The following is a 57,671-nucleotide window of genomic DNA, read 5'->3' as shown; positions in this document are numbered from 1 at the left end:
GGATCGGGTTGTCCGGCCGGTAGGAGCTGTTGAACTCCGTGATGTGCACCGGCAGCCCGGCCAGCACGGTGCCCGCCAGGTGCTTGCGCGGCGCCTCGAACTGCTCCAGCAGCCGTTGCGGTGCGGTGAGCGTCTGGTAGGTGCCGAACGGGACGTGCTGCGCCGGGCCGGAGGTGTAGGCGTGCCTGCTGACGAAGTCGATCGGCACGTCGCGGCGGGTGACGAACTCGGCGAACGGCTCCCACCACTCGTCCGAGCCTGGCGAGATCGCCGGGCCGCCCACCTGCAGCTCCGCGTCGACGTCCTTGATGGTCCGCGCGGTGAGCTCGTACAGGCGGAAGTAGGCCTGCTGGTCGGCGTCCTTCCAGAAGTTGACCAGGTTCGGCTCGTTCCACACCTCGATCGGCCAGGTGCGCACCTCGGCCAGGCCGTAGCGGTCGATCAGGTGCCGGACGACGGCGCGGACCAGCGCGGCCCACGCGTCCCAGTCGTTCGGCGGGGTGATGTTGCCCTTCCACCAGAACACCGTGTCCTCGCCCGAGGCGAGCGCGGTCGGCATGAACCCCAGCTCCACGAACGGCCGGACGCCGAGCTGGAGGAACCGGTCGAAGACCTGGTCCACGTAGGTGAACGAGTACCGCGTCACGCCGTCGTTGGACCGGCGCAGCACCCCCATGTCGTCGGACAGCAGCCCGTGTCCGCGGATGTGGCGGAAGCCGATGTCGCGCTGCACGAGCGCCAGGGACTCCTGGTAGTCGGCGCGCAGCGCGAGGTTGAGCCGGCCGGTGCCGACGCAGTGCCGCCAGCTGTCGGAGAGGCGGCCGATCGGCTCGCCGGGAACGGTGACGCGGTTCAAGTGCCCTCCCAGGAGCCCGCTGGGTCACGTCGGACGGTGCGGCAGGTCCGGCCACGGCGCGTTCGCCGTGGCCGGACCGCTCGATCAGCCGTTCTTTTCCTTGTAGCGCTTGTACGCGCCGTTGACCAGCTCGACGAGGTCGTTCGAGCCCTTGGCCTCCAGCTCCTTGACGTAGGCGTCCCACGTGGACAGGTCGCGCTGGCCGAGGATGAACTGCAGCGTCGACTGCGTGACGAAGTCCTTGAGCGGGCTCTCCAGCAGCGCGGCGCGCTCGCGCTCGTCCTCGTTCAGCGGCGCGGGCGGCGGCAGCGGCTCGACCTTCTTGTCGGCCATCGTCTTCTGGAAGGCGACCTCCTCCTCGGTGAACATCGACTGCAGCAGCTCGTTCGCGCCGCCGTAGTAGAAGACACCGCCCTGGAAGCCGAAGTCGCGCTGGAGGTTCTTCGGCGCGCCGACGTTCATGCCGCCGAACGCGATCTCGGGCTTGAGGGTCCGCTTGCCCGACGCGTCTTTGTCGTAGGTCGTGCCCTGCACGCCCCACTTGGAGAACTCCTGGGCCTCGTCGGAGTACCAGAGCCAGTCGATGAACTGCATCGTCGCCACGAACTTGTCGCTCTCGACCGCCTTGGCCGACACCATCAGGCCGCTCTCCAGGCGCGTGCCGCGGATGACGTCACCCTTGGGCCCGGCGGGCAGCGGGATCTTCGCCACGGTCGCGCCGGGGATCTTGGAGACGTTCGGCCGGTAGTCGTTGACGATGTTCTGCGCGTTGCTGCTGATCGCGAACGACTTGCCGCCGGCGAACTTCTGGATCGCCGCGTCGTCCTTCTGCGTGAAGCTCTCGGGGTCCATCAGGCCCTCGGAGACGAGCTTGTGGAAGTACTCGATCAGCTGCTTGTACTCCTGGGTCGCGCCGGTGAGCTCGTACTTCTGCGCCGACTCGTTCCAGATCGTGTTCTTGACGTAGCCCCAGCCGGCCTGCGTGCCGAAGGTCTGGCCCGCGTAGTTGAGGATCGACTTGCCCTCGAAGCGGTCCGACAGCGGGTAGCTGTCCGGGTTCGCCGCCTTGATCGCCTTGAGGACGGTGTAGACCTCGTCCCAGTTCTTCGGTGCCTGCAGGTTCAGCCGCTTCAGCTCGTCGGTGCGGAACGCGAGCGTGTAGTCCTGCCAGACCTTCTCGTGCATGCCGGGCAGCACGTAGAACTTGCCGTCCTCCTGGCGCAGCGTGTTCAGCTCAGGCTGGAGCTTCCACTTCTCGACCTTGTCCTTGAAGTGCGGCATCAGGTCGATGTAGTCGCTCACCGGCAGGATCGCGCCGGAGGACACGAACTGCTCCTCCTGGCCCGGGTAGGTCTTGGAGATGATCGTCGGCGCGTCACCCGAGCTGATCAGCAGACCGCGCTTCTGGTCGTAGTCGCTGTAGGGCACGACCGTGGGCTTGATCGTGACGTTGGTCCGCTGCGTGATCTCCTTCCACAGCAGCCAGTCGTCCTTGATCGGGTAGTGCGACTGGTCGAGGTAGAGCAGGCTGACGTCGATCGGCTCGGAGGCCTTGAACTGCGCGCCCGCCTTGTAGTCGGCCATCGACGCGGTCTTCTTGCCGTCGAGGTTGACACCACCACCCGCGTCGGCGCCTTCCTCGCTGCACGCGGCCAGGCTGACCACGAGGCTGCCGGCGACGGCAGTCAGAAGCGTTCGCTTCCATTTGGTTCGCATCGTGCTGTCTCCTCAGGTGATTGACGCCGTCGTCAACGGGGAGCGGACGCGCTACTGCTTGACCGCGCCGAGCATCACGCCCGACACGAAATAGCGCTGGATGAACGGGTAAACGGCGATGATGGGCAGGACGGTGAGCACCATCGTCACGGCCTTGATGTTCGCGGAGATGGCCACGGCGTTGGTCTCGACCGCGCCGACCGACGTCGCCGAGGTGGCGCCGGCGATCATGTTCCGCAGGTACACGGTGACCGGGAACAGGTCCGCCCGGTCGAGGTAGAGGAACGCCTGGAACCAGGAGTTCCAGTTCGCCACCGCGTAGAACAGGATCATGGTGGCGAGCACGGCCTTCGACAGCGGCAGCACGATCCGCAGCAGGATGCCGTAGGTGTTCAGGCCGTCGATCGCGGCGGCCTCCTCCAGTTCGGGCGGCAGGCTCTCGAAGAACGCCTTCATGACCAGCAGGTTGAACACGCTGATCGCGTTCGGCAGCACGATCGCCCAGATCGTGTTGGTCATCCCGAGACCGTTGACCAGCACGTAGTTCGGGATCAGGCCGCCGTTGAAGAACATCGTGAACACCGCGACGCCGACGAGCAGGCCGCGGCCCTTGAGGTGCTTCTTGGACAGCACGTACGCGTAGATCGTGGTGAGCACGATCGAGATCGCGGTGGCCGTGACGGTGTAGATGACCGTGTTGAGGTAGCTGTTCCAGAACGCCGGGTCGGCCGCGACCAGCTTGTAGGTGTCGAGGTTGAACCCGCGCGGCACCAGGTTGACCTGACCCGTGCGGATGTAGACCTCGCTGCTGAACGACTGCGCCACGATGTTGACGAACGGGTACAGCGTCACCACCACCACGCCGAGCAGCACGATCGCGTTGACGACGCGGAAGATCCGGTAACCGCGGGAGTCGTCCAGCGACGTGCGGCGGGCACCCGCGGGCTTGTCCAGCCGCTCCATGACGCGCGTCGGGTCGGTGGTCACCACAGGCTCGTCCCCACTGTGCGGCGCGAGATCGCGTTGGCGGACAGGATCAGCGTCAGACCGATGATCGACTCGAACAGGCCGATCGCGGCGGCGTAGCTGAAGTTGTTGGACACCAGGCCGACCCGGTACAGGTAGGTCGACACGACATCCGCGGTGGGATAGGTCAGCGGGTTGTACAGCAGCAGGACCTTCTCGAACCCGACCGCCATGAACGTGCCGATGTTGAGGATCAGCAGCGTGATCATCGTCGGCCGGATGCCGGGCAGCGTCACGTGCCAGGTCTGCTGCCACCGGTTCGCGCCGTCGATCCGGGCCGCCTCGTAGAGCTGCGAGTCGATCGTGGTCAGCGCGGCCAGGTAGAGGATCGTGCCCCAGCCGACGGTCTGCCACACCTCCGACGAGACGTAGATCGTGCGGAACCAGCTCGGGTCCTGGATGAACGAGACCGCCTCGCCGCCCAGCGCCCGGACGATCTGGTTGACCGTGCCCTCCAGCGACACCAGCTGCATGACCATGCCGGCCACGATCACGATCGACAGGAAGTGCGGCAGGTAGGACACCGTCTGCACGAACCGCTTGAAGTAGCGCGAGCGCACTTCGTTGAGCAGCAGCGCGAGCACGATCGGCAGCGGGAAGGTGAACACCAGTGACAGCGCGCCGAGCGCCATCGTGTTGCCGAAGACCTCCCAGAAGTTCGGGTCGTTGACGAACATCTTGACGTAGCGCAGGCCGACCCACGTCTCGCCGTAGATGCTGCCGCCCGGCACGAACTTGCGGAACGCGATGACGTTGCCGAGCATCGGCGCGTACCGGAAGACCAGGAAGAACAGCAGCGGGACGATGACGAGCGTGTAGAGCTGCCAGTCGCGCTTGAACGCCTTGCGCCACGTGGTCTTGTACCGGGGCGTTTTCGCCTTCTTCGGCGGTTCACCGGGGCCCGGCGCGGCCGCGGTCGCCGGTTCGGTGATCTGGGTGGTCATGCCCGCTCCACCTCCTCGTGGGTGACCGACACGGCGCTGAGCCAACGCCGCGTGTGGTCGACTTCGCGCAGCGGGCCGTCGAGCCGCAGGTCCACCGCTTCGTGCACGTCCGCGCTCGACCGGGACACGCGCAGCTGCACCGCGCCCGGTTCCACCACGCGCCTGCCCGCCAGGCCGGTGAACGACGTGACGTCGGCCGGCACGCGGAACGTGACGCGGGCCGACGCGCCACCGTTCAGCTCCACCCGCGCGTAGCCGACGAGCCGCACGACCGGGCGGGTCACCTGCGCGACGGGGTCGTGCAGGTACAGCTGCACCACGTCCGCGCCGGGGCGTGTGCCGGGGTTGTGCACGTCCAGTTCCAGCGCCACTTCGCTGTCGGTGGTCCACGGCTCGTCCGACACCACGCGCACGGGTGACCAGGTGAACGTGTCGTAGCCCAGGCCGTGGCCGAACGGGAACACGTGCGTCGGGTCCACGTTGGACACTTCGCTGCGCCGACCGAGCGGTGCCGACAGGTAGGTGCCGGGCTGGCCGGACTCCTCGCCCGGCAGGCTGACCGGCAGCCGGCCGGACGGCGACACCGCGCCGGTCAGCACGTCGGCGATGGCTTGGCCGCCGAGCTGCCCGGGGAAGAAGGTCTGCACGACCGCCGCCGCGCCGTCTGCCAGGTCGCCGATCGCGTACGGCCGTCCGGTGATCAGCAGCAGCACGACCGGCGTGCCGGTGGCCAGGACCGCGCGGACCAGGTCGGCCTGCGCGCCGGGCAGCCGCAGGTCGGTCGCGTCGCACCCTTCGCCCGACGTGCCGCGCCCGAACAGGCCCGCCAGGTCGCCGACCGCGACGACGCACACGTCCGCGTCCCGTGCCGCCGCCACCGCCTCGGCGATCTCGTCGGCGTCGGGCTCGGCGGAGACCTCGCAGCCCTTCGCGTGGGTCACCGTGCCGCCCACCGCGTCGCGCAGCGCGGAGAGCACGGTCGGGATCTCCAGGCCGAGCCCGGCGTCCGGGTGGTGCACGCCGATGTGCGCGGGGAACGAGTAGCAGCCCAGCATCGCCATCGGGTCGTCCGCGAGCGGGCCGACCACGGTGAGCCGCAGGTCCGGTCGCAGCGGCAGGACACCGTCGTTGGCCAACAGCACTACGGACTCCCGCGCCAGGCGCAGCGCCACGTCCCGGGCCTCGGGCGAGTCGAGCCGGAGCTCGTCCACGTCCTCCGGCAGGGGCGACCAGTCCGGGTCGAGCAACCCCAGTTCCACCTTCTGGTGGAGCACCCGGCGCAACGCCCGGTCGACCAACGCCTCGTCCACGTCGCCGCGCTCGACCGCTTCGCGCAACGGCGTGCCGTAGCAGCGCACGGTCGGCAGCTCGACGTCCACGCCCGCGGCGAGGGCCAGCGCGGCGGCGTGCGCCTCGTCCTCGGCCACGCCGTGCAGGGTCTGCAGGAACTTGATCGCGAAGTAGTCGGCGACCACGGTGCCGTCGAAGCCCCAGGTGTCGCGCAGCAGCGTGGTGAGCAGCCCGGCGTCGGCCGCGGACGGCAGGCCGTCGATCTCGGTGTAGGACTGCATGACCGACCGCACGCCGCCGTCGCGCACGGCCATCTCGAACGGCGGCAGGACCACGTCGGCGAACTCGCGCGGGCCGATGGCCACCGGGGCGAGGTTGCGCCCGGCGCGGGAGGCCGAGTAGCCGGCGAAGTGCTTGAGCGTGGCGACGATGCCGGACCGCTCCAGGCCTCGTACGTACGCCGTGGCGACCGTGCCGACGAGGTAGGGGTCTTCGCCGATGGTCTCCTCGGTGCGACCCCAGCGGTAGTCGCGGGTGACGTCCAGGACCGGCGCCAGCCCCTGGTGCACGCCCGCCGCCCGCATCGAGCGGCCGATCAGGCCGGACATCTCGGCCACCAGGTCGGGGTCGAACGACGCGCCCCAGGCCAGCGGCGCGGGGTAGGCGGTGGCCTGCCAGGCGGCGAACCCGGTCAGGCACTCCTCGTGCACCAGCGCCGGGATGCCGAACCGGTTGGCGTCGGCCACCTGCCGCTGTGACGCGGCCAGTGAGCGGGCGCCCGCGACCGGTTCGACCGGGCGGGTGCCGAACGGGCGGGTGAGCTGGCCGAGACCGGAGGCGATGACCTCGTCCCACACCACGGGGTCGGCGGTCATGTCGTGCTGGTGCGGTGCGACACCGGCGCCGGAGGGGTCCGCGCCGACCCAGACCCCGACGAGCTGGGCGAGCTTCTCGTCGAGCGTCATCGCCTCGACGAGCGCGTCGACCCGTTCGGCGGCGGGCCGGGAGAGGTCCCGCCACACCGCGCTCGGCTGGTCGGCGGCAGTCGGAACGGCGTCGCCAACCGGCGTCGTCGCGACCTCCGTCGTCCTGTTCATCATCGACCAGGTACCCCCGCTCACATCCACGTGAAGACCGAAACTATCGAAGTACTTTCCGACACGCCGATCTGGTGGGGAGACCGTAGGAGGATCTCTCCGAGACGTCAACAGTCCGTGTCCTTCCTGTGTCTTCGCAGTTCACAGGTATGAACAGGGCCCGAAAAGCGCACGGTTTTCTGGACCGATTACGTCAAAGATCGACGCATGGAGCTGCCATGCTGGTGGTCGAAAGGTCGAACCTTTACGCTCAGCCGTCGAAACTTTAGATCCGGTGTGCGGGGCGCGGACCGCGACGCGAACAGGGGGCAGCATGAGTTCGTCGACTGAGCGGGACGCCGCCGGCGCCGTGCCGGAGAAGACGGTGAAGGGCGCCGCGTCCATCTCGTCCATCGCGGCCGAGGCGGGTGTGTCCATTCCGACCGTCTCGAAGGTCCTCAACGGACGGCCGGACGTCGCACCGGACACCCGTGCCCGCGTGGAGAGCATCATCGAACAGCACCGGTACCGACGACGACGGGCACGCCAGTCGTCCCGGCCCGCGCTCATCGACCTGGTGTTCCACGAGATGCACTCGGCGTGGTCGACCGAGATCATCCGCGGTGTCGAGCTGGCCGCGGCGAACGAGCGCGCCGCCGTGGTGCTGTCCGAGCTCGGCGGCGAGCACCGGCCGCGCCGCGAGTGGTTCGACGACCTGCTGGCCCGCCGACCCCTCGGGGTGATCCTGGTGCTCGCCGGGCTGGACGCCGAGCAGCGCCGTCAGCTCACCACGCGCAACATCCCGTTCGTGTTCGTGGACACGGCGGGGGAGCCGCCGCCCGGTGTGCCGACCGTGGGATCGGCGAACTGGGCCGGTGGCCTGGCCGCGACGCGGCACCTGCTCGCGCTCGGGCACCGGCGGATCGCGGTGATCTCCGGGCCGACGACCATGCTGTGCAGCCGGGCCCGCGTCGACGGGTACCGCAGCGCGCTGGAGGACGCGGACGTCGTCGTGGACCCGGACTTCGTGCGGTACGGCGACTTCTACGTGCAGGGCGGGTACGGGCACGGCATGGCGCTGCTCAGCCGTCCCGACCGGCCGACCGCGATCTTCGCGGGCTCCGACTTCCAGGCGCTGGGCGTGATGCGGGCGGCGCGGGAGCTGGGACTGTCCATTCCGGACGACCTGTCGATCGTCGGCTACGACGACCTGTCGGTCTCCGAGTGGATAGGGCCTCAACTGACCACGGTGCGGCAACCGCTGCGGGAGATGGCGACCACCGCCGCCCACATGGTGTTCAGCCTGGCGCGCGGCGAGCGCCCGCCGAACGAGCGCATAGACCTCGCCACCGAACTGGTGGTCCGCGAGAGCACCTGCCCTCCACGCTCACCCTGACCCCCGTTCGACACGCGGCCTAACGCAGTGGCGTGTGCGCGGGGTCCACCCGTTCGCCGTCGTGGACCGGGCCGGGCGGCGTGCCGTCGCCGAACGGCCGACCGCCGAGCGCCTCCCGGCCGTGCGGCGTCACCCAACCGGACAGGTCCGGCCCGCCGGGCACGATCCCGCTCGGGTTGATGTCGGAGTGCACGACGTAGTAGTGCTGCTTGATCTGGGTGAAGTCCACCGTGTCGCCGAACCCGGGCGTCTGGAACAGGTCGCGGGCGTAGGCCCACAGCGCCGGCATCTCGGCCAGCTTGTTCCGGTTGCACTTGAAGTGGCCGTGGTAGACGGCGTCGAAGCGGACGAGCGTGGTGAACAGGCGGACGTCGGCCTCGGTGATCGTGTCGCCGACCAGGTACCGCTGACCGCCCAGCCGGTCCTCCAGCCAGTCCAGCGCGGTCCACAGCCGGGCGTAGGCGTCGTCGTAGGCCTCCTGCGTGCCCGCGAACCCGCACCGGTAGACGCCGTTGTTGACCTCGGTGAACACCCGCTGGTTGACCTCGTCGACCTCATCCCGGTGCCGCTGCGGCACCAGGTCGGGCGCACCGTCCCGGTGGTGCGCACGCCACTCGGTCGACAGGTCCAGCGTGATCTGCGCGAAGTCGTTCGTCACGACCGCGCCGGTCGTCGTGTCGACGATCGCCGGCACGGTGATCCCGCGCGGGTACTCGGGGTCGCGCTTGAAGTACGCCTCCTGCAACCGCTCGATCCCCAGCACGGGGTCGCGCCCACCGGGGTCGAGGTCGAACGTCCACGACCGCTCGTCGTGCGTCGGGCCGGGCAACCCGAGCGAGATCGCGTCCTCCAGCCCCAACAGCCGCCGCACGATGATCGACCGGTTGGCCCACGGACAGGCCCGCGCCGCGACCAGCCGGTACCGCCCGGCCTCGACCGGGAACCCGTCCCGCCCGTCCGCCGTGACCCGGGTCGTGATGTACCGCGTGTCGCGGGTGTACTCCTTGCCCTTGACGGAGTACTTCCCACCCTCCTGGTGCTCGGGGTTCCCGCTGTCCGCCGCGTCGGCCGAAGTGTCGCTCACGTCCGGAGAGCCTACGTTCCCCTGCCGCCTCAGGCCTCCGGGCGACCCGAGCGGACCGTGAGGGCGGTGAGCGCGGCCTGGCCCGGTCACCAGTCGGCCGTAGGTCAGGCCATCGGTGCTCGTGCTGACGGTGCAGCGGGGGACCGGGCCGGGTGTCCAAGCGGTGGCCGGGTCGTCGTGCACGGAGGCGGACGGGTCGGACATGCCCGGAGGCAGGGGAGAGGTCGGGAACGTCGTGCGGCCCAGGGCCAGGCTCACCGGGACGCAGTGGTTGTCGGCGATGACATCGTTGTCAACCCTCACTGCCGGTCGCGCCGGATGGATGTCGAGGAGGTCGGTGGGGTCGGGAGGTCGTCGTCAGCGGCGGCCAGGAGACCGGTCAGGGTCGTCGACCGGCCAGGTTTTGTCCTGGTGCGGGCCTTGACACGGGGCGGGGCGGCACCACTTGCGCGGTCCGCTCTGGCAGGCTGCCGCACAGGCGCCGCAGGGCGCGACGCGGTGGAGGGGATGGGAAGACGTGAGCGCACAAGACCGCCGCTGGACCGATCGCGGTCAGGCCATCGGGCACGCGGTGACCTGGCTGGCGCGGTGGAGCGCCCGCCTGGCGCTGGTCGCGATCGGCTTCTGGCTGCTGTGGACGCTGATCGGCAGGCTGTGGGTGGTGGTGATGCCGGTCCTGCTCGGCCTGCTGATCACCACCGTGCTGTGGCCGCCCGCCCGGTGGCTGCGCTCGCGCGGGGTGCCCGCCGCGCTGGCCGCGACGCTCGTGGTGCTCGGCGGGCTGATCGTGCTCGGCGGCGTGCTGGCGCTGATCACCACGTCGATCGTGTCCGGTGTGCCCGAGATCGCCGACAGCGCCACCCGTGCCCTGCAACAGGCCCTCGACTGGGCGGCCGGCCCGCCGCTCAACCTCGGCGAGGGCCAGCTCGACCAGCTGCTGCAGCAGGGCATCGACCAGTTGCGGTCCAGCGTCGGGTCGATCGCGGACAGCCTGCTCACCGGCGTCGGCACGGTGACCTCCGGCATCGTCACCGGCATCGTCGCGCTGCTGCTGGCGTTCCTGTTCGTCAAGGACGGGCCGCGGTTCACGCCGTGGCTGCGCGGCGTGATCGGCGAGCGCGCCGGCGGGCACGTGACGGTCGTGCTGGACCGGGTCTGGACGACGTTGGGCGACTTCATCCGCACCCAGGCGATCGTGAGCCTGGTGGACGCGGTGCTGATCGGGCTCGGCCTGGTCGTGCTCGGGGTGCCGCTGGCCGTGCCGTTGGCGGCGTTGACGTTCCTCGGCGGGTTCGTGCCGATCGTGGGCGCGTTCATCGCGGGCGCGTTGGCCGTGCTCGTCGCGTTGGTCAGCAACGGCCCGACGACCGCGCTGATCATGCTGGTGATCGTGGTGGTGGTGCAGCAGGTGGAGGGCAACGTGCTCCAGCCGGTGCTCCAGTCGCGGAGCCTGCGCCTGCACGCCGCTGTCGTCCTGCTCGCCGTGACGGCGGGCAGCACCCTCTACGGCATCGCGGGCGCGTTCCTCGCCGTGCCGGTCGTCGCCGCAGTCGCGGTCGTGCTGCGCTACCTCAGCGAGGTCGCCGACCGCCGTTCCGCGCCGCAGCCCGCTCTCGCGGACCGGCCGGACGAACCGGACCAGGTGCCCGACCGCGGGCCGGACGCGGAACGACCACGTCCGGCGGACGGCGCCTGAGCGCCGGGTCCGGTCGGCCGCGCGTCGGCGGCGGGCCACCACACGATGGGGGTTTCCGGGCAAAACCCGTGGTTATCATGCGCGGATGCTCCGACGCACGTACGACGACCAGGTCTGCTCCGTAGCGCGCGCACTTGAGGTCGTCGGCGAGCGCTGGACGCTGTTGATCATCAGGGACGCGCTGTCGGGGGTCACCCGGTTCGACGGCTTCCTGCACCGCCTGCCCATCGCCCGCAACGTGCTCAGCGACCGCCTCAACGGACTGGTCGAGCACGGCGTGCTCGAACGCGTGCGCTACCAGGACCGGCCGCCGCGCCACGAGTACCGGCTCACCGCCAAGGGGCGTGAGCTGACACCGGTGGTCCTGGCGCTCATGGAGTGGGGCGACAACCACCTGCCGACGCCGACCGGCCCGCCCGCCGTGGCCGAGCACGTCGGCTGCGGCGGCACCGTCCACGCGCGGATGACCTGCGACTGCTGCGGTCGGCGGGTCGCGCCCGGCACGGTCGTCGGGCGGTCGACCGGCGCTGCCACACCACCGGGACCGGCCCGACGATGAGCTCGATGCCCCGCGGCACCGCGGTCGCCTCGCGGACGCGCGGCACCACCGACGAACCCGGCGGACGTCCTGCGGTGGCAGGAGGTCCGCACATCAACGATCAAGCTCCCCGGCCTGACGGTACCACCGGGTAACTTAAGGGGCCGGTCGTGTCGATCAGGTGGCTCCCGTGCCACCGCGGGCGTGGCCGGTGTCTAGGATTCGGTCCGCCGAGGCGTGGGCCGACTGTGTCCGGTCGATGACGCGGTGCGCGCTCGGCGCGCGTGGCGGTGGGGGTTGGGTGTGACGAGCCGGTTCGGCGCGCTTCTGCGGCGATGGCGGCAGCGGGCCGGGTTGAGCCAGGACGACCTGGCCGAGCGCGCGGGCCTCGGTGTCCGCACCGTCCGCGGGCTGGAGACCGGGCAACGGGGCAACCCGCAGGTGCGCACGGTTCGGCTGCTGGCCGACGCGTTGCGCCTGGACGGTGCCGAGCGCGCGGAGCTGTTCACCGCCGCCGGGCACGCGGAGCACGCCGATCCGGCCGAGGACGTCGACGTGGACGTGCCGGAGCTGGTCGCCCACGGCGCGACCAGACCCCCGGCACCCGGCCCCGCGTCGGGCGCCGATCCGTTGCTGGAGGCGACGGACGCGCTCGCGTACGCGGTGCACGCCCGCTGGCGGCGGGAAGAGGAACAGCAGCAGGTGCACGACCCGGTGCCGCTGCCGGTGCGCTGGCGCCCGGCACCGGAGGCGTTGCGGGACAACTGGGCCAACATCCGGTTGGCGCAGCCCGGCCGGACGTCCCGCCCGCTCGACCTGACCGGGCGGCTCGACCAGGTCGTGGAGGTCTACCGGCGGATCCCGTCGTGCCGGCTGATCGTGCTGGGGCGGGCGGGCGCGGGCAAGACGATCCTCACCACCCGGTTCGTGCTCGACCTCCTGGCCACCCGCGCGCCCGCCGACCCGGTGCCGGTGATCTTCGGCCTCGGCTCGTGGAACCCGGTCCGCACCGAGCTGCGCGACTGGCTCGCGGACCAGCTCGTGCGCGACCACCCCGGCCTCGCCGCGCCCGGCCCCGGCGGGTCGACGCTGGCCGCCGCACTGGTCGACGCGCACCGCGTCCTGCCCGTGCTGGACGGGTTCGACGAGGTGGCGGGCGGTCTGCACCGGGCGGCGCTGGCCGCGTTGAACGCCACCACCCTGCCGCTGCTGCTGACCAGCCGGGTGGACGAGTACCGGGCCGCGGTCGAGGCCACCGGCGTGCTCCGCGCCGCCGGTGCGGTGGAGCTGGTCGACCTCACCGCGGACGACGTCGCCGACTACCTGCCGCGCACCACCGGCGAGACCGGTGACGCCGGCACCGTGTGGCAACCGGTCCTCGACCACGTGCGGGAACGGCCGGACAGCGCCCTCGCGGCCGTGCTGACCACGCCGTTGATGGTGGCGCTCGCACGCCGGATCTACAGCGACACCCCCGGCCACGACCCGGCGGAGCTCGTCGACGCGGACCGGTTCGGTGGTCGGGAGTCGATCGAACGGCACCTGCTCGGCGGTTTCGTGCCGGCCGTGTACCAGGAACGACGGGGTGCCCGGGCCTACGACGCCGACCACGTCCGGCGCTGGCTCGGCCACCTCGCCGATCACCTGAGCCGCCTGGGCACGCACGACCTGGCGTGGTGGCAGCTCGGCACCTCCACCCGCCGGCGCACGAGGGCGCTGGCGGTCACGCTGTTCGTGTTCGCCGGCGTCTGGTCGGGCGACGTGGTGATCGAGGGCCTCCTGCTCGGCAAGGTCACCCCGCAACTGGTCGGGCTCGGCGCCGTGGTCGGGCTGCTCGCCGGGGTGTCGTTCGGGTTGGTGCACGGGCACTTGGCGCGCGTCCAGTCGCTCGAACCCGTCCGGTTCCGGCTCGCCCTGCGGGCCGGTTCCGGGGTGAAGTGGCCGCGGGTGCGGGTCAGGGCGCGGATGGGCCTGCTGTTCGGCGCTCTGGTCGGCGGCTGCTACGGCGTGCTGATGGCGGTGATGAAGCTGCTGTTCGGGGTCTGGGCCGTGTCACCGGCGGTGCTCGTGGTGGACGCGGGCGTGTTCGCCACGGTGTTCGCGACCGGCGCGGCGCTCGCGTTCGGGATGATCGCGGCGGGCGAGTCGCCGCTGGACCTCCGTTCGGCGGCGAGCCCGGCGGGCCTGCTGCGCGCGAACCGGAAGACGGTGCTGCTCCAGGTCGCGTTGTTCGGGCCGTTGTTCGCGGTCTTCTTCGCCGGCGCTACCTGGCTCGTCGCCACGGCGCTGATGACGCTGCCGGGCGGCGGGCCGTTCGGGCTCACGATCGTCTGGCCCGGCATCTCGGGGGCGGCGCTGGGGCTCGTCGGCGGCTTCGGCGGCGGGTTCGGCTACGTGATCAGCATGACCGCGTGGGGCCAGTGGGTCGTGTTCGCCCGCTTCTGGCTGCCGCTGACCGGCCGATTGCCGTGGGCCGTGCAGTCGTTCCTCGACGACGCCTATCGGCGGGGCGTGCTGCGCCGCGCGGGCGCGGTCTACCAGTTCCGCCACGCCCGCCTCCAAGATCACCTGACGGAGAGCTACCGCACCCCCGGCTGACCTGTTCGCCGGCTGTTCTCGCAGTTCACCGGTACCGGCCACACATGGCCGGTGCACGGCCTGTCCATGGCCGCCTCCCCTTCGTGAGCATTGGCGGCGTCGGTGACGGGCCGGCTGTGGGAGGGGGATCGCGGGTGTCTGGTGAGAAGGAACCGGTGCCGACCGCGGGTGCGGTGAACTGGGAGGCGTACAGCCACGAAGAGCTGTACCGGATGCTGTGGCAGGACGCGGACGTCGCGGACGTGAGCGTGGTGGCCACCGAGTGGGCGCAGCACCGCCTGGCGCTGGACACGCACGCCCAGGTGTTGCGCGAGCAGCGGGTCGCGCTGCTCGACAGCTGGCACGGCCCGGCGGCGGAGGAAGCGGCCGACCGGCTGGCGGCGCTGGCCGCGCGGGTGGAGAAGATCAGCGAGCTGGCGCACGCGGGGCAGACCGCCGCGCAGGAAGCCGCCGACGCGTTGGCGAGGGCGCGGGCCATGATGCCGCCCCCACCCGCCGAACCCGCCACGCCGTCGACCGGTGATCAGGACACGACCGCGCGTTCCGGCCTCGGCATGGCGTTCCCGAGCTTCGCGCCGCCACCGGTGACGGCAGCGCCGAGTGCGATGACGTTCCCGACCGGGCCGACGTTCGGGACCGCGTCCGCGCCGTCGTTCCTGCCGTCCGCACCGGCCATTCCGGGCATTCCGGGGATGCCGCCGGTGCCGTCCGCGCCGACGTTCTCGATCCCGTCGCCGTCGTCCTTCTACACACCGCCGAACTTCGCCTCGATGTTCAGCCCGACGACGACCCCGTCCGGCATGGGCACCGCGTTCGGCGCGGTGGGCGGCGCCGGGTTCAGCTTCTACTTCGGCGCGGCCACCGCGGACCAGCAGAAAGCCGAGGCCATCCGGGCGATGCAGGCCTACGAGTCCAGCCTCGTGGGCGGCAGCAAGCTGATCGACGGGGCACGGGGCGCGATCCCGCCCGCCTCCCAGACGACCCGCGTGGTCGGGCCGGCGGCCGGAGGGGTGCCGGGCGGCCCGACCGCGGGCGGACACGGCGGTGTGCCGTGGACCCGTCTCCTCGGCGGAGGCGCGGGCCGGGGGTCCGGGATGGGTCTGGCGCCCGTGCTCGGTGGTTCCGCACCCTCCGCTGGTCACGGAGTGCAGCTCGCGCCCGGCCAGCGGGTCGGCGTGCTGCCCGGCGCGGCCGGTGTGCTCGGGATGCCGGGCGCGCCGCTCACCGGCGACTCGTCCTCGGCCCGGGGCACGGCGCAGGCGGCGGTGGCGGCGGCGCCGGTCGGCGGTCGCCCGAACAGCGACGACGAACGGCACGAGAACCGGATGCCGACGATCGACCACGGGCTGTTCACGGTGGAGGAGCCGGCCACCCCGGCGGTCATCGGCCAGACGACGGGAGCGCAGTCGTGAACGCGGGGCAGGGGTACCACGTCGAGCTCGACCTGATCGAGGACCGGATCACGACGCTGACCAGGTTGGGCGACCTGACCGGCGACCTGGTGACGGCGGTGAGCCGACTCGCCGAACGGCAGCCGATGCTGGGCACCGCGCCGCCCGCGGTGGAGTTGGCGCAACGGCTGCGCGAGGCGGCGGGGGAGTCCGGCCTGGCCGGTGAGGTGAGCGCGGCGCAGCGCGAGGTCGAGGCGTTCCGGCAGATGCTGTCCGACGCCAAGGCCTCCTACACCGCGGTGGACGACGACGCGGGCGCGTCCGTGCAGGCCGCGGCCGAGCGGTCGGGTCGGGAGGCGAGGTGACCGCCGCGACCGAGCACGAGGCCGTCTTCGAGCCCGTCGAACTGGACCTGCTCGCCACCCACGCCGGCGTGGCGTTCCCGTTCCCGCTCCGGGTGCCGTCGTTCGGCCGGTTCACCCACGAGCGTGACGAACTGCTCGCCGACGCGGGTCACGCGCTGTGCGCCCGCGGGCTCGCCACCGCGACCGGGCCGGTCGGCCTCGCGGACGAGCTGGTCACCGCGTTGCGGGAATATCGGGCCGCGGTCGACGTGGTGGTGATCGGCGCGCACGAGGCCGCGGGCGCGGTGGCCATGGTCTACCGGGACCGGGCGGTGGTGTGCCGCCAAGCGCCGCTGGACGAGCGGGGGAGCGAGGTCCGGGTGAAGGCGGTGCCGGCCACCGAGCTGGTCGATGAACTCGCCGGCCTGATCCCCGAGGTGCGGGCGGCGTCCACCATGCCGATCACGCTGCCACCAGGTGTGGTCGAGAGCGCCTTGGGAATGCTCGGCGACCCGGACGGCGACCCGGTCACCCGGCGGCACGTGCGTGAGCTGGTCCGCGCGCACGGCGGTGACGAAGCCGTGGTCGACCGGCTGGTCGACCTGTTCCCGGCGGTCTCCGGCCGGGGACAACTGGGCGTCGTCCGCCGCACCGGCGACGCCGTCACCCGGCCGCACGAGGTGTCGTGGCTGGACAGCGCACGGGGACGGGTCCGGGTCGACCGCGGCGACGCCGGGTGGCTGAGCGTCAACCCGGTGCGGCACGGCGAACTCGTCCGCCTGCTCGGCGAGACCGCGGAAGTCGCCCGCGCCTAGTGCCGGTCACGGCACCAGGCAGCCGGGCCGGCCAGGAGAACCACCAGTGGAACAAGGGAAGGGGAGGACCATGGACCCAGCGCAGTGGCTGGCGGACTACCGGGAACGCCTCGATCGCGCGGCGCACGGCGCCCGTGCGGCGAGCGCGAGCCTGCGCGAGGTGGGCGCGACCGCGACCTCACCACGCGGCGAGGTCAGCGTGACCGTGAACGCCGGGGGACTGCTCGACGACGTCACGGTGACACCGGCGGCACGTCGGCTCGAGGCGGACGCCCTGTCCGTGCTCATCGTCGCCACCGCCCGCGAGGCGCAGCGGCTGGCCGGCGCGCGGATGGCCGAGGTGATGTCCGGCTACCTCGGCCAAGGCGAGGCGCTGGCGCGGATCACCGAGCACCAGCCCGCGGAGGTCGGGCGATGAGCCAGGGCGACTTCACCGTCGACCCCGAGCAGCTGCGCGGGCACGCGGGCAGGCTCGCGGGCTACGCCGACCGGCTCGCCGGGACCGGCACCCGGCTGCCGCACGCGCTCGGCGAGCAGTCGCTCGGCTCGTTCGCCGGGTTCCTCACCGCCGGGGTGGGCGGCGCGATGGCCACGACGCTGGACGCGTTCGGCCACGTCGCGTCCGCCGTGGACCAGGTCGGCGGCGGTCTTCGGCAGGTGGCCGACCAGTACCAGCGCACCGATGGCGACGGTTCCGCCGCGTTCGACCGCATCGACACGGAGGTCGCCCAGTGGTGACGACACTGCCCCGCCCCGAATCCGCCGTGACGCCACCGGCCGCGGTCGCCGCTCCGCCGGGCGCGGACACCCCGTCGCCGGACGCGGGACAGATCGCCGCGCTGCTCGCGGAGCTGCGGTCCGTCAGCGCCGCCGTCGACAACAAGGAGTGGCTGTCGGGCGGGCTGGCCGGTGACCCGGACGCACCGCTCGGCGCGATGAGCTCGACCGAACGGCCGCTGTCCGCGTTGGACAGCGCCGGGGTCGGGTTCCTCACCCCGATGATCTCGTTCCTGGAAGAGCCGCTCGGCCGGCTGCGCGGCGACCCGGACTCCGTGTCCTCGGGCGCGGGCGAGTTCGACTCCGCCGGGCGGGACGCGACCTCGCTGGCCGAGGAGTACCGGTCGACGGCCGCGGCCGAGACCAGCGAGTGGTCCGGCCAGTCCGCGTCGGACTACCTCAAGACCGGCACCGAGTTGGCCGACGGCATCCTCTCGATCGGGGAGACCGCGCTGACCTCCTCGAAGGCGATGATCGCGGCGGGTGAGGTGGTGGCCAAGGTCGTCACGGCGGTGACCCAGCTCATCGCCGAGGCGGTCGCCAAGATCACGCCGATCATCACCCAGGCGCTGGCCGCCGCACCGGCGACGTTCGGGCAGAGCCTGGCAGTGGCGATCCCGCAGTGCGTCCAGATCGCCGTCGAGTACGGCGGGAAGATCGCCGGGAAGCTGGCCGAGCTGCTGGCCAGCGGCGAGAACCTGATCAAGCTGGTCGAAGCCGCGCTCGGCGTGCTCAAGGTCGTCAAGGAGGCCGTGTCGTTCATCGGCGAGCAGGCCCAGGCGGGTGCGTCGTCGGGCGACAAGCCGGTTGGCGTGGACAAGTCGGACATGTCGGACACGTCGGACAAGATTGACTCGGAGGGGCTCGCATGAGCGGCAAGAGCCGTCGCCTGGTGGCCGGAGTCGCCGGAGGTGTCGTCCTCGCTGTTGTCGGCGCGTTGACCACCCCGGTCACGGCGGTGGCGCAGACCGGCCACGCCGCGACCCAGGCCGTGCTCGACCGCTACCAGGCGCAGGCCGGACCGGGCGCGGCCGTGTACGCCGGTGACGACACCGAGTCGTGGACGTTGAGCAGCGGCACGGCCAAGATCGGCCAGAACCGCCCGATCACGGCCACCGAGCACTTCCGGATCGGCAGCCAGACCAAGACGTTCACCGCGGCCGTGCTGCTCCAGCTCGTGGACGAAGGCCGAGTCGCCCTGGACACGCCGATCGGGCCGTACCTGCCCGGCGTGTTCACCGGGAACTACGACGGAAATGTCATCACCGTCCGCCAGCTCCTGCAGCACACCAGCGGCATGGTGCGGGACGTGCGCGACGCGGCGGCCAACCCGGACGGCACGTACTCGCTGGCCGAGCTGGTCCGCTCGGCGATGGACGAGCCCGCCCAGTTCGCGCCCGGCGCCGGCGTCGGGTACTCGAACGTCGCCTACCTCGCGCTCGGCCTGCTGATCGAACGGCTCACCGGCCGCACGGTCCGCGAGGAGATCACCGACCGGGTCATCACCCCGCTCGGGCTGGCCGGCACGTCGTTCCCGGTGCCGGGGGCGCGGGCGCTGGCCGACCCGTACCTGCCCGGCTACGTCGGGGGCAGGCTCGGCCCGTTCTTCTTCTGGACCGAGGGCACCACGAACAGCGAGCTGAGCTTCTGGAGCACCGCCGGCGCGATGGCGTCGACGTTGGAGGAGATGGCGGAGTTCTACCAGGCGCTGCTCGACGGCCGGGTCGTCTCGGCGGCGGGGCTCGCGGAGATGCGGCGGACCCTCGCGCCGGATCACAGCACCGGCCTCGCGCTGGTCCGGATCGCGCTGTCGTGCGGCGGTGAGGCGTGGGGTCACAACGGCGCCCTGCCCAACGGGCACTACTCGATCACGCTGACCACCGAAGACGGCCGGTTCGCGTCGCTGGTGACCAACGGGAACGTGGTCGGCTCCCGGCCGGTCTCCATCGAGGTGCTGGACTCGGCGCTGTGCGAGGTGGCGGCGTGATGCGGCGACTGATCGCCCTCGCGGTGGTGGGTGTGCTCGGTGTGTTCGGTGTGCCGGGTGCGTCGGCGGCGGGTGGTGGTGCGCCGCCGGTGTTCACCAACGGGTTCGGGCTGACGGTGGTCAGCCAGCCGGCGTGGGTGGACGGCAACCAGCGGACGTTCGTGTTCACCGTGCGCACCGCCCACGTGCCGGCGTACTCGGTGATGGCCGGCCAGGTGTCCGGCGAGCACACGATCATGGTGACCTTGCCGGAGGGCTACGACCAGGCGGCCGCCACCCGGTACCCGGTGCAGTACCACCTGCACGGCCACCCGGACCGGCCGAACACCGTCGCCAACCAGCGGCTGTTCGAAGAAACCACGGTCGGCGTCCCGCTGATCACGGTGGCGCCCAACGGTTCCGGGCGGGGCTGGTACGCGAACTGGGTGAACCCGCCGGCGGCGCTCGGCCCGCAGAACTGGGAGACGTTCCACCTGGACGAGGTGATCCCGTTCGTCGACGCGAACCTCCGCACGATCGCGCGGCGTGACGGGCGGGCCATCTCGGGGCACTCGATGGGCGGCTTCGGCGCGTTCCACTACGCCGAGCACCGGCCGGACCTGTTCGCGTACGTCGGCAGCTTCTCCGGCGGGCTGGACCTGTTGAGCCAGGAGCAGCGGGCGGCGGTCGTCGCGACCACGCAGCTGGCCGGCAGCGGAACGCCCACGGTGCCGCTCGAGTCGATCTTCGGGCCGCCGATCTGGCCGTTCGACGGGGTGTGGAACCGGGAGAGCCCGGCGCAGCACGTCGGCTCGCTGCGGGGGATGGGCGTGGCGATGTACACGGGCAACGGCGGTGATCTGACGGTGGACCCGCTGGTGGCCGTGGTCGAGAACCGGGCTTGGGCGACGAACGTCGTGACGCGGGATCACCTGGTGGCGGCAGGCATCCCGCACACGTTCATCGACTACGGCGACGGTAGCGGGTGGGCTGAGGGGTGCACGGGCAAGCACGCGCAGCTGCCGTGCCTGCTGGCCGACATGGACCACTTCGTGGGCCTGCTGATGGGCGCGCTCGCCCACCCGTAACCGCGCGGGTGCGGTAGTCACCGGCAGGCCGGACGGGAAACTTCCCGCCAGGCCTGCCGGTTCAGGTCCCGCGTGTCCTGCGTTCGGGACCCCTGGATCCACCGTTCGGGTCAGGCGGTGCAGGCGGAGCCGGACAGGGTGACGGCGGTGGGGGCGGTTGCCGGGCCGTTGGCGGTGAAGCCCAGGGAGACCGAGGAGCCGGCGGCGAGGGACGGGGCCCACGTCGGTGCGGTGACGGTGAGACGGGTCGTTGTCCCGGGTGTCGGACAGGCCGCCGCTCGGGCAGCTCACACCTTCGACGAAGATCAGCCAGTTCGCCTGCACGGACAGGATCGCGTTGCCCGCCCGCTCGGCGGCCAGCCGCCAGTCGCGCTCCACCACGCCGCAGCCCCAGCACGCGCCGGTGGCGTTGGGGTTGGTGCCCTCGGCGTGCGGCTCGTTGTGCAGGTCGGCGCCGATCACGGTGGTGTTGCCCGCGTACCGCTGGGCGAGCATCTTCCAGTCGTTGATCCAGGTCGACTCGGGGACGGCCGCCGTGTACCAGAGGGCGGACTGGCCGGCGCCGGTCGGGCGGTGCCGGTCGAGGATGATGCGCATCCCCTTCTGGCCCGCGTACTCGATGACCTTGTCCAGGATCTGCAACGGCGACAGCCCGACCAGGTCGGGGTTGGTGAAGTCGTTGACGCCGGACGCCGTCGCGCCGGGCTTGAGCGCGTCGTTCGAGAACGGCACGCGCAGGTCAACCGATTCAGTCGTCAGCGCACGCCGCGCGGGCGGAACTGGACGCTGATCCGGGGGCCGACCGCCTTCGTCGCCTTGGGCACGGCGTGCTCCCACGTCCGCTGGCACGACCCGCCCATCACGATCAGGTCGCCGTGCCCCAACGCGTACCGCACGGTGGTGCCGCCGCCGCGGGGGCGCAACGCCAACGCGCGCGGCGTGCCGACGGACACGATCGCCACCATCGTGTCCTCGGTCGAACCTCGCCCGATCGTGTCACCGTGCCAGGCCACGGAGTCACGGCCGTCGCGGTAGTAGCAGAGGCCGGCCGTGCGGAACGGCTCGCCGAGCTCCTCGGCGTACCAGGCGCTCAACTCGTCCCGCGCACGCGTCAGCACGGGATGGGGGAGCGGTGCGTGCTCGTCGTAGAAGCAGAGCAGGCGCGGGACGTCCACCACGCGCTCGTACATCTGCCTGCGCTCGGCACGCCAGGGCACCTCGGCGACCAGGCGCTGGAACACCGCGTCCGCGCCGGACAGCCAGCCGGGGAGCACGTCGACCCACGCGCCGTCGCCCAGCTCGGTCCGCCGCACACCGGTCAGCGGGCGCAGCGCGGGCGCTTCGGCGCCGTCGTCGAACAGCGACACCTGCATGACGCCAGCATAACCCGAGAGTCGAACACGCGTTCGACTCCAGTAGGCTCTATAGCTTCAGTGCCGACTATAAAAGATCAAGCGTCCGGTTCGGGCTTGCGCCGTCGGCCACCGGTGCGGACCTGCTTCGACGGCTCGTCGGCAGGCTCCGCCTGTTGCTTCCCGGCGACGGCCGTGTCGGCGCTGCCAGGGTGGTCGGCGAGCAGGATGGCGGCCAGCTCGTCGTAGATAGGTGTGCTGCTCATGGAAGATCCTCTACCCCGTTTGGACGGAAGTTACACGCGTCTTCGGCGAGGGGTACGGCCAGGGTTGGCAAAACGATCGACGTCAATGGGTTTAGGTCCGATTTGTCCTGATATTGGGCACGTTCGGGTGAACGGGTGAAGCGGGTGACCCGTCGCACAACTCCGTCGTACTTCCGATAGACGGATGTCCTAGTAATCTGGAGGCAGTTCCGCGCTGCCGAAGGAGCCAGTCGTGACCGCTGCCCCGCTGCACACCCCGCTGCACCCGGTCCGCTTCGTGACCGCGGCCAGCCTCTTCGACGGGCACGACGCCGCGATCAACATCATGCGGCGGATCCTGCAGGCCCAGGGCGCCGAGGTCGTGCACCTCGGCCACAACCGGTCGGTGCGCGAGGTCGTCGCCGCGGCCGTGCAGGAGGACGTGCAGGGCATCGCGATCAGCGCCTACCAGGGCGGGCACGTCGAGTACTTCAGCTACCTGGTCGAACTGCTGGCCGAGCGCGGCGCGGAGCACATCAAGGTCTTCGGCGGCGGCGGTGGCGTCATCGTGCCCGAGGAGATCGAGCTGCTGCACTCGCGTGGCGTGGCGCGGATCTTCTCCCCGGCGGACGGGCAGCGGCTGGGGCTCGCCCGGATGATCAACACGATGGTGGAGGCGTGCGACCACCCGCTGGCCGAGCGCCCGCCGTCGTCGTGGGACGGCCTGTTCACCGGCAGCGAGGACGTGCTGGCGCGGGCGGTCACGCTGATCGAGGCGGGCACGTTGCCGGCGGACGTGCGCGACCGGATGGTGCACGTGGCGGGTGAGCGCCCGGTGCCGGTGCTGGGCATCACCGGTACGGGTGGTTCGGGCAAGTCGTCGCTGACCGATGAGCTGGTGCGCCGGTTCCGGCTGGACCAGCAGGACAAGCTGCGGGTCGCGGTGCTGGCGGTGGACCCGACCCGGCGCAAGGGCGGTGGCGCGCTGCTCGGTGACCGGATCCGGATGAACTGCCTGGACGGTGACCGGGTGTTCTTCCGCTCGCTGGCCACCCGCCGGGCGGGTTCGGAGGTGCCGGACGGTCTGTCGGACGCGATCCTGGCGTGCAAGGCGGCCGGGTTCGACCTGGTGATCGTGGAGACGCCGGGTATCGGCCAGGGTGACGCGGCGATCGTGCCGTTCGTGGATCTCTCGCTGTACGTGATGACGCCGGAGTTCGGTGCCGCGTCGCAGCTGGAGAAGATCGACATGTTGGACTTCGCGGACGCGGTGGCGATCAACAAGTTCGAGCGGCGGGGTGCGGAGGACGCGCGTCGTGACGTGGCGCGGCAGTTGGTGCGCAACCGGGAGGCGTTCGGGGCGTCGTGGGAGGACATGCCGGTGTTCGGGACGTCGGCGGCGACGTTCAACGACGACGGTGTGACGGCTTTGTACCAGCACTTGCGTGGTGAGTTGGCGCAGCGGGGGTTGGACGTGGCCGAGGGCGCGTTGCCGGTGGTGGCGGGCAGGGTGTCGACGTCGGCGGCGACGGTGGTGCCGCCGACGCGGGTGCGGTACCTGGCCGAGATCGCCGAGACGGTGCGCGGTTACCACCGGGCGACGGAGACGCATGTGGACGCGGTGCGGCGGGTGGCGCACCTGCGGGCGGCTCAGGAGGAGTTGGAGTCCGCGGGGCACGACACGGCGGCGATCACGTCGTTGCTGGAGTCGGCGGGGAAGCAGGTCGACGCGGTGTCGGCGGAGCTGTTGGCGTCGTGGCCGCAGGTGGTGGAGGCCTACAGCGGTGACGAGATGGTCGTGCGGGTGCGGGACCGGGAGATCCACACGAAGTTGACGCGGGAGACGTTGTCGGGCAACAAGGTGCGGCGGGTGTCGTTGCCGCGCTACGAGGACGACGGCACGTTGTTGCGGTTCCTGCGCAAGGAGAACCTGCCGGGCCACTTCCCGTACACGGCGGGGGTGTTCCCGTTCAAGCGGGACGGTGAGGACCCGGCGCGGATGTTCGCGGGCGAGGGTGACGCGTTCCGCACGAACCGGCGGTTCAAGTACCTGTCGAAGGGCTCGGAGGCGACCCGGCTGTCGACGGCGTTCGACTCGGTGACGTTGTACGGGCGCGACCCGGACACCCCGCCGGACGTGTACGGCAAGATCGGCACGTCGGGTGTGTCGATCGCGACGCTGGACGACATGAGGGCGCTCTACGACGGTTTCGACCTGACCGCGCCGTCCACGTCGGTGTCGATGACGATCAACGGTCCGGCGCCGACGATCCTGGCGTTCTTCCTGAACACGGTGGTGGACCAGCAGGTCGACAAGTTCCGCGCCGAGCACGGTCGCGAGCCGTCCGAGGCGGAGGCGGACGAGTTGAAGGCGTGGGCGTTGTCGACCGTGCGCGGCACGGTGCAGGCGGACATCCTCAAGGAGGACCAGGGGCAGAACACCTGCATCTTCTCCACCGAGTTCTCGTTGCGGATGATGGCCGACATCCAGGAGTGGTTCATCCAGCACAAGGTGCGCAACTTCTACTCGGTGTCGATCTCGGGCTACCACATCGCCGAGGCGGGGGCGAACCCGATCAGCCAGTTGGCGTTCACGCTGGCCAACGGGTTCACCTACGTGGAGTCGTACCTGGCGCGGGGGATGGACATCGACGATTTCGCGCCGAACCTGTCGTTCTTCTTCTCCAACGGCATGGACGCCGAGTACAGCGTGATCGGCCGGGTGGCGCGGCGGATCTGGGCGGTGGCGATGCGGGAGCGGTACGGGGCGAACGAGCGGTCGCAGAAGTTCAAGTACCACGTGCAGACGTCGGGGCGGTCGTTGCACGCGCAGGAGATGGACTTCAACGACATCCGGACCACGTTGCAGGCGTTGTGCGCGTTGTACGACAACACGAACTCGTTGCACACCAACGCCTACGACGAGGCGATCACGACGCCCACGGAGTCGTCGGTGCGGCGGGCGATGGCGATCCAGCTGATCATCAACAAGGAGTGGGGCCTGTCGGCGAACGAGAACCCGTTGCAGGGCTCGTTCGTGGTCGAGGAGCTGACCGACCTGGTGGAGGAGGCGGTGCTGGCGGAGTTCGACCGGCTCTCCGAGCGCGGTGGTGTGCTGGGCGCGATGGAGACGGGCTACCAGCGCGGTCGGATCCAGGACGAGTCGATGCGCTACGAGCAGCGCAAGCACGACGGTTCGCTGCCGTTGATCGGGGTGAACACGTTCCTGCCGGAGGACGGCGGGCGGGAGCAGGTGACCATCGAGTTGGCGCGGGCGACGGAGGAGGAGAAGCGGTCGCAGGTGGAGCGGACGCGGGCGTTCGCCGCCTCGCACGCGGCCGAGGCCGAGCCGGCGTTGCGGCGGTTGAAGGAGGCGGCGGCGTCGGGGGAGAACGTGTTCGCGGTGCTGATGGACGCGGCGCGGGTGTGCACGCTGGGTCAGATCACGGAGGCGTTCTTCGAGGTGGGTGGCCAGTACCGGCGCAACGTCTGATCGGGGCGGCGCGGCGGTCGGATTCCGGCACCGCGCGGCGGCGTCGCGGTGCCCGGACAACGCGGCCAACTGGCCGTGGAAGCCGCAGGTGGAAGAGGGGCGCACGCTCTCGTGACCTCGGCCTGTATTCAGGGCCTGCTCCGAACCTCCTAATGGGTGAACCCATAAGGAGCAACAGGGGCGGTGAGACCCGATGAGGTGGTTGACCGGAGGATCGTTCGCGATCGTCGCGTGCGCGGTGGTGGTCGGCTGTGGCGAAGTGCCGGGCGACCCCGGGCCGGCGGGCCGGGTCCGGTCCGCGGAGTCGGCGTCGCCCGGCCACTCGACGGCCGAGACGACGGCCGAAACGCCGAGCGGAACGGCGCAGGAGTCGCCGGAGCCGGAGACGGGGCCCACGACCCCGGCTCCGCGGATCCCGAGCCCGCGGGTACCCCCGACCACGGCCAAGCGGCCGGGCGTGCCGGGCAGCCCGATCGACTACAACGCCACTTACGTCGGACAGCCTCTCGACCTGGCGAAGGGATTCCTCGAGGCGGAGTTGAAGCGCGTGTGCGCGAACGACCCCGGGGAGATGTGCGGGATCACGATCAAGACTGTGTCGCCGCGGCCGGGTGACAACTGCTTCGTCGGGGCAGGGCCGGACCCCGTGCCCCGCGGTGGCACGATCACCATCGAGGGTGGACCGTGCGCTGACGGGACCGGCGAGTCCGTTTCGGCGCCGGTCAAGCCCTCGGAGAGCACCCCCGAGACGTCCCGGAGCGGGCGGTGACCGCGGTGCACGCGCGTCGCCGCGTCGCCCCGCCTCCGCCGCAGGCCGACCCGACCGAGACCCTGACGGGTCCGGGCCGCGCGGTGCGGATCGTCGCCGCGGTGGTCGCCAACACGACCCTGCTGACCGCGCTGCTCTACTTCTTCGGCCTGGTGGCGACCCAGGTCTTCTTCGAGCACTTCCGGGTGCACTACACGCTGCTCGGCCAGACCCCGGACGAGATCCTGGCCCGCGGCGCGGACGGGTTGTTCGTGCCGTTGGCCGGGATCGCGTTCGCGGTGCTGACGGCTGCCTTCCTCGCCCGGTTCCTCAAGGCGCGGCTGTCCGCGCGTCGGTGGGCGGCGCTGCTGCGGGTCTGCACTCCGGCCGCCGCCGTGCTCGGGCTCCTGCTGCTGGGTGTGACGGCGCCGATCACGGTGAACCCCGAGCCGTTCCGCGCCTACCCGGGCCTGCCCGGGTTGGGGTTCGCGGTGGGTGTGGTGCTGGTGGCGTTCGCCTGGCGGCGGTGGGGTTCGCGCTCGGGCCGGGGCGCGGCGCTCGGGCCGGTCGAGTCGGTAGCGGCGTTCCTGCTGGTCGCGATCGGGCTGTTCTGGGCGGTCGGCGACTACTCGGCCTCGGTCGGCACGCGGCGCGGGTTCGAGATCGAGGCGCAGGTGCCGTGGATGGCCGACGCGGTCGTCTACAGCACCGACAGCCTGAACCTGGCCGGTGAGGGTGTGCGGCAGGTGGCGTGCGCGCAGCCCGACGCCGCCTACAAGTACCGCTACGACGGGCTGAAGCTGCTGTTGCAGTCCGGCGGCCAGTACGTGTTCCTGCCCGCCGTGTGGCGGTCGTCGGCCGGTACCGCGTTCGTCGTGCCGCGCACCGACTCGTTGCGGCTGGAGTTCGGGCCACCGGGGAGCACGCCGCCGCCGACGTGCTGACCGCTCAACGGCTGGAGGCGCGCACCACGAGCTTGGTCGGCAGGAACGCGGGCGCGGGCTTCTCGCCACCGTGCACCATGGTCAGCACCGCTCGCGCCGCGGCCACCCCGATCCCCGCCTTGTCCTGCGCCAACGTGGTCAACGGCGGGTCGACCAGGGCGGCCAGCTCGATGTCGTCGAACCCCACCACCGCCAGCTCGTCCGGCACCCGCAGCCCCGCGTGCCGTGCGGCCAGCAACGCGCCCACGGCCATCTCGTCGCCGGCGCAGAACACCGCCGTGGGCGGTTCGGGCAACGCGATCAGCGTCCGCATCGCCGCCTGGCCGCTGGGCCGGTAGAAGTCGCCCTCCACCACGTACTCCGGCGGCACGGCCAGGCCCGCCTCGGCCATCGCCGCGCGGAAGCCGGCCAGCCGGTCCGCCGCGGGCCGGTTGGCGTGCGGGCCGGTGACCGTGGCGATCCGCCGGTGGCCCTCCTCGACCAGGTGCCGCACCGCCATCGCCGCGCCGCCGACGTTGTCCGACGTCACGTACGTCGCGCGCGGCCCGTCGACCTCCACGTCCACCGCCACGCACGGCAGCCCGGACTGGGCGAACGCGGTGAACGCGGAGGCGTCCGAGCCGCTGTCGATGAGCACCAGCCCGCCGAGGTGGTGCCGCCGGGTCATGTTCACGTACGCGACCGGGTCCGCCAGCGACGCGCCGACCGCCCGCAGCGCCGCCGACCCGCTGGTGGCCAGCATCAGCAGGTGGTAGCCGTGCGCGCTGAGCGCCGACTTCAGCCCGATCAGCAGCTCCTGCAGGTACGGGTGCCGCCAGCCGGGCCTGCGGTGGTCGGTGTCCCACACCAGGCCGATCAGCCCGGACCGCTTGGTGGCCAACGCGCGGGCGGACTCGTTGGGCCGGTAGTCCAGCTCGCGGGCCACCCGCTCGACCACTTCGCGCTTTTCCTTGCTGACTGTCAGGGGCTGGTTGAAAACACGGGAAACGGTCGCCACGGACACCCCGCACAGCTGGGCGATCTCACGGATCGTGGTCATCGCGCGCCCTTTCTTTGTAACCGGTTTCAGCCGCTCAGGCCGAACCTCCTGACCAGGCTGGACACGGTATCACCTGCGCAAACGCCGAAGCCCTGGAACGGCCAGGTTATCGCTTCGTTACTTGACGGTATCGCAGCCCCGGACTGTCATGTACACCACACCGACCGGGTGCGGAACCCGGTCGAATTCGCCGGAAACCCCCGGATCGGCCCCACGTGCGTCCGGCGTGCCCGAAATCGGCCGGCTTATTGATGGAGAGGGAGAGCCGCGTTATGAGACGAACTCCGACCCTGGTCGGCGCCGCGCTGCTGGCCACCGCCCTGGTCGCCACCGCGTGCGGCGGCGACGCGAGCGACGGCAAGACCAGGATCACCATCGGGCTGTTCGGCAACTTCGGCTACCAGCAGCTGTTCGAGGAGTACGAGAAGGCGCACCCGGACATCGACATCACCGACCGCACCGCCTCCTACTCCGACCACCACAAGAACCTGGCCGCCCACCTCGCCACGAACAACGGCGCCGCGGACATCGAGGCCGTCGACGTCGGCTACATCAACCAGTTCAAGGCCAACCCCGGCCAGTTCGTCGAGCTCAGCGCCGACCTGAAGGACCGCTGGCTGGACTGGAAGTGGGAGGCCTCGCTGTCCAAGGACGGCAAGCAGATCGGCTACGGCACCGACATCGGCGGCCTGGCCATCTGCTACCGCCGCGACCTGTTCGAGGCCGCCGGCCTGCCTGCCGACCGCGACCAGGTCTCCGCGATGTGGCCCACGTGGGAGAAGTTCATGGAGACCGGCAAGCGGTTCGCGGCCAACGCGCCGGCCGGCGCGAAGTTCTTCGACGGCGGCCCCACCGTGCTCAACGCGATCGTCGGCCAGGCGCCCACCGGCTACTACGACAAGTCCGACAAGATCGTCGTCGGGGACAACGCCGAGATCCGCAAGGGCTGGGACCTCGTCGCCCAGGGCGTGGCTGACGGCCTGTCCGCCGGGCTGCTGCACAGCACCCCGCAGTGGAACACCGGCTTCAAGCAGGGCCAGTTCGCGACCCTGGCCTGCCCGGCGTGGATGATGGCCAAGATCAAGGACCAGGCGCCGGAGACCTCCGGCAAGTGGGACCTCGCGGCCGTGCCCGGCGGCGGCGGCAACTGGGGCGGCTCGTACCTGACCGTGCCCAAGCAGGGCAAGAACACCGACAAGGCCGTCGCGCTGGCCGCCTGGCTCACCGCCCCCGAGCAGCAGGCCAAGGTCTTCGCCAACGCGGGCCTGCTGCCGTCCGCGCCGAAGCTGTACAGCGAGCAGTCGGTCGCCCAGAAGGCCGACCCGTTCTTCAACAACGCGCCGGTCGGCAAGGTCTTCACCGACGCCGCCCGCGCCCTGAAGCCGCAGTACCAGGGCCCCAAGGCCGGTGACATCCAGACCGAGTTCGGCAACGCCATGCAGCGCGTCGAGCAGGGCAAGCAGAGTCCGGGCGAGTCGTGGGACCAGTTCGTCCGCGACGTCACTCGATGAAGACCGACTGGCGGGAACGCCGCCACCGGTGGGACCTCCGGTACGCGCCGTACGCCTACGTCGCGCCGTACTTCCTGCTGTTCGGCGTGTTCGGCCTGTTCCCCCTGCTCTACACCGCGTGGGTGTCGCTGCAGGACCGCAACCTGCTCGACGGGGACGCGGCCACGTTCGTCGGCATCGACAACTACGTCGCGCTGCTCACCGCGGACCCGTACTTCTGGAACGCGATGGGCAACACGCTGAGCCTGTGGCTGCTCACCACCGTGCCGCAGATCCTGTTCGCGCTCGGCATCGCGCAGCTGCTCAACCGGCGGCTGCGCGGCCGGACGTTCTTCCGGATGGGCGTGCTGCTGCCCAACATCACGTCGGTGGCGGCGGTGGCGATCATCTTCGCCCAGCTGTTCGGCCGGGACTTCGGGCTGATCAACTGGGCGCTGGAGCTGTTCGGCGCGGGCCGGATCGACTGGCAGGCGGGCACCGCCAGCTCGCACACCGCCATCGCCGCGATGGTGGTGTGGCGCTGGACCGGCTACCACGCGCTGATCTTCCTGGCGTCCATGCAGGCGATCCCGACCAGCGTGTACGAGGCGGCCAGGCTGGACGGCGCCACCGCCTGGCAGCAGTTCTGGCGGATCACCGTGCCGATGCTGCGCCCGCAGATCATCTTCTCCACCGTGATCGCCACCGCGGGCAACATGCGGCTGCTGGCCGAGCCGCTGCTGTTCAACCCCGGCGCGGGTGCCGAGACCGGCGGCTCGGACCGGCAGTTCCAGACCGCCGCGCTCTACCTCTACGAGTACGGCTTCAAGAAGTTCGACTTCGGCTACGCGTCGGCCATCGCCTGGCTGCTGGTCATCGCGACGGTCGCCATCACCGGGTTGAGCTACCTGGCCGCGCGCCGCATCCGGACGGACTGAGAGGACACCATGACCACCGTGCTCGAACCGCTGGCGCCCGACGCGCCGCCGGCGCCGTCCGGGCGGCGCCGGGCGTTGCGGCTGCCCGGACCGTGGACCTACGCGGCGCTGATCGCGGTGCTCGCCGGGTCGGCGTTCCCGGTGTACTGGTCGCTCGTCGTGTCCTCGCAGACACCGGACAAGGTGAGCAGCGTGCCGCCGGTGCTGGTGCCCGGCGGCCACCTGTTCGCCAACATCGCGCGGGTGTTCGACCAGTCGGACTTCGCGCTGGCGATGATGAACTCGCTGGTCGTGGCGGGCACCATCACGCTGTCGGTGGTGTTCTTCTCCACCCTGGCCGGTTTCGCGTTCGCCAAGCTGAAGTTCCGCGGCCGGTCCGCGCTCATGCTGCTGGTCGTGGCGACCCAGGCGGTGCCCACCGAGCTCGGCGTCATCCCGCTGTACATGATGATGAGCGACTTCGGCTGGGCGGGCGAGCTGCACGCGGTCATCGTGCCCGGCCTGGTCACCGCGTTCGGCGTGTTCTTCATGCGCCAGTACTTCGAACGCGCCGTGCCCGACGAGCTGCTCGAAGCCGGCCGGATGGACGGGTGCAGCTCCCTGCGCCTGTACTGGCACGTGGTGCTGCCCGCCGCACGCCCCGCCGCCGCCGTGCTCGGCCTGTTCACGTTCATGCAGGCGTGGAACGACTTCTTCTGGCCGCTGGTCGTGCTCACGCCCGAGAACCCCACCGTGCAGACCGCGTTGAACACCCTGGCCAGCGGGTACACCACCGACTACACCCTCGTGCTCACCGCGGCGACGATCGGCACCGTGCCGGTGCTCGTGGTGTTCCTGCTGTTCGGCCGCCAGATCGTCGGCGGGATCATGGCGGGGGCGCTCAAGGGATGAGCGCGCCAGCCACCCACCGCCACGCCGCAACCGCACCGCTTCCCCACACCACCGGCTTGTCTAGGAGTTTCAGTTGATCGACTTCCCCCGAGGATTCCGCTGGGGCGTCGCCACCTCGGCCTACCAGATCGAAGGGGCCGTGGACGCAGACGGGAGAGGACCGTCGATCTGGGACGCGTTCGGCGCGGTGCCGGGCGCCGTCGCCGGTGGCGACACCGGAGCCGTCGCGTGCGACCACTACCACCGGATGCCGGAGGACCTGGCGCTGCTCGGCGAGCTGGGCGTGGACGCGTACCGGTTCTCGGTGGCGTGGCCCCGGATCGTGCCCGATGGCGCGGGCCGGGTCGAGCAGCGCGGGCTCGACTTCTACCGGCGCCTGGTCGACGGGCTGCTGGACCGCGGCATCGAGCCGTTCCTCACCCTGTACCACTGGGACCTGCCGCAGGCGCTGGAGGAACTGGGCGGCTGGCGCTCCCGCGACACCGCCGAGCGGTTCGCCGAGTACGCCGTGGTCGTGCACGACGCCCTGGGTGACCGGGTGTCGAAGTGGACGACGTTCAACGAGCCGTACGTGTCCTCGATCGTCGGCTACGGCGAAGGCAGACACGCTCCCGGCGCGCGGGAGGGCCACGGCTCCCTCGCCGCCGCGCACCACCTGATGGTGGCGCACGGGCTGGCGGTGCGGGCCATGCGCGGCACGCCGGGCCACGAGTTCGGGATCGTGCTCAACCAGTCGCCGTCCACCCCGGTCACCTCGTCGGACGCCGACGTCGCCGCGGCACGGCGGCACGACCTGCTGCTGCGCCGCCAGTTCACCGAACCGCTGTTCGCGGGCCGCTACCCGGACGACTACGAGGACACGTTCGCCGGCGTGACCGACCTGTCGTTCCGCCGCGACGGCGACCTGGAGCTGATCTCCACGCCGCTGGACTACGTGGGCATCAACTACTACTACCGGCAGCACGTGGCCGACGCGCCGCACCGCGACCCGGACCCGGCCACCCGCACGTCGATCGACGTCGGCATCGACACCACCCGGCTGCCGGACGTGCCGCGCACCGCGATGAACTGGCCGGTCGAACCCGAAGGCCTCACCCAGACGCTGGTCGGGCTCAAGGAGCGCTACCCCGACCTGCCGCCGGTGTACGTCACCGAGAACGGGTGCGTCTACCCCGACCACCCCGGTTTCGTCGACCAGGAGCGCATCGACTACCTGCGCACCCACCTCGCGGCGGCGCGCGACGCGATCACCGCCGGTGTCGACCTGCGCGGCTACTTCGTGTGGTCCTTCCTGGACAACTTCGAGTGGGCGCACGGCTACAAGCACCGGTTCGGCCTCGTGCACGTGGACTACGACACGCTGGTCCGCACGCCCCGGGCGAGCTTCCACTGGTACCGCGACCTGGTCGCCGAGCAGCGGGCCAGGACGGCCGCGGCGGGCTGACCCGCGTGGCCGCCGTCGCGCGGAGGCGCGTCCGCGCGACGGCGGCCGTCCGGCGGTCGGGACCGCACCCTCACGGCCACGGGTTGGGCTCGCACGAGTTGCCGTCCGGCACGACCACGACACCCTGGTCGCTGCCCGTGGTGATGGACGCCAGCCCGTCGTTGTCCACGCTCAACGTCTGCTGCATCATCACCGGCGCCGGCGCGCCGTCCGCCGGGCACACCTCGTGGCCCAGGCCCAGGAAGTGCCCGACCTCGTGGTTGACCGCGTAGATCCGGTAGCCGCGCAGGTCGCCGCCGTAGGTGTGGGCGCCGCGGAACCAGCGCGCCGTGCTGAGGTGCACCACCGGCCCCACCCGGCACGACACGTCGTAGGGCAGCTCGAACCCGCACAGCGACCGCGCGGTCCGCTGCGAGGTCAACCGGATCCGCAGCTCGGGCACGACGTCGTCGCCGACGCGCCGGAACGCGTGCCGCCCCGACCACCCGCGCGGGTGCCGCAACGCGTGGTCCACCACGGCGGCGAACGAGTCGTCGCCCTGCGGCAGCACCACACCGTCCTCCACCTCGACCGCGTACGTGGTGCCGGCCGTGCCTCGGGCGCCGGACGGCGGCACGACGTGCCACGTGCCCGCACCCTGCTCGGGGAACGGCGGACCGGGCGGCAGGTCCGCGCCCGAGTGCAGCGCGTCGACCGGTGGCGCGCTCTGCGCCGGGGGCAGCGGGGGAGGGGGCACGACACCGGCCGCGGGCCACGCCACCGTCGCCGGCCGCGGTGCCATCCCGACGTCCAGCACCACCACGGCCGTCGCCGCCAGGCAGACGCCCGCCAGGTAGGGCAGCAGCGACACCGGCCTCATGCGGGCTCCAAGCCGGACGAGCCGTACGTGCACGCCGCGTTCCACAGCAGGAACGACGGCGCACCCGCCTCCGCCGACCCCCGCACCTGCGCCTGCACCTCACCCGGGCCGTAGTGGTGGCCCAGCGAGAACGCCTGCAGCCACGGGATCACCGTCGCGCCGCTGTCCTTGGTCAACCGGACGAAGTCCGCCACCGACGCCCGCACGATCTCGTACGGCTGGGCGTTCGGGTTGGACACCCCGTACTCGCCCGGACCCCAGTGCGACGGGTAGACCATCGGCGCGACGTAGTCCACGTGCGCCGCGAGGGACGGGATGTCCTGCGCGACGTCCGTGGGCGCGTGCGCGGCGATGCCGAACACCGACGCGCCCAGGTACGCGCCCAGCGGCCGGACCGCGGCCCGGTTCTCCGCCAGGAAGTCCGTGATGGACTGCTCGGGGCTCGTGGTCAGGCCGGGGAACACCATCTGCCCGATCGGGCCGTCCGGCCGCCGCACGTAGTCGTAGAGGATGTCGTCGAAGCCCAGCGACGCGGCCTCCGCGGCGATCGCGGTGTTGTAGGCGCGGACCTCGGGGTTGGCGAAGTTGGTGAACGCGTACTCGCCGTAGTGCGCCGACCAGGGCGCGCCGGACGAGTTCTGCGCCACCCGGTCCCGGGCGCCCGACTCCCACGACGCCTTGCCCAGCACCGGGTCGCGGAACGCCACCAGCCTGCCCACCACCCGCAGCCCCAGCGCGTGCAGCTCGTCCAGCGCGGCGCGCGCGTCGTAGTAGTTGCGGGTCGCGCCGATCTGCCTGGCCAGCGGCACCTGCGAGTCGTAGCCGATCTCGCCGCTCTCGTCCTTGATGTCGAGCTGCACGGTGTCGATGCGGCCCTCGCGCGCCATCGCCAGCACCGGGTCCCGCAACGACGCCGTCGCCCACGCCGCGGCGCTCAGGTGCACGGCCCGCATACCCGGGTGGGTGACCTTGACCGCGACGTCGTGGCGCTGGGCGTTGCCCGCGGCGTCACTGGCCTCGACCCGGACGCTCGTGGGCACCTCCCGCAGCGACGTCTCGAACCTGCCGTCGCGCAGCTCCACCTCCTGGTCGGCCACCCGCACCGAGTCCGCGCCCTCCGCGCTGCCCTTCACCGTCACCGGGCCGCGCGGCGACTCGGCCTCGACCACGTCCACCTTCAGCGAAGGCGGCGTCGCGTCCACGGTGAACTCGCGCTGCACCTCCACGTCGGGCATCCACGGCAACGGGTTGGCCGCCCGCACCGACAGCGTGTGCCTGCCCTCGGCGAGCTTGACCCCGGTCAACGTCATGCGGCCGTCGGCGCGCAGCGCCTCCACCGGCTGTCCGTCCACGTGCACGGTCACACGGTCGAGCCCGCCGGCCTCCGCGGTGGTGATGGACACGCGCTCTACACCCGAAGGAGTGACAGCGCTGCCGTCGCCCAACTCGGCCACGGCCAACCCGACACCGCGGCCGTGCACGATCGTCGTGACGACGCCCGCGATGAGCAGCAGCACCACCACGCCGACGACTGGGATCAGCACGCGCTTGAGCTTCCGGGGCGTATCCGACATCGGTGACTCCGATCTGGGCGTGGCAGCGGCTCCCAGCGACTTGACCAGGCGGCGGGACGCCAAACCGAAGGTCATCCGAAGGGGTGTACGACCGTGTCGACCCGGTCCGGACGCGGAACCATCCGGGTGTGAACACCACGTCGAGCAGGTCGGTCCGGACCGTCGTCGCGCTCGTCGCGGCCCTGTGCTGCGGCTGCGGCGCCCAACCCGCGGCGGGACCACCCGACCAGGCCGCGGCGCAGTTGCCACCGGACTCGTCCGCCCCACCGTCGTCCTCCGCGCCGCCCGACCCGGCCGCCGTGGGCGCCAACGAACTCGGCCTGGTGCCGATCCTGATGTACCACCGGCTCGTCGAGCAGCCCACCTCGGTCTACGACCGGACACCGGCGGCGTTCCGCGCCGAGCTGGAACGGCTGGCCGCCGAGGGGTACGTGCCGGTGACCACCGCCGAGTACGCGACCGGGCGCATCGACCTCCCCGCGGGCGCCCACCCCGTCGTGCTGACCTTCGACGACGGCGACGCGACCCAGTTCGCGCTCGGCCCGGACGGCGCGCCCGTACCGGGCACGGCCATCGCGATCCTGCTGGACGTGGCCGCGCGACACCCCGGTTTCCGGCCGGTGGCCAGCCTGTACGTCAACGCCGGGCCGTTCGGGTCACCCGATGGTGCGGCGCTGCGCTGGCTGCGCGACCACGGTTTCGAGATCGGCAACCACACGCGTGACCACACCAACCTCGCGATGGCCGACGACGGGGGCGTGCAGGGCGCGATCGCGTCCGGGCAGCGGGAGATCCAGCAGGCCGTGCCCGGCTACCAGGTGTCGAGCCTCGCCCTGCCGTTCGGCGCGATCCCGGCGAACGGCACGCTGGCCCTGCGCGGTGCCTCCGATGGCGTGGCGTACGAGTACGCGTGCGTGCTGATGGTGGGGGCGGGACCGGCGCCGTCGCCGTTCGCTGCGGACTTCGACCCGGCGAACACCCCGCGCATCCGGTCGCAGGACCCGACCGGCGAGGACGCCCGCTACGGCTCCGCGGTGTGGCTCGACCAGCTGGCCGCCGCGCCGGCGCAGCGCTACACGTCGGACGGCGTACCCGACCGCGTCTCCTACCCGGCCTCGGCGGGCGTCGCGCCCGCGCCGCACTTCGCCGACCGAGCCGCCGCGTACTGAGGCGGGGCGCGGGGCCGCGGCCTGCGACGCGCCGCCGCGACCGGGTCGCCGCCTGCCGACACGGGGAGGCCACGCCGCGGCTCGCGCGGACCAGGCCGCCTCCCGACCTGCGGCGCCGGACTGTCGAGGCCGGGGTGCCGCGGCCCTCGCGGATCAGGTCGTGCGGCGCCGGGCGGTCGAGGTCGCCGCCGCGCCCCTCGCGGACTCCGCCCAGGGCCGCCCGACCTACGCCGTGGCGCGGGCCTGGTTGCGCAGTGCCACGGCGGCCCGTTCCAGGCTGCCCAGCACACCCGGCGGCAGCTCGTGGTGGCGGCCCACCACCTCCTGCGCCATCACCTGCATCGGCGCCGACTCCTCCGCCTCCACCACCGCGAGCACCTTGAACGCCGTGCCCGGCGCGAACACCACCCGCTCCTGCACCACGCTGCCGAACGAGTCGACCACCGACACCTTCCGCCCGGTCACCGACCAGAGCAGGAACTCCACCCGCCCGTCCACCGGCACCACCGGCCCCGTCACCGTGTTGAGCACACCGTGCTCGACCAGCACGTCACCCGTGCGGAACCGGCGCGCCTCGCCCCAGCACACCGTCACGCCCTGGTGCACCGGCAGCCGCCGCAGCCCCGACACCACCGACGCCGCGTACGGCCACAACCGGCCCAGCTTCCCGCTGCGCAGCGCCTCGACCAGGATCTCCTCGTCGTGCCGCAGGAACGCCGACACCGCCGCGAGGTCGGTCACCACCGCCTCGAACGCCTCCGGGTCGTCCGGGCGCTCCGCGATGTGCCGGCACGCCACCGCCGCGTGCTCGCCGTACCGCTCGCCCAGCATCCGCCGCAACGCGTCACGTTCCTGCTCGGTGCTGCGGTGGTCGACCGGCACGACCTCCTCGCCCACCTGCTCGCCCCACGTCGGCGCGGGGGAGTCCGCCAGCGGACCGTCCACGCTCAGCGGCACCGGCTCGTCGGCCGTCACCGGCGGCGGTGGCTCCTCGGCGACCGGCGGGCGCGGCATGGGCGTCGGGTCGCAGAACACCACCTTCAGCAGCCGCCGCACCTCCGGCTCCAGCCGTTCCACCAGGGACGCGCCCGCCACCGCGACCGCGCCCGCCGTCGTGCGGCCGGGCGTGCCTACGGTCAGCCGGGCCCACTCCGGGTCCACCGGCAGCGACCGCACGTCGGGCCCGTTGTCCTCCGCGTCACGCACCCACAGCCCGGACGGCACGACCTCCAGCACCACGCCGCCACCCAGGTCGAAGATGCCCGGACCGCGTTCCACCAGCCCCGGCACCGGCACCCGGTAACCGGAGACGACCGGCGGGCCACCCGGCGCGTAGCGCACCTCGGTCACGTACGGCCGCCACGTCTGCTGCCCGCGCGGGTTCACCGCCACCACGGCCGCACCGGTGCGCAGCGACCCCACCGGCAGGCCCGTGTACAGCGAGATCGGCTCGCCGAGCCCTTCCGCGACCGCCTGCGCCTGGTGCTCGCCGCCGTACCAGACCAGCCGCACCCGCGACCGCGCCGCGGACGGCAACCCGCCCAGCAGCCGGCACACCTCGTCGGTCGGGATCGGCGGCTGGCCCGGACCGCCGACCACGACGGTCAGCACGTTGTCCCGGCACGGCAGCCCGATCACCGCCCGCGCGTCCGGCGCCTGCGGGTCGAACTGCGCGCGTTGCGCCCGCAGCCACAGCCCCGCCGGGATCGGCTCCGAGATGCCCACCTCGCCGGTCGGCCACGGCGTGTTGGGGTCGACCGCCTCCCAGTTCGGCACCGGGAACCGGCGGCCCATCGGCGACGGCGACGTGCCGGGCAGGAACCGCAGCCAGCAGCCGTACCCGCCGTTGCCCGCGACGAACGCCACGCCCGGCACCGTGGTCACCGCGCCGTCCGGCGCCACCACCTCCGCCTGCAGCTGCTCGCACAGCCACTGCGCGGGCGCGGTCGGCCGCATCGTGCCGGAGTGCGGCGTCATCAGCCGCACCGGCCCGCGGCCCTGCAACGCGGCGGCCACGACGGGCCAGAACGACACCTCGTCGCCACCCGGCGGATCGATCACGACCACCGTGCGGCCCCGGTCCACCGGCAGGCTCCGACCGAGCGCGACGGCGGCCGGACTCGCGCCGCCGGGCGGACCGACGACCAGCGTCGCGCCCGCGAACGAGGCCGAGAACCGCTCGGGCGCCGGTGCCGGCGGCGCGGTCCGGACCAGGGGCTCTCGCTCGATCACCGGCTCCACCTGCGGGGCACGCTCCTTCGGTGCGGCACGTCGGAACATCAAGGCGCCCGATCACCTCCAGGCACGACAGCGCGGGAACGCCAGCACTCTACGCGGACGGTGCCCCACCGGGGGCGGGCGCACTCCACCACGCCCGTCCACTGTGGACCGCAGCACGGCTCCCACCAGCGCGCCGAACGCCAGGTGGTCCGCCCACTGCGCGCCCCGGTGCAACGCCCGGACCGCCGGGAACCGCCGCCCGACCACCTCCAGGTCCACCACCGCGATCACCGCGCCGGCTACCGCGCCCCTGCGCGCGTCCAACCGCCACCGCCGGTCCACGGCCGCCAGCACGACCACCCAGCACGCCGACACGCCGAGGTGCGCCACCGCGCCGCGGATCACACCCGTGCCGCCCAGCAGCGTCGCCGCGGCCCGCGTCGAACGCAGAACGTCACCACCGGTCCACAGCGCGTGCACGGTCGACGGCACGCCGCTCACCGCGCACGCGACCGCCCACGCCCACATCGGGCGTGGAAGGGGGCGACACGGGTATTTGACCTCGACGGGTTCCCGGACGCGCTCGCTCCGACGTGATTCCATTGTTCGAACCTGTGTTCGAGTATGACAAGATCGCGGGTGAACCACCGAACCACCGTGCCCGACCGTATCGGACACCGGGGACGCCGCCGGCGCACCGTCCTCGGTTACCGTGAACCGCTCGACGCACGCCACGACCTGGGGAGAACGACCCGGTGACCGCTGAGATCCTGTACGGGGCCGACGACCTGACCCACCTGGAGGGTCTGGAGGCGGTACGCAAGCGCCCCGGCATGTACATCGGGTCCACCGACAGCCGGGGCATCAACCACCTGTTCACCGAGGTGGTCGACAACTCCACCGACGAGGGCGTGGCCGGGCACGCCACGAAGATCGTCGTCACCCTGCACGCGGACGGCAGCGTCCAGGTCGACGACGACGGCCGCGGCATCCCCACCGGCACCCACGCCAAGTCCGGCCTGTCCGGCGTCGAGCTCGTGCTCACCCGGCTGCACGCGGGCGGCAAGTTCGGCGGTTCCGGCTACAAGACCTCCGGCGGCCTGCACGGCGTCGGCGCGTCCGCCGTCAACGCGCTGTCGCACCGCTTCGACGTCGTCGTCCGCCGCGAGGGCAAGACCCACGAGATGTCGTTCGCGCACGGCGTCCCCGGCGTGTTCGACGGACCCGGCCCCCAGGCGAACTTCACCCGCCAGTCCGGCCTGCGGGTCACCGGCCGCACCAAGCGCACCGGCACGTCCATCCGCTACTGGCACGACTCCCGCTACTTCGAGAACGGCGCCGCGCTCGACGTCGAGGCCGTCCGCACCAAGCTGCGCAACACCGCGTTCCTCGTGCCCGGCGTCAGCTACGTGCTGCGCGTCGCCACCGACGACACGATCGGCGAGGAGACGTTCCACTTCCCGGGCGGCCTGGTCGACATGGTCGACCACCTCGCGCCGGCGGGCGACAAGCCGGTCACCGGCACGCTGCTGATCACCGGCGACGGCGTCTACCACGAGAACGCGGCCGACGAGAACGGCGTGATGCGGTCCAAGGTGGAGCGGCACGCCGAGGTCGAGATCGCGCTGCGCTGGGGCACCGGCTACGAGCGCACCGTCGAGTGCTTCACCAACACCATCCGCAACGTGCACGGCGGCACCCACCGCCGCGGCTTCGAACGCGCCGTGCTCAAGGCGGTCCAGGACGCCATCGGCAAGACCAGGGGCCTGCTCAAGCCCAAGGAAGACCCGCCGACCCTCGACGACGTGCTCGAAGGCATGACCGCCGTGGTCCACGTCCGCATCCCCGAACCGCAGTTCACCTCCCAGACCAAGGACGAACTCTCCACCGCGGGCATCACCAAGGTGACGCTCGGCGTGGTCGAGAAGCACGTCAAGGCCTGGACCGAGGACCGCCGCACCAAGGGCGAAGCCAAGATCGTCCTGCAGAAGGTCGTGGACGCCTCCCGCGTCCGCCTGACCCAGAAGCAGCAGAAGGACGCCGCCCGCCGCAAGACCGCCCTCGAAGGCGCCGCGATGCCCGCGAAACTGGTCGACTGCCGCACCACAGGTGTTTCGCGAAGCGAACTATTTCTGGTGGAAGGCGACAGCGCCCTCGGCTCGGCCCGAATGGCCCGCGTGTCCGAGTACCAGGCGCTGCTCCCGCTGCGCGGCAAGATCCTCAACGTGCAGAAGGCCAGCCTCGCCGACACCCTGCGCAACGCCGAGATCGCCAGCATCGTGCAGGTCCTCGGCGCGGGCACCGGGCGCACGTTCGACCTGTCCACCATGCGGTACGGCCGGGTGATCCTGATGGCCGACGCGGACGTCGACGGGTCGCACATCCGCACCCTGCTGATCACCCTGTTCGCCAAGTACATGCGGCCGGTGATCGAGGACGGCAGGCTGTACGCCGCGATGCCGCCGCTGCACAAGGTCGTCACCAAGGGCCGCAACCCGGAAACCCACTTCACGTTCAGCCAGCGCGAGATGGAGCAGAAGGTCGCCAGGCTGGAGAAGGCGGGCAAGACGGTGGTCAAGCCGGTGCCCCGGTTCAAGGGCCTCGGCGAGATGGACGCCGACGAGCTGTGGGAGACCACGATGAACCCGGCCACCCGCTCCGTGCGCCGCATCACCATGCACGACGCCGAAGCCGCCGAGGCCGCGCTGGAGCTGCTGATGGGCGAGAAGGTCGAGCCGCGCCGGGCGTGGCTCGTCGAGTCGGCCGCCCGGGTCGACCAGTCCGCGATCGACGTCTGACACGCCTGACACACGAGGGAACGACCGACCATGGCACGCCGCAAGACCCCCACGACCAGGGTCGACCCGTCCGCCTTCGACCACGCGGGCGCCCAGGTCTTCGACAACTCCCTGACCACCGAGATCGAGGACTCCTACCTGGAGTACGCCTACTCGGTGATCCACTCGCGGGCACTGCCCGACGCGCGCGACGGCCTCAAGCCGGTGCACCGCCGGATCCTGTTCTCGATGAACGAGCAGGGCTACCGGCCGACCAGCGCGTACGTGAAGTCGTCCCGCGTGGTCGGCGACTGCTTCGTGCGCGGCGCCCTCGTGTCCACACCGGACGGCCTGCGGCCGATCGAGGAGATCGGGATCGGCGACCTCGTCCTGGACGGGCGCGGCGAGCCGGTCGAGGTCGACGCCGTCTACGAGAACCCGGTGTCGGAACTGGTGCGCGTCACCTGGTCCGATGGCCACTCGATGCTCGTCACCCCCGGCCAGCGCTTCCACACCGGTGCCGGCTGGACCGACGCCGACTGGACCGCCGCCCGCGACCTCACCGGTGCCCGCACGACCGGTTTCGGCTCCGACCGGCACGCGACCCTGCTCGCTGACGGCGACGCGACCGGTTTCGTGCTCGGCCTGGTCGCCGCGTCCGGTGACGTGCTCGTCGACGGCCGGGTGCGCCTGGAACTCGACGACGCCGCGGCCGTCGACATCGCGCACGGCTGGGCCATCGCGCACGACCTCACCGCGTCCCGCGAGAAGGACGGCGACCGGCACACCCTCACCTTCGCCCGGCACGCCTCGCTCGAAGCGGCCGCCGCCGGCCGGCTGGACACCGTGCTGCGCGACCGCTCGGCGTGGACGCCGTACCTGGCGGGCCTGTTCGTCGTAGCCGGTGACGTCCGGGACGGCATCGTGCTGCCCGGCGGCGACGCCGAGTACGCGATGCTGGCCGACTCCGGCCTGCGCACCCGCCGTGACGCGACCACCCTGACGGTCACCGGTCGGGACGCCGCCGCGCTCGCCGTGGCCCTGCTGCGCTGGACCGGCGTCGGACCGCGCCAGGACGGCCTGGTCCAGGTGATCCGCCAGGCCAGGCACGCCGCCGACCAGCCGTTCCCGCACGTCGTGTCGGTCGAGCCGGTCGCACCGGACACCACCTACGACATCCGGGTCGCCAGCCCCGAGCACGCGTTCGTGGTCAGCGGTTTCGTGGTGCACAACTGCATGGGCAAGTACCACCCCCATGGCGACACCGCGATCTACGACGCGATGGTCCGCCTGGCCCAGGACTTCTCGCTCAACACCCCGCTGGTCGACGGGCACGGCAACTTCGGATCCCCGGACGACGGACCGGCCGCCTCGCGCTACACCGAAGCCCGCATGTCGCCCGCCGCGATGTTGCTGGTCGGCGAGCTGGACGAGGAGACCGTCGACTTCCGGCCCAACTACGACGGCTCGCTGCAGGAGCCGACCGTGCTGCCGGCGGCGTTCCCGAACCTGCTGGTCAACGGCACGTCCGGGATCGCGGTCGGGATGGCGACGAACATGATCCCGCACAACCTGGGCGAGGTCGTGGCGGCGGCCCGGTACCTGGTGGCGCACCCGGACGCCTCGCTGGACAAGCTGATGGAGTTCATCCCCGGCCCCGACCTGCCGACCGGTGGCGTGCTGCTCGGGCTGGACGAGGTGCGCAAGGCCTACGAGACCGGGCGCGGCGTGGTGCGGATGCGGGCCAAGGTCGAGACCGGGTTGCTGGAGGGCAGCCGGGGCAGGCAGGCGATCACGGTCACCGAACTGCCCTACGGCGTCGGGCCGGAGAAGATCATCGAGAAGATCACCGACGAGGTGACGAAGTCCAAGCGGCTGACCGGGATCTCCGACGTCAAGGACCTCACCGACCGCGAGAACGGCACCCGCGTGGTGATCGAGTGCAAGGTCGGCGTGAACCCGCAGGCGCTGCTGGCCGACCTGTACCGGCTCACGCCGATGGAGCAGTCGTTCGGCATCAACAACCTGGTGCTGGTCGAGGGCCAGCCGCGCACGCTGGGCCTCAAGGCGCTGCTGGAGGTGTTCCTCAAGCACCGCTACGAGGTCGTCACCCGGCGCACCAAGTTCCGGCGGCGCAAGCGCGAGGACCGGCTGCACCTGGTCGAGGGCCTGCTCAAGGCCCTGCTCGACATCGACAAGGTGATCAAGCTGATCCGGGGCAGCGAGAACGCCGCCGCCGCGAAGGAGGGCTTGATGGCGAAGTTCACGCTCTCCGAGATCCAGGCGACCTACATCCTCGACACGCCGTTGCGCCGGCTGACCCGCTACGACTCGTTGGAGCTGGAGGCGGAGCAGGAGAAGCTGCGCAACGAGATCGCCGAGCTGAGCAAGATCCTGGACGACCCGGCCGTGCTGAAGAAGGTCGTGTCCACGGAGCTGGCGAAGGTGGCCAAGGACCTCCAGCAGGAACGCCGCACCGCGCTGCTCGACGGTGACCTGAAGGAGGTGCTGGCGGCGTCGAAGCCGGCCGGGCCGCTGGAGGTCGCCGACGACCCGTGCCAGGTGATCCTGTCCGCGACCGGGCTGGTGGCGCGCACGGCGGCCGAGTCGGAGGAGGCGTCGGAGGCGCGTCGGCGCAACGGCCGGACCAAGCACGACGCGGTGGCCGCGACCGTGCACACGACGGCACGTGGCCAGGTGCTGCTGGTGACGAACCGGGGCCGGGCGTTCAAGACGGACGTGCTGCCGCTGCCGGTGTTGCCGGAGCAGAGCGGCACCGTGTCGTTGAGCGGTGGCATGGCCGCGAGCGAGCTGGTCGAGCTGGAGTCCGGTGAGAGGGTCGTCGGCATCGCGCCGTTGACCGACACCGAGTCGCCGGGGCTGGCGCTGGGCACGCGGCAGGGCACGGTGAAGGTGTGCTCGCCGGAGTGGCCGGTGCGGTCGGACGAGTTCGAGGTGATCACCCTCAAGGAGGGTGACGAGGTGGTCGGTGCGACGTGGCTGACCGGCGTGGACGAGACGCTGGTGTTCGTGACGTCGGAGGCGTCGCTGCTGCGGTACTCGGCGTCGCTGGTGCGTCCGCAGGGCCTGCGCGGCGGCGGTATGGCGGGCGTCAACGTGGGGTCGGACGCGCGGGTGGTGTTCTTCGGCGCGGTGCGCACGGACGACGACGAGCACGGTGAGCCGATGGTGGTCACGTCGACCGGGCAGAGCGTGAAGGTGACCCCGTTCGCGGCGTACCCGGCGAAGGGCCGGGCCACGGGCGGGGTGCGGGCGCACCGGTTCCTCAAGGGCGAGACGGCGTTGGCGCTGGCGTGGGTCGGTCCTCGGCCGGCGGGTGCGGCGCGCAACGGGTCGCCGGTGGAGCTGCCGGTGCCGGACGAGCGCCGTGACGGTTCCGGGCACGCGCACCCCGGTCCGGACGTGGTGGGCCACCTCATCGAACGCGACTGACAATCGTTTTCGATAAGCTGGGTCGGTGACGACACAGCTGAGCTTCGCCGACGCCGATCGGCTGCGCCTGGAGTGGGACGCGCGGCAGGAACCGTTCCTGCCGCACCGGGACGAGGCGTTCGCCGTGCTGGCGGACGCCGCCGTCGGACGTCGGGCGCTGGACCTCGCGGGCGGTACCGGGTCGATCGCCGCACGGCTGGTCAACGCCGAGGTGACGTTGCTGGACGTCGACCCGGTGCTGCTGGCCATCGCCCGTGCCGCGTTCGGCGACCGGGTCGCGGTGGTGTCGGCCGACCTGGGCACGCCCGGGTGGGGTGTCGGGCTGGAGTTCGACGCCGTGGTGGCCGGCACCGCGCTGCACTGCTTCGGCCCGGACCGGTTGCGGGCGCTGTACCCGGAGGTCCACGCGGTGCTGGCGCCCGGTGGCGTGTTCGCCAACGCCGACCGGATGCCCGAGGGGCCGGTCGAGGTGTCGGGTGACGACGGCCTGGCCGGGTGGCACGAGTGGTGGGCCGAGGCGCTGGCGCACCCGGCACTGGCCGAAGCCGCGCGCGACCGGGTGGACGGCGGGTCGGCCGACTTCTACCCGCCCGCGTCCTGGCACCTGGACGCCTTGCGCGAAGCCGGGTTCGGCGAGGTCGGGGTGCGGTGGCGGCGTGACGGCACGGCGGTGGTGGTGGCCCGCCGGGTCGACTGACGGACGCGGGCCGGCTGACGGGAGACGGCCGCCCGTGGCAGAGTCAGGGCGTGATCACCGAGAGCGAAGTGCTGGTGCCGGCTCGCTTCAACGGTCCGCCGGAGTCGGGCCAGGGCGGTTACGTGTGCGGGATGCTCGCGGGCCTGGCGCCGCCTGCCGAGGGCACCGCTGTCGTCTCGCTGCTGCTCCCACCGCCGCTGGAACGTCCGATGCGGCTGGAGGCGGGCCCCGACCAGGCCGTGCTGCTGCTCGGCGAACTGGTCGTCGCCGCGGTCACCTCGACCACCGAGCCGATCCCGGCCGTGCCACCGGTGTCCACGGCCGAGGCGGACCTGGCCATGGAGGGCTACCTGGGCTGGGACGACCACCCGTTCCCCACCTGCTACGTGTGCGGCCACGAGCGCGAGGACGGCCTGTTCCTCGCCCCCGGCCCCGTCCTGGGCCGTGCCGACACGGTCGCCTGCACGTGGGTGCCGAACGAGACGTCCCCCGAAGTGCTGTGGGGAGTCCTCGACTGCCCCGGCGGCTGGACCGCCGACCCCCGCGACGACCCGATGGTGCTGACCCGGATGACCGCCGACCTGGTCGGCCAGGTGCGGCTCGGCGAGCCGCACGTCGTCGTGGCGCAGCAGGTCCAGCGAATCGGCCGGATCGCCACCAACCTGACTTCTCTGTATGGCCCGGACGGCTCGCTGGTCGGCACGTCATCGGCCGAGTGGACCGCCCTGACCCCCTGACACCGCGCGCCCCCTGACACCGCGCGCCCATCGCCGTCCTGCGGCCGCTACCCGCCGAGTCCGCTATTCACCTGGTACCTTGCGATCGCGCCGTCTGCACGCTCGCGAGGCCGTCCAGCACGCCGGGGATCGGCTCCACGCGACCGTGGCCGATCGCCCCGATCCACGCAGCGGGCGCTGGATTCACCCGGTCGAGCGATCAGGTCCGGCAACTTTTCTGCCGACGATTTCGTTGCCGGGAAAGAAGGAGGCGGCGGCGCGGCACCCGAGCTCGGCCGGTAACCGCGTGCGTCCGGGTCGCTGCACGCGACCCGACGAGTCCGCCCAGTCAGCTCTGCGGTGCCGCACCACGACTACTCCGCCACTTCGCCAGCCTGGACGGCCCAGCCGTAGAACCAGCGGACATCACGACCGCGCGGCAGCCGGTGAACCCCGGGCTCCGGCCGCCCACCACGGCCACCGGGCGGACCGGGGTGAGCACCGGGCGGGCCGGGTTGACCACCGGGCCGGGGTGTCCAGTGTGGAGGGCCCGTCCGCATAGGACATGCGGCCGAGAACGGCTTCGGTGGGCCGGAATCCGGGCCGGGCCGTGCCGCGCGCTCGCGCTCGCCTGGCTGTAGTCATCGCGCCCCGTCCGGCCTGTAGGCGCGAGCGAAGATCGCGGGTCGGGTGTCCAGGCCCGACCGCCACGCGGTGAACTCGCGCCGCCCGGCCTGCTCGCGCTGCTCCGGGTTGACCGCCGGCACTCGGCCGAGGGTGCTTCGAGGCGACGAAGGTCCCGGCGACACCCGAGGCGAACGGGGGTGGGGGTGTCAGCGCTCCTGCCGGCCGCCCAGGAACACCGGGCCGTACCGTTCCAGGTTGGCGTTGGGGTGCAGGATCGCGTGCAGGTTCAGTGCGTGCACGTCCCGCTGGATGCGGTGCAGGGTGGGGTTGTCTCCGCGCAGCACGTCGACCGCGTCCCTGGCCCGCAGGCACGCTTCGCCGAGGTCGCGGCGGACGGCGGCGCGGTCGTCCAGGGTCCACTCCGCGCCCTCGGCGGCTTTGAGGTCCACCACGGCGGCGGTGCGGTGGGCGTGGAACGCGGCTTCCTCGGCCAGTACCGTCGCCTCCCTCAGCCCGGACGGTGACGCCGATCCGCGGGCCGCGTCCACCGCCGCACGGGCCAGGCCGACCGCAGGCGCGCTGACGGTGGCACAGGCGGCGGGCATGAACGGCGCGCGGAACATCGGCTCGGCGGCGTCGGGGTGGGCACGCAGCACGGGCGCCAGCCGCAGCACGCGTTCCGCCGGGACGAACACGTCCTTGGCCACCGTGGTCACGCTGCCGGTCGCGCGCAGGCCGGTGGTGTGCCAGTCGTCCACGACCTCCAGGTCGACCAGCGGGATCGCCAACGCCACCGGCGCCCGGTCCGGCAGCAACACCGCCGCGTTGGTGGCCCAGTGGCTCTGCGGCGCGCCCGCCGTGAACGCCCACCGCCCGTTGACCAGCACGCCGCCGCCGACCGGCTCGGCCGTCGCGGTGGGGCTGAGGATGCCGGTGACCCGCACGTCCGGCTTGGCGAACACCTCGCGCCGCACGTCCGCCGGGAACTGGCCGACCACCCACGTGGAGATGGCCCACACCGCCGCCGTCCAGGCCGCCGACCCGTCACCGCGCGCCAGCTCGGCGATCACGCCGACCACCGTGGCCAGGTCCGCCTCGTGGCCGCCGTGCTCGGCGGGCACCCGCAGCCGCAGCACACCCGCGTCGGCCATCGCCTCCAGAGCACTCTCGTGCAGCCTGCGGTTCTCCTCGCCCCACGCGGCGTGGGCGCGCAGGACCGGGACGATCTCCGCGGCGCGCCGCACCAGCTCGTGCCGCCCCGACCCGTGCACCACCGTGCCGTGCCTCCCCCATCGGTGACCCGTGACACACACCTTGGCGTGCGCCGCGTCACCACACAACACCCGGAATAGCCGATGGCCCGGTACCGTTGTGCGGGTTAGTTGAAAGTGCAACTACATGAGGAGTGAGTGGCCATGCAGTTCGGTGTCTTCACCGTCGGCGACGTGACGCCCGACCCCACGACGGGCCGGACGCCGACCGAGGCCGAGCGCATCAAGGCCATGGTCGCCATCGCGCTCAAGGCCGAAGAGGTCGGCTTGGACGTCTTCGCGACCGGCGAGCACCACAACCCGCCGTTCGTGCCGTCCTCGCCGACGACCATGCTCGGCTACATCGCGGCACGCACCGAGCGGCTGATCCTGTCCACCGCGACCACGCTGATCACCACCAACGACCCGGTGAAGATCGCCGAGGACTACGCCATGCTCCAGCACCTGGCAGACGGCCGGGTCGACCTGATCATGGGCCGCGGCAACACGGGCCCGGTGTACCCGTGGTTCGGCAAGGACATCCGCGACGGCATCGACCTCGCCATCGAGAACTACGCCCTGCTGCACAAGCTGTGGCGCGAGGACGTGGTCGACTGGCAGGGCAAGCACCGCACGCCGCTGCAGTCGTTCACCTCGACGCCCCGCCCGCTCGACGACGTGCCGCCGTTCGTCTGGCACGGCTCGATCCGCAGCCCGCAGATCGCCGAGCAGGCCGCGTACTACGGCGACGGGTTCTTCGCCAACCACATCTTCTGGCCCAAGGAGCACTTCCAGCGGCTGATCACCTTCTACCGCGAGCGCTACGAGCACCACGGGCACGGCGCCGCGCACCAGGCGATCGTCGGACTCGGCGGCCAGGTGTTCATGCGCCGCAACTCGCAGGACGCCGTCCGCGAGTTCCGGCCCTACTTCGACAACGCCCCGGTGTACGGGCACGGCCCGTCGCTGGAGGAGTTCACCGAGCAGACCCCGCTCACGGTCGGCAGCCCGCAGGAGGTCATCGACAAGACGCTGACCTTCCGCGAGCACTTCGGCGACTACCAGCGCCAGCTGTTCCTGATGGACCACGCGGGCCTGCCGCTGAAGACCGTGCTGGAGCAGTTGGACTTCCTCGGCGAGATCGTGCCGACGCTGCGCCGCGAGTTCGCGGTCGGCCGCCCGGCCGACGTGCCCGACGCCCCCACCCACTCCTCGATGCTGAAGGCGGTCGTGCGATGACGACGCTCACCGTCGTCCAGGCCGGGCTCGGGTCGCCCTCGTCCACCCAACTGCTGGCGACCCGGCTGGCCGAGGCCACCCAACGGCTCGTGCCCGACCTGGAGGTGCGCACCGCGCACCTGCGGGACTTGGCGCGCGACATCGCGGACAACCTCGTCACCGGGTTCCCGAGCGCACGGCTGCGCGAGGTGGTGGAGTCGGTGGTCGGCGCGGACGCGCTGATCGCCGTGACGCCGACGTTCAACGCGTCCTACAGCGGGCTGTTCAAGTCCTTCGTGGACGTGCTGGAGCCGGAGTCGCTGGTGGGCAAGCCGGTGCTGATAGGCGCGACCGGCGGCACCGAGCGCCACTCGCTGGTGCTCGACCACGCGCTGCGGCCGCTGTTCGCCTACCTGCGGGCGATCGTCGTGCCGACCGGCGTGTACGCCGCGTCGTCCGACTGGGGCGCGGACGGGCTGCCCGGCCGCGTCGACCGGGCCGCGGGCGAGCTGGCCGACCTGCTCGCCGGCCGGGCACCGGTGAAGCCCGCCCACGACGGTTTCGTGCCGTTCGACCAACTGCTCGCCGGACGGTAGGCGGGCGAGGCGGGCGAGGCGGAAATGGACCTGACCAGCGGTCAGGGCGCCGAATAAGGTTCGGCTCATGTCCGCCTCGCTGCACCTCGCGGTGCGCAACGCCGCCGTGCTGACCACCGCGCTCGCCCGCACCCGCGGGCACGACCTGATCACCCGCCCCTCGTTCCTGGCGATGAGCGGGCCGACCCTGCTGCGCGTGCTCGCGGTGCGCCCGGACCCCGACCCCGACGACTTCGCCGAGCTGGCACTGCTGGTCAAGCGCGCCGAGGCACGGGTGGTGGTCGAGGACTCGTTCAACACGATCGACGGCGCGGCGCTCGGCCTCACCGCACGGCACCTGCCGGTGATGTTCCGGCCGGCCCACCCCGCGCCGCCACCCGCGCTCGAGGTCCGGGAAGTGCGCACGGCCCGGGAGTGGGCCGTCGCCGAGCAGGTAGTGGTCGACGGCTTCCCCATGCCGGGCTTCCCGACCGGCAACGCGCTCCCGTCGGCCTTGAAGGACCGCGCGGGCTTCCGGGTGCGCACGGCGTGGCGCGAGGGCGTCGTGGCCGGCGCGTGCCTCACCGTGGAGGCGGACGACGCGGTGGGCGTGTACTGGGTGACGACCCTGCCCGAGCACCGCTCACGCGGTGTCGGCCGGGCACTGATGCATGCGGTGATCGACGAGTTCCCGCTGCCGATGACCCTCAGCGCGACCACGGCGGGCCTGCCGCTGTACGAGTCGGTGGGCTTCTCGACCGTCACCCGGGCGACCTGGTGGTCCAACGCGGGCTGACGCGATTCCGGCGGCCTCTTTCCCACCCGGAGCGGTTACCTTGGGAGGATGACCGCAGAGGTGGGGCAGCGGTCCCGGCTGGCCGCGGTGGACAACCTGAAGGTGCTGCTCGTCGCCTGGGTGATCGGCGGGCACGCGCTCCTCGGTTACTCGGCGGTGGGCGGGTGGCCGTACGACGAGGTCAACGAAGTCACCTTCGAGCCGCAGGTCGAGGCCGTGCTCGCCGCCGTCCTCGGCCCGTCCGGGCTGTTCCTGATGGGCACCTTCTACCTGCTGTCCGGTCTGTTCACGCCGGAGTCGGTGGCGCGCAAGGGCGCCGCCCGGTTCATCCGGGACCGGCTCGTCCGCCTCGGCATCCCGTTCGCGCTGTCGGCGCTTCTGGTGTGGCCGCTGACGCTGTGGGTGGCCTACCGCGCCGCCGGGTACGACGTCACGCCGTGGTGGGTGCTCACGCACCGCGATCCGCTGCTCGACTCCGGCTCGCTGTGGTTCGTCGAGATCCTGCTGCTGTTCTCCATCGCCTACGCGCTGTTCGGCAGGCCGCGGGGGGAACCGGTCGTGCTGACCGGCGGGCACCTGGTCGCGGTCACCGCCGGCGTCGTGGTGAGCACGTTCGCGGTGCGGCTGTGGTTCCCGGCGCGCAGCGGCCAGATCGGTGACCTGCACGTCTGGTGGTGGCCGCAGCTGATCGCGATGTTCGGCCTGGGGATCGTGGGCGCGCGCTCGGGCCTCGCCCAGCGGGTGCCGGAACGGCTGTGGCGGGGCAGCCGGGTGGTCGCGGCGCTGGCCATCGCGGCCGTGCCGGTGGCCGCCGCCGTCCTGGGCGTGTCCGATCTCGCGGGCCAGGCGGCCCCGTTCCTCGGCGGCTGGCGGTGGCAGGCACTGCTGTTCGCCGCGGTGGAGGCGGTGCTCGTGGTCGGCGGGTCGGTGTGGCTGCTCGGCTGGGCGCAGCGCAGGCTCACCCGCGACGGCCCGCTGGCGGTGGCGCTCGCCCGCGGCGCGTTCGCCGCGTTCTTCATCCAGGGACCGGTGCTGATCGTGCTCGCGGTGGCGGCCCGCCCGCTGCCGTTCCCGGCGGAGGTCAAGGCGTTCCTGGTGGCGGCGGTCGCCATCGCGGTGTCGTTCGCGGCGGGCTGGCTGCTGACCACGCGCACCAGGATCGGCCGGTTCCTGTGACGTGAGGCGGGCGGGTCGTCGGTCGGACAACCCACCCGCACGGCGCCGCCGGTCAGTCGATCGTGATCACCACCTTGCCCCGGCCGTGCCCCTTGCCGACGTCCCGCTGCGCCTCGGCGGCCTGGTCGAGCGGGTAGACGCCGCGGAGGTGGACCTCGCACTCGCCCCGCAGGTGGAAGCCGACCATCTCGGCGAGACCGGCGGCGGTCCGGACACCGACCCAGTCGTGCACGCCCAGCGCCTCGATCTCGTCGTTCCACACCATGGTGACGACGCGGTTCTTGTCCTTGGTCAGCTCCAAGGACGCCCGGAGACCTTCGACGCCCGACGCCAGGGAGGCGTCCACCCCGTCCGGCGCCACCGCCCTCACCCGTTCGACGAGCCCGTCACCGTAGGTGAGGGGGATGGCGCCGAGGGACCGAAGGTGGTCGTGGTTGACCTCCCTGGCGGTGCCGATCACGGTCGTGACGCCCCACAGCTTCGCCAACTGCAACGCCATCGTGCCGAGCCCGCCGGCCGCGCCGTTGATCAGGATCGTCTCGCCCGGCGCGACCTTCATCTCCAGCAACGCGTTGCGCGCGCCCTGCGCGGCGCCGGAGAAGCCGCCGGCGACCTCCCACGGCATGGCGTCCGGCTTCGGCACGACCTGGTCCGCGCCCACCGCGATGTACTCCGCGTAGCAGCCCAGCGTGTTGAAGCCGAGCACGGCGTCACCGACGGAGAACCCGGAGACACCCTCACCGACCTGGTCGACCACACCGGCGAACTCGTTGCCGGGAACGATCGGGAAGTCACCCACCCGCGATTGCGGGAACTCGCCGTTGCGCACCCCGCAGTCGAACGGCTGCACCCCGGCCACCTTCACCCGGACCCGTACCTGCCCCGCCGCCGCCTGCGGCTCGTCGAGTTCCATCACTCGCAGAACCTCGGGCGGACCGAACGACGTCAATGCCGCAGCTCGCACAACAACTCTCCTTCACGTGATCCAGCAAGGAAAAAATCGACAACCACCACCGGCTAACCCGCGACCGGCTCGGCGAACTGCGCGGCGTACAAGCGCGCGTAGGCTCCATCGGCGGCCAGCAACTCCCGGTGGCCGCCCTGCTCGACGATGCTCCCGCGCTCCATCACCAGGATCACGTCGGCATCGCGGATGGTGGACAGCCGGTGGGCGATCACGAAGCTCGTCCGTCCCTCCCGGAGCGACGACATCGCCTTCTGCACGAGCACCTCGGTGCGGGTGTCCACCGAGCTCATCGCCTCGTCCAGCACGAGGATCGACGGTCGGACGAGGAACGCGCGGGCGATGGTGATCAGCTGGCGCTCACCGGCCGCCAAGCCGTCGCCGTCCTCGTCCACCACCGTGCGGTAACCCTCCGGGAGGGTGCGGATGAGGTGATCGGCGTGCACGGCCCGCGCCGTGGCGACGACCTGCTCGTCGGACGCGTCCGGCACCCCGTAGCGGATGTTGTCGGCGATGGTGCCGCCGAACAACCAGGTGTCCTGCAGCACCATGCCGATGTTCCCGCGCAGCTCGTCCCTGGTCATCCGGGCGATGTCCACGCCGTCCACCGAGATCGTGCCGCCGTCGAGCTCGTAGAACCGGAGCAGCAGGTTGACCAACGTGGTCTTGCCCGCTCCGGTGGGGCCGACGATCGCCACCGTCTGCCCCGGGCGGACGGTGAGGGACAGGCCCTCGATCAGCGGTTCGTCCGGGTGGTAGCGGAACGACACGTCCGTGAAGACCACCGCGCCGGTGACCGTGCCCGCGACCCGCGGCCCGGCCGGGTCCGGTTCCTGCTCCTCGGCGTCGAGCAGCTGGAACACGCGCTCGGCCGACGCGACCGCCGACTGGATCTGCCCGGCCAGGTAGGCCACCGTGGACACCGGCTGGTTGACCTGCATCCCGTACTGGATGCACGCCTGGACGTCGCCGATGGACATCGCGCCCGAGGACACCCGCACCGCGCCCACGACGACGACCAGCACGAAGTTGACGTTGCCCAGGAAGGTCATCGCCGGACCGAGGAGACCCGCCGTGAACTCCGCCCGGACACTGGCGGCACGCAGCTCGTCGTTGTGCTCGGCGAACGTGCGCGCCGCCTCCTCCCGTCGACCGAACGCGGTGACCAGCTCGTGGCCGGTGTACATCTCCTCGACGTGGCCGTTCAGCCTGCCCGAGGTCGCCCACTGCCGGGCGAACTGCGGTTGGGAACGCTTGCCGATGGTCTTGGTCAACCACAGCGACAACGGCAGCGTCACCAGGACGATGACCGCCATCACGGGCGAGATCAGCAGCAGCATCACCAACGACCCGAAGAAGTTGATGAAGGAACCCAGGATCCGGAAGGACGTCTGCTGCACGGTCTGCGAGAGGTTGTCGATGTCGTTCGTGGCGCGGGACAGCACCTCACCACGCGGCCGGGTGTCGAAGTAGCGCAGCGGGAGCCGCGACAGCTTGACGTCGGCCTGCTCGCGCAACCGGAACGCCAGTCGCTGCGCCGTCGTGGCGATCAGCCTGCCCTGGACGACCATGGACAACCACGACGCCGCCGAGAGCACGCCCACGAGGGTCAGGATCCGTGTCACGGCGGCGAAGTCGACGCCGTCACCGCGGACCCCTCGCACGATCGTGTCGGTGGCGCGGCCCAGCAACGCCGGGATGACGATGATCAGGCCGAGGCCGATCACGCCGAACACCAGCACCCCGACGACCCGCGGCAGGTCCGGGCGCAGGGTGCGCAGCAGCCGCAGCACGGTGCGCCGGAAATCGGCCGGCCGGTCGTCGGCCTCGTCGGCTTGGTCGACGTGGTCGCCCTGGTCGGTGCGGTCGGGAGAACTCACCGGACTTCTCCCTTCACCGGCTCCGCGAGACGCGTGTCCCGCTCGTCGCCGGAGGTGAGCTGCGAGTTGACGATCTCGACGTAGACGGGGCTCGTGGCCAGCAGCTCGTCGTGGGTTCCCACGGCCTCCACCCGGCCGGCGTCCAGCACGACGATGCGGTCCGCCCGGCGGATGGTGGACACCCGCTGGGCGACGACCACCCGGGTGGCGTCACCGATGTGCCGGTCCAGGGCGCCGCGCAGTGCCGCGTCGGTGGCGTTGTCGAGCGCGGAGAACGAGTCGTCGAACAGGTAGATCCGGGGCTTGGCCACCAGTGCCCGCGCGATGGCCAGCCGCTGCCGCTGCCCGCCGGACACCGTGCTGCCGCCCTGCCCGACGACGGTGTCCAGCCCGGCGGGCATCGCCATCACGAACTCGCGTGCCTGCGCGACTTCCAGCGCGTGCCACAGCTCGTCGTCGGTGGCCTCGGGATCGCCGTAGCGCAGGTTCGAGGCGATCGTGCCGGAGAAGAGGTAGGCCCGCTGCGGAACCAGCCCGACCGCCGCGGACAACGTGTGCCGGTCGAGCTCGCGCACGTCCACGCCGTCGACGGACACCGAGCCGCGGTCGGCGTCCAGCAGCCTGGCCACCAGGTTGACCAGGGTGGTCTTGCCGCTGCCGGTCGAGCCGACGACGGCCGTGGTCTGCCCCGGCCTGGCGACCAGGTCCACGCCCCGCAGGACCGGTTCCTGCGCGCCCGGGTAGGCGAAGGAGACGTCGCGGAGGTCCAGGTTCCCGAGCGGGGTCGCCAGGCGGGTGGGCCTGGCGGGTTCGGTGATGGCCGGTTCGGTGTTCAGGACCTCGGTGATGCGCCCGGCGCTGACCTTCGCCCGCGGCGCCATCATGAACACCGTCATCGCGATCATGACGGCCATGAGGATCAGGGTGAGGTAGTTGAGGAAGGCGACCAGGGATCCCGGTTGCATGTCGCCCTGGACGATGCGCGAACCGCCCAACGCCACCACCGCGATGGACGCCACGTTGATCATCAGGAGCGCGGAGGCGCCGAAGTAGGCCTGGAGCCGCCCGACCCGCAGCGCGACCGCCATCAGGTCCGTGTTGGCCGCCGCGAACCGGCGCTGCTCGTGGGAGTCGCGCACGAAGGCGCGGATCACCCGGATACCGGTGATCTGCTCGCGCATCACCCGGTTGACGGCGTCCAGGCGGTCCTGCACGGCCCGCGAAGGCGCGGTCATCCGGCTGATGAGCAGACCGATCACCACGACCGCCACCGGGACGGCCACCGCCAGCACCCCCGACAGCGCCACGTCCTGCATCAGGGCGAGCGCGACACCGCCCAGGCCCATGAACGGGGCGGTCAGCAGCAGGGTCAGCGTGGTGAACACCAGCAGTTGGACCTGCTGGACGTCGTTGGTGGTGCGGACGATCAGCGACGGCGCACCGAAGCGCGCGACCTCCCGGGCGGAGAACGACTGCACCCGCGCGAACGTGGCGCTCCGCAGGTCGCTGCCCAGGCTCATGGCGACCCTGGCGCCGAGGAGGACCACCCAGGAGGCGCAGACCACCTGCACCACCGTCACCACGAGCATCAGCCCGCCGCGGCCGAGGATGTAGCCGGTGTCGTCGGCCAGGATGCCGTAGTCGATCACATCGGCGTTGAGCGTCGGCAGGTACAGGATCCCGAGCGCTTGCGCGAGCTGCAGGCCGATGATCAACCCGATGGTCTTCGAGTGCGGTCGTAATCGTTGCCGCAGCAGGGGAATCAGCGGAGCCGGCGGCTCGACTGCCCTCGGTGGAGGCGTCACCGGGCGACCGTAGCAGACATTTACACCCGGAGTACATTTTTACCCCCTGTACTTCTACACCCGGAGGAGTGATACCCTCGGTGTATCATGACGGTCGTGGACGAGCACGTGAGCCTGCGCGAGCGCAAGAAGGACGCCACCCGGCAGCAGTTGGCGCGGGCCGCCCTCGACCTGTTCGAGGCGCACGGCTTCGACAACGTTTCCTGCGCCGAGATCGCGGCCACCGCCGAGGTGTCCAAGAAGACGCTGTTCAACTACTTCTCGCTCAAGGCGGACCTGGTCCTGGAAGCGGGCAAGCACCGCGTCTACGAACCCGCGGCCGCGGTCCGCGGGCGGGCGCCCGGGCAGACGCCGCACGACGCCGTGCGCGAGTACCTGCTGACCGCGCTGGCCGAGCGGCGGTCGACGAGCGGCCTCAGCGACGAGCCCGACGTGCTGCGGCTGACCAGGCTGATCCACGCCACGCCCACCATCGCCGAGCGGGACAGGCAGTACCAGGACCAGAGCCGGCAGCTGCTGACCGAGGCACTGGTCGAAGAGGGCTGCCCGGAGCTCACCGCGGCGCTGATCTCGGCCCAGATCCACAGCGTCCTGCACACCCTCGTCACCGAGAACGCCCGCCGCGTCCTGGCAGGCGAAGCCCCCGGCGACATCTACCCCGACGCGGTGGCCGGCGCCGAGCACGCGTTCGGGTTGCTGGAGTCCGGCCTGGGCGACCTGATGCGCCGTC

General features: G+C 71.7%; 47 protein-coding genes and 2 pseudogenes (2 of these 49 running past the window's edge). 29 read left to right on the top strand and 20 right to left on the bottom strand.

The annotated features are described in order from the left end of the window. The 5 genes from B0I31_RS08095 to B0I31_RS08075 all read right to left on the bottom strand — a co-directional run. Nucleotides 1-856, bottom strand: the 5' portion of a protein-coding gene (locus tag B0I31_RS08095) for a GH39 family glycosyl hydrolase (RefSeq protein ID WP_106614638.1). 677 nt of this gene lie to the left of the window's left edge; the window shows 856 of its 1,533 coding nt (coding positions 1-856); its start codon is at nt 854-856; the stop codon falls past the left edge of the window. An 84-nt stretch (nt 857-940) separates the two neighbouring features. Further along, nucleotides 941-2,572, bottom strand: coding sequence for an ABC transporter substrate-binding protein (locus B0I31_RS08090; RefSeq protein WP_106614637.1), 1,632 nt, complete (start codon nt 2,570-2,572; stop codon nt 941-943). Between the two features lie 51 nt (nt 2,573-2,623). Further along, nucleotides 2,624-3,559 carry a carbohydrate ABC transporter permease gene (locus B0I31_RS08085; RefSeq protein ID WP_245949747.1) on the bottom strand — a complete coding sequence of 312 codons (936 nt, stop codon included), beginning with the start codon at nt 3,557-3,559 and terminating at the stop codon, nt 2,624-2,626. Next, nucleotides 3,556-4,542, bottom strand: a complete 987-nt coding sequence (locus B0I31_RS08080; RefSeq protein WP_106614636.1) for an ABC transporter permease — start codon at nt 4,540-4,542, stop codon at nt 3,556-3,558. Before B0I31_RS08080 ends, B0I31_RS08085 begins: the two co-directional genes overlap by 4 nt. Beyond that, nucleotides 4,539-6,929: a beta-xylosidase/alpha-l-arabinosidase gene (locus B0I31_RS08075; protein ID WP_106614751.1), complete on the bottom strand. Its 2,391-nt coding sequence runs from the start codon at nt 6,927-6,929 to the stop codon at nt 4,539-4,541. The genes B0I31_RS08080 and B0I31_RS08075 overlap by 4 nt, the downstream gene beginning before the upstream one ends. A 313-nt stretch (nt 6,930-7,242) precedes the next feature. On the opposite strand from B0I31_RS08075, the gene B0I31_RS08070 reads away from it, so the two are divergent. Continuing rightward, complete coding sequence (locus tag B0I31_RS08070; RefSeq protein WP_106614635.1) at nt 7,243-8,304, top strand: LacI family DNA-binding transcriptional regulator; 1,062 nt, start codon at nt 7,243-7,245, stop codon at nt 8,302-8,304. A gap of 19 nt (nt 8,305-8,323) precedes the next feature. Here B0I31_RS08070 and B0I31_RS08065 read toward each other — a convergent pair whose 3' ends face one another. After that, a complete protein-coding gene (locus tag B0I31_RS08065; protein WP_245949760.1) occupies nt 8,324-9,283 on the bottom strand; it encodes a glutathione S-transferase family protein in 960 nt (319 codons plus the stop codon). Nucleotides 9,284-9,905: 622 nt separating this feature from the next. Here B0I31_RS08065 and B0I31_RS08060 point away from each other — a divergent pair. The 11 genes from B0I31_RS08060 to B0I31_RS08010 all read left to right on the top strand — a co-directional run bounded on the left by B0I31_RS08060 (nt 9,906) and on the right by B0I31_RS08010 (nt 20,601). Further along, nucleotides 9,906-11,084 (top strand): AI-2E family transporter, encoded by a 1,179-nt coding sequence (locus tag B0I31_RS08060; RefSeq protein ID WP_106614633.1) that lies wholly within the window; start codon nt 9,906-9,908, stop codon nt 11,082-11,084. Between the two features lie 85 nt (nt 11,085-11,169). Then, on the top strand, nt 11,170-11,643 hold the full coding sequence (locus tag B0I31_RS08055) for a winged helix-turn-helix transcriptional regulator (RefSeq protein ID WP_106614632.1): 474 nt from the start codon (nt 11,170-11,172) through the stop codon (nt 11,641-11,643). Nucleotides 11,644-11,925: 282 nt separating this feature from the next. Continuing rightward, nucleotides 11,926-14,220, top strand: a complete 2,295-nt coding sequence (locus B0I31_RS08050; RefSeq protein WP_106614631.1) for a helix-turn-helix domain-containing protein — start codon at nt 11,926-11,928, stop codon at nt 14,218-14,220. Between the two features lie 134 nt (nt 14,221-14,354). After that, nucleotides 14,355-15,632, top strand: a complete 1,278-nt coding sequence (locus B0I31_RS08045) for a hypothetical protein (RefSeq protein WP_146173779.1) — start codon at nt 14,355-14,357, stop codon at nt 15,630-15,632. Beyond that, on the top strand, nt 15,629-15,976 hold the full coding sequence (locus B0I31_RS08040) for a hypothetical protein (RefSeq protein WP_106614629.1): 348 nt from the start codon (nt 15,629-15,631) through the stop codon (nt 15,974-15,976). The genes B0I31_RS08045 and B0I31_RS08040 overlap by 4 nt, the downstream gene beginning before the upstream one ends. Beyond that, the gene (locus B0I31_RS08035; RefSeq protein WP_106614628.1) at nt 15,973-16,770 is read left to right on the top strand and encodes an ESX secretion-associated protein EspG; all 798 of its coding nucleotides are present in this window, start codon (nt 15,973-15,975) and stop codon (nt 16,768-16,770) included. Before B0I31_RS08040 ends, B0I31_RS08035 begins: the two co-directional genes overlap by 4 nt. Nucleotides 16,771-16,840: 70 nt before the next feature. Further along, nucleotides 16,841-17,188, top strand: a complete 348-nt coding sequence (locus B0I31_RS08030) for a YbaB/EbfC family nucleoid-associated protein (RefSeq protein WP_106614627.1) — start codon at nt 16,841-16,843, stop codon at nt 17,186-17,188. Beyond that, nucleotides 17,185-17,508 (top strand): WXG100 family type VII secretion target, encoded by a 324-nt coding sequence (locus B0I31_RS08025; protein ID WP_106614626.1) that lies wholly within the window; start codon nt 17,185-17,187, stop codon nt 17,506-17,508. The genes B0I31_RS08030 and B0I31_RS08025 overlap by 4 nt, the downstream gene beginning before the upstream one ends. Further along, nucleotides 17,505-18,419: a WXG100 family type VII secretion target gene (locus B0I31_RS08020; RefSeq protein WP_181320047.1), complete on the top strand. Its 915-nt coding sequence runs from the start codon at nt 17,505-17,507 to the stop codon at nt 18,417-18,419. Before B0I31_RS08025 ends, B0I31_RS08020 begins: the two co-directional genes overlap by 4 nt. Then, nucleotides 18,416-19,534, top strand: coding sequence for a serine hydrolase domain-containing protein (locus B0I31_RS08015; protein WP_106614625.1), 1,119 nt, complete (start codon nt 18,416-18,418; stop codon nt 19,532-19,534). The genes B0I31_RS08020 and B0I31_RS08015 overlap by 4 nt, the downstream gene beginning before the upstream one ends. Further along, nucleotides 19,534-20,601 (top strand): alpha/beta hydrolase, encoded by a 1,068-nt coding sequence (locus tag B0I31_RS08010; protein WP_106614750.1) that lies wholly within the window; start codon nt 19,534-19,536, stop codon nt 20,599-20,601. Before B0I31_RS08015 ends, B0I31_RS08010 begins: the two co-directional genes overlap by 1 nt. 110 nt (nt 20,602-20,711) lie before the next feature. Here the strand turns inward: B0I31_RS08010 and B0I31_RS43075 are convergent. The 4 genes and pseudogenes from B0I31_RS43075 to B0I31_RS40460 all read right to left on the bottom strand — a co-directional run. Next, a pseudogene (locus tag B0I31_RS43075) lies at nt 20,712-20,843 on the bottom strand (hypothetical protein); the annotation flags it as partial. Between the two features lie 94 nt (nt 20,844-20,937). Next, nucleotides 20,938-21,333: pseudogene (locus B0I31_RS08000) on the bottom strand (glycoside hydrolase family 5 protein); the annotation flags it as partial. 23 nt (nt 21,334-21,356) lie between these two features. Next, nucleotides 21,357-21,974: an alpha-ketoglutarate-dependent dioxygenase AlkB gene (locus tag B0I31_RS07995; RefSeq protein ID WP_106614624.1), complete on the bottom strand. Its 618-nt coding sequence runs from the start codon at nt 21,972-21,974 to the stop codon at nt 21,357-21,359. Between the two features lie 77 nt (nt 21,975-22,051). Continuing rightward, nucleotides 22,052-22,219, bottom strand: a complete 168-nt coding sequence (locus tag B0I31_RS40460) for a hypothetical protein (RefSeq protein WP_181320046.1) — start codon at nt 22,217-22,219, stop codon at nt 22,052-22,054. A 232-nt stretch (nt 22,220-22,451) separates the two neighbouring features. On the opposite strand from B0I31_RS40460, the gene icmF reads away from it, so the two are divergent. The 3 genes from icmF to B0I31_RS07980 all read left to right on the top strand — a co-directional run bounded on the left by icmF (nt 22,452) and on the right by B0I31_RS07980 (nt 27,383). Further along, on the top strand, nt 22,452-25,691 hold the full coding sequence (gene icmF / locus B0I31_RS07990) for a fused isobutyryl-CoA mutase/GTPase IcmF (protein WP_106614623.1): 3,240 nt from the start codon (nt 22,452-22,454) through the stop codon (nt 25,689-25,691). 193 nt (nt 25,692-25,884) lie between these two features. Next, the gene (locus B0I31_RS07985; protein WP_106614622.1) at nt 25,885-26,460 is read left to right on the top strand and encodes a hypothetical protein; all 576 of its coding nucleotides are present in this window, start codon (nt 25,885-25,887) and stop codon (nt 26,458-26,460) included. Next, a complete protein-coding gene (locus tag B0I31_RS07980) occupies nt 26,457-27,383 on the top strand; it encodes a hypothetical protein (RefSeq protein WP_245949746.1) in 927 nt (308 codons plus the stop codon). The genes B0I31_RS07985 and B0I31_RS07980 overlap by 4 nt, the downstream gene beginning before the upstream one ends. Before the next feature lie 4 nt (nt 27,384-27,387). On the opposite strand, the gene B0I31_RS07975 is transcribed toward B0I31_RS07980, so the two are convergent. Next, entirely contained in the window at nt 27,388-28,422 is a 1,035-nt protein-coding gene (locus B0I31_RS07975) for a LacI family DNA-binding transcriptional regulator (RefSeq protein ID WP_106614621.1), read from the bottom strand. A 272-nt stretch (nt 28,423-28,694) separates the two neighbouring features. Here B0I31_RS07975 and B0I31_RS07970 point away from each other — a divergent pair, with 272 nt between their 5' ends. From B0I31_RS07970 to B0I31_RS07955, 4 genes are all read left to right on the top strand, one after another. Beyond that, nucleotides 28,695-29,933 carry an ABC transporter substrate-binding protein gene (locus B0I31_RS07970; RefSeq protein ID WP_106614620.1) on the top strand — a complete coding sequence of 413 codons (1,239 nt, stop codon included), beginning with the start codon at nt 28,695-28,697 and terminating at the stop codon, nt 29,931-29,933. Continuing rightward, complete coding sequence (locus B0I31_RS07965) at nt 29,930-30,850, top strand: carbohydrate ABC transporter permease (RefSeq protein WP_106614619.1); 921 nt, start codon at nt 29,930-29,932, stop codon at nt 30,848-30,850. The genes B0I31_RS07970 and B0I31_RS07965 overlap by 4 nt, the downstream gene beginning before the upstream one ends. Nucleotides 30,851-30,859: 9 nt before the next feature. Then, on the top strand, nt 30,860-31,741 hold the full coding sequence (locus B0I31_RS07960) for a carbohydrate ABC transporter permease (RefSeq protein WP_106614618.1): 882 nt from the start codon (nt 30,860-30,862) through the stop codon (nt 31,739-31,741). Nucleotides 31,742-31,817: 76 nt separating this feature from the next. Next, nucleotides 31,818-33,185 (top strand): GH1 family beta-glucosidase, encoded by a 1,368-nt coding sequence (locus B0I31_RS07955; protein ID WP_219910645.1) that lies wholly within the window; start codon nt 31,818-31,820, stop codon nt 33,183-33,185. Nucleotides 33,186-33,255: 70 nt separating this feature from the next. Here B0I31_RS07955 and B0I31_RS07950 read toward each other — a convergent pair whose 3' ends face one another. Beyond that, on the bottom strand, nt 33,256-34,044 hold the full coding sequence (locus B0I31_RS07950) for a DUF3152 domain-containing protein (RefSeq protein WP_106614616.1): 789 nt from the start codon (nt 34,042-34,044) through the stop codon (nt 33,256-33,258). Continuing rightward, nucleotides 34,041-35,588 carry a putative glycoside hydrolase gene (locus tag B0I31_RS07945; RefSeq protein ID WP_245949745.1) on the bottom strand — a complete coding sequence of 516 codons (1,548 nt, stop codon included), beginning with the start codon at nt 35,586-35,588 and terminating at the stop codon, nt 34,041-34,043. Before B0I31_RS07945 ends, B0I31_RS07950 begins: the two co-directional genes overlap by 4 nt. Nucleotides 35,589-35,746: 158 nt before the next feature. On the opposite strand from B0I31_RS07945, the gene B0I31_RS07940 reads away from it, so the two are divergent. Continuing rightward, a complete protein-coding gene (locus B0I31_RS07940) occupies nt 35,747-36,787 on the top strand; it encodes a polysaccharide deacetylase family protein (protein ID WP_425444352.1) in 1,041 nt (346 codons plus the stop codon). A gap of 225 nt (nt 36,788-37,012) precedes the next feature. Here the strand turns inward: B0I31_RS07940 and B0I31_RS07935 are convergent, their stop codons facing one another. After that, nucleotides 37,013-39,019: a hypothetical protein gene (locus B0I31_RS07935; protein ID WP_245949744.1), complete on the bottom strand. Its 2,007-nt coding sequence runs from the start codon at nt 39,017-39,019 to the stop codon at nt 37,013-37,015. Nucleotides 39,020-39,079: 60 nt separating this feature from the next. Continuing rightward, nucleotides 39,080-39,499, bottom strand: coding sequence for a hypothetical protein (locus B0I31_RS40455; protein ID WP_181320045.1), 420 nt, complete (start codon nt 39,497-39,499; stop codon nt 39,080-39,082). A 263-nt stretch (nt 39,500-39,762) separates the two neighbouring features. Here B0I31_RS40455 and B0I31_RS07925 point away from each other — a divergent pair, with 263 nt between their 5' ends. From B0I31_RS07925 to B0I31_RS07910, 4 genes are read left to right on the top strand one after another with little or no spacing between them, the layout of a single operon-like run. After that, entirely contained in the window at nt 39,763-41,805 is a 2,043-nt protein-coding gene (locus B0I31_RS07925) for a DNA gyrase/topoisomerase IV subunit B (RefSeq protein ID WP_106614612.1), read from the top strand. Nucleotides 41,806-41,835: 30 nt separating this feature from the next. Continuing rightward, nucleotides 41,836-45,237, top strand: a complete 3,402-nt coding sequence (locus tag B0I31_RS07920; protein WP_106614611.1) for a DNA topoisomerase (ATP-hydrolyzing) — start codon at nt 41,836-41,838, stop codon at nt 45,235-45,237. A 25-nt stretch (nt 45,238-45,262) separates the two neighbouring features. Further along, nucleotides 45,263-45,934, top strand: coding sequence for a class I SAM-dependent methyltransferase (locus B0I31_RS07915; RefSeq protein WP_106614610.1), 672 nt, complete (start codon nt 45,263-45,265; stop codon nt 45,932-45,934). A 50-nt stretch (nt 45,935-45,984) separates the two neighbouring features. After that, the gene (locus B0I31_RS07910; protein WP_106614609.1) at nt 45,985-46,671 is read left to right on the top strand and encodes a hypothetical protein; all 687 of its coding nucleotides are present in this window, start codon (nt 45,985-45,987) and stop codon (nt 46,669-46,671) included. A gap of 620 nt (nt 46,672-47,291) precedes the next feature. On the opposite strand, the gene B0I31_RS42515 is transcribed toward B0I31_RS07910, so the two are convergent. Beyond that, complete coding sequence (locus B0I31_RS42515; RefSeq protein ID WP_281262279.1) at nt 47,292-47,417, bottom strand: hypothetical protein; 126 nt, start codon at nt 47,415-47,417, stop codon at nt 47,292-47,294. Nucleotides 47,418-47,483: 66 nt separating this feature from the next. Further along, nucleotides 47,484-48,551: an acyl-CoA dehydrogenase family protein gene (locus tag B0I31_RS07900; RefSeq protein ID WP_219910628.1), complete on the bottom strand. Its 1,068-nt coding sequence runs from the start codon at nt 48,549-48,551 to the stop codon at nt 47,484-47,486. A 141-nt stretch (nt 48,552-48,692) separates the two neighbouring features. On the opposite strand from B0I31_RS07900, the gene B0I31_RS07895 reads away from it, so the two are divergent. The 4 genes from B0I31_RS07895 (at nt 48,693) to B0I31_RS07880 (ending at nt 52,292) form a co-directional block, all read left to right on the top strand. Next, nucleotides 48,693-49,766, top strand: coding sequence for an LLM class flavin-dependent oxidoreductase (locus B0I31_RS07895; RefSeq protein WP_106614746.1), 1,074 nt, complete (start codon nt 48,693-48,695; stop codon nt 49,764-49,766). Then, on the top strand, nt 49,763-50,341 hold the full coding sequence (locus tag B0I31_RS07890) for an FMN reductase (protein WP_106614607.1): 579 nt from the start codon (nt 49,763-49,765) through the stop codon (nt 50,339-50,341). Before B0I31_RS07895 ends, B0I31_RS07890 begins: the two co-directional genes overlap by 4 nt. Nucleotides 50,342-50,408: 67 nt before the next feature. After that, the gene (locus tag B0I31_RS07885) at nt 50,409-51,116 is read left to right on the top strand and encodes a GNAT family N-acetyltransferase (protein ID WP_106614606.1); all 708 of its coding nucleotides are present in this window, start codon (nt 50,409-50,411) and stop codon (nt 51,114-51,116) included. Nucleotides 51,117-51,164: 48 nt separating this feature from the next. Then, a complete protein-coding gene (locus tag B0I31_RS07880; protein WP_106614605.1) occupies nt 51,165-52,292 on the top strand; it encodes an acyltransferase family protein in 1,128 nt (375 codons plus the stop codon). 52 nt (nt 52,293-52,344) lie between these two features. On the opposite strand, the gene B0I31_RS07875 is transcribed toward B0I31_RS07880, so the two are convergent. The 3 genes from B0I31_RS07875 to B0I31_RS07865 form a co-directional block, all read right to left on the bottom strand. Beyond that, on the bottom strand, nt 52,345-53,205 hold the full coding sequence (locus B0I31_RS07875) for an NADP-dependent oxidoreductase (protein ID WP_245949743.1): 861 nt from the start codon (nt 53,203-53,205) through the stop codon (nt 52,345-52,347). Nucleotides 53,206-53,309: 104 nt separating this feature from the next. Further along, on the bottom strand, nt 53,310-55,136 hold the full coding sequence (locus B0I31_RS07870; protein WP_106614603.1) for an ABC transporter ATP-binding protein: 1,827 nt from the start codon (nt 55,134-55,136) through the stop codon (nt 53,310-53,312). After that, the gene (locus B0I31_RS07865) at nt 55,133-56,941 is read right to left on the bottom strand and encodes an ABC transporter ATP-binding protein (RefSeq protein WP_245949742.1); all 1,809 of its coding nucleotides are present in this window, start codon (nt 56,939-56,941) and stop codon (nt 55,133-55,135) included. The genes B0I31_RS07870 and B0I31_RS07865 overlap by 4 nt, the downstream gene beginning before the upstream one ends. Before the next feature lie 96 nt (nt 56,942-57,037). Between B0I31_RS07865 and B0I31_RS07860 the strand changes: the two genes are divergently transcribed. Beyond that, nucleotides 57,038-57,671: the 5' portion of a TetR/AcrR family transcriptional regulator gene (locus B0I31_RS07860; RefSeq protein ID WP_106614744.1), read on the top strand. It continues 8 nt past the right edge of the window; 634 of the gene's 642 nt are visible here — the first part of the coding sequence; the start codon lies at nt 57,038-57,040; its stop codon lies off the right edge, out of view.

Origin of the sequence: Saccharothrix carnea (assembly GCF_003014735.1) — a bacterium.
Taxonomy (GTDB): domain Bacteria; phylum Actinomycetota; class Actinomycetes; order Mycobacteriales; family Pseudonocardiaceae; genus Actinosynnema; species Actinosynnema carneum.
Note: the sequence above shows the minus strand (reverse complement) of the source record. Positions and strands in the feature narration are given on the sequence as shown.

Excerpts from the sequence above, each read along its gene's own strand:
- B0I31_RS07965 (WP_106614619.1), top strand. The coding sequence starts at position 29,930 with ATGAAGACCGACTGGCGGGAACGCCGCCACCGGTGGGACCTCCGGTAC.
- B0I31_RS07985 (WP_106614622.1), top strand. The coding sequence starts at position 25,885 with ATGAGGTGGTTGACCGGAGGATCGTTCGCGATCGTCGCGTGCGCGGTG.
- B0I31_RS08025 (WP_106614626.1), top strand. The coding sequence starts at position 17,185 with ATGAGCCAGGGCGACTTCACCGTCGACCCCGAGCAGCTGCGCGGGCAC.
- B0I31_RS08055 (WP_106614632.1), top strand. The coding sequence starts at position 11,170 with ATGCTCCGACGCACGTACGACGACCAGGTCTGCTCCGTAGCGCGCGCA.
- B0I31_RS08075 (WP_106614751.1), bottom strand. The coding sequence starts at position 6,929 with ATGAACAGGACGACGGAGGTCGCGACGACGCCGGTTGGCGACGCCGTT.
- B0I31_RS07920 (WP_106614611.1), top strand. The coding sequence starts at position 41,836 with ATGGCACGCCGCAAGACCCCCACGACCAGGGTCGACCCGTCCGCCTTC.
- B0I31_RS07875 (WP_245949743.1), bottom strand. The coding sequence starts at position 53,205 with ATGGAACTCGACGAGCCGCAGGCGGCGGCGGGGCAGGTACGGGTCCGG.
- B0I31_RS07970 (WP_106614620.1), top strand. The coding sequence starts at position 28,695 with ATGAGACGAACTCCGACCCTGGTCGGCGCCGCGCTGCTGGCCACCGCC.
- B0I31_RS07880 (WP_106614605.1), top strand. The coding sequence starts at position 51,165 with ATGACCGCAGAGGTGGGGCAGCGGTCCCGGCTGGCCGCGGTGGACAAC.
- B0I31_RS07995 (WP_106614624.1), bottom strand. The coding sequence starts at position 21,974 with ATGCAGGTGTCGCTGTTCGACGACGGCGCCGAAGCGCCCGCGCTGCGC.
- B0I31_RS07960 (WP_106614618.1), top strand. The coding sequence starts at position 30,860 with ATGACCACCGTGCTCGAACCGCTGGCGCCCGACGCGCCGCCGGCGCCG.
- B0I31_RS07890 (WP_106614607.1), top strand. The coding sequence starts at position 49,763 with ATGACGACGCTCACCGTCGTCCAGGCCGGGCTCGGGTCGCCCTCGTCC.
- B0I31_RS08080 (WP_106614636.1), bottom strand. The coding sequence starts at position 4,542 with ATGACCACCCAGATCACCGAACCGGCGACCGCGGCCGCGCCGGGCCCC.
- B0I31_RS07950 (WP_106614616.1), bottom strand. The coding sequence starts at position 34,044 with ATGAGGCCGGTGTCGCTGCTGCCCTACCTGGCGGGCGTCTGCCTGGCG.
- B0I31_RS07885 (WP_106614606.1), top strand. The coding sequence starts at position 50,409 with ATGTCCGCCTCGCTGCACCTCGCGGTGCGCAACGCCGCCGTGCTGACC.
- B0I31_RS40460 (WP_181320046.1), bottom strand. The coding sequence starts at position 22,219 with ATGAGCAGCACACCTATCTACGACGAGCTGGCCGCCATCCTGCTCGCC.
- B0I31_RS08090 (WP_106614637.1), bottom strand. The coding sequence starts at position 2,572 with ATGCGAACCAAATGGAAGCGAACGCTTCTGACTGCCGTCGCCGGCAGC.
- B0I31_RS08010 (WP_106614750.1), top strand. The coding sequence starts at position 19,534 with ATGCGGCGACTGATCGCCCTCGCGGTGGTGGGTGTGCTCGGTGTGTTC.
- B0I31_RS07895 (WP_106614746.1), top strand. The coding sequence starts at position 48,693 with ATGCAGTTCGGTGTCTTCACCGTCGGCGACGTGACGCCCGACCCCACG.
- B0I31_RS07975 (WP_106614621.1), bottom strand. The coding sequence starts at position 28,422 with ATGACCACGATCCGTGAGATCGCCCAGCTGTGCGGGGTGTCCGTGGCG.
- B0I31_RS08030 (WP_106614627.1), top strand. The coding sequence starts at position 16,841 with ATGGACCCAGCGCAGTGGCTGGCGGACTACCGGGAACGCCTCGATCGC.
- B0I31_RS08015 (WP_106614625.1), top strand. The coding sequence starts at position 18,416 with ATGAGCGGCAAGAGCCGTCGCCTGGTGGCCGGAGTCGCCGGAGGTGTC.
- B0I31_RS08070 (WP_106614635.1), top strand. The coding sequence starts at position 7,243 with ATGAGTTCGTCGACTGAGCGGGACGCCGCCGGCGCCGTGCCGGAGAAG.